Source organism: Pseudomonas mucidolens (genome assembly GCF_900106045.1).
Lineage (GTDB): Bacteria > Pseudomonadota > Gammaproteobacteria > Pseudomonadales > Pseudomonadaceae > Aquipseudomonas > Aquipseudomonas mucidolens.
In genome coordinates this window covers 113,726-169,375 of sequence record NZ_LT629802.1, presented here as the reverse complement: position 1 = coordinate 169,375, position 55,650 = coordinate 113,726, and the positions used below count along the sequence as shown (strand labels likewise).

The window sequence follows — 55,650 nt, the reverse complement described above, 5'->3', positions numbered from 1 at the left end:
GCTGTTAGGCAGGGTCATGCCGTAGTTGGCCACGGTATCGGCCAGCGCCAGACTGTCCTGGCCCAAGCCGAACAGCGCACCGGCACCTTGCTTGGCCATCTCGATGCCATAGGCTTTGGACATGGCTTCACGGCCGTGCTCGCGCAACGCATGGGCAATTTCATGGCCCATGACCGCTGCCAGCTCGTCGTCGGTCAACTTGAGATTGGTGATCAAACCGCTGTAGACAAAAATTTTGCCGCCGGGCCCACAGTTGGCATTCATCTCGTCGCTTTTGATCAGGTTCACTTCCCACTTCCATTGCGCGGCATCCGGCCGGAAGGTGGGCGCCTGGGCGATCAGGCGCTTGGCGATAGCCTGGACGCGTTTGGCATTGGCGCTGCTCTTGTCCACCAGGCCTTTGCCGCTGGCCTCACCCAGGGTCTGCTGGTAGGACTGCGCATACATCTGGTCGACTTCCTGACTCGACAACATGCTGAACATGTACTGCTTACGCTCCACCCCGACAGCGCCACCGCTGGTGGTGTTGACCGATTGACAACCGGCGAGCAGCAACGCTGCGCTCAATGTACTTACCGCCAAACACTTCTTCATGAACGCTCTCCCTGAAAACATGGTGCGTATCGTAGGCGCTCCGTTGTATCGGCGCCAGATACACGGGCGTTTAACCGCTGAATTTCGGATAACCCTGCGCCGCGAGCCTGCCTGTTTGCGACACCGCCCGGCATTTGCAGACCCCAAGCCTCATGTCCTCCCAGCCAGCGGCCGATACGATGTCCTCTGTGCCCGGAGCCACCATGAAATTCAAGTCGATTCAGTTCTCTGTCGCGGCATTGGCCGGGGCCATTGCCTTAAGCGTAGTCGGCGCCTTGGTGCTGTACGCATTGTTCACCGATGCCCGGACCCAAGAGATGGTGCAAGAGCGCACCCAAGGGCAATTCGAACACCTCATCGAACAACGCCTCACGGCCTTGGCCCAAACCCAGGCTTCGCTGATCCAGCGCGAACTGGAAGCCCCGCTGCTAACCGCCAAGGGGCTGTATCGGACAAGTGGCCAACGAAATGGCCAGCGGCGCGGATGAGTCGAGCACCGCCAGCGCGGATTTGACCAAGCTGGCGGAACAGCAGCGTCGCTTGATCAATCAGTTCAAGGTCTGAAATCGCCTATCAGCCCGGCGTCAGGCACTCCGGCCCATTGAGTTTTGGATCATTCACCAGGTTGGCCAGCACCCGCTCACGCAACACTGCGGGTTCACTGGCCAACAGCGCCTGCAACGTCTGCAGCGGCGTCTCGGGGTCCAGCCAGGCTTGCTGCCCCGCCGCGTCCAGAATCAGCGGTCGACGTTGGTTCTGCGCGGCCTGGGTCACCACCGCCGTGCTTAACCACACCTGTTCCTGTACCGGATAAGCCTCCCAGATCGCCGCGAAGAACAGCGTCGAACCTTCCCCCGGCGTCAGCCAGTAAGGCCGTTTGCGCTGGGTGCCGCGCCACTCATAAAACCCGTTGGCCGGCAGCAGGCAGCGGCGCAGGCGAAAGGCCTCGCGAAACATCGGTTGCTCGGCCAGGGTTTCGGCGCGAGCATGGGCTGGCGTGCGGGACAAGTCGGTGAGCCACGGCGGCGTCAGCCCCCAGCGCGCCCGCGCCAAGGTGCGCTGGCCGTCGCCCTGACGCTGGATCAACACCGAATCATTCGGAGAAATGTTCCACTGGGCCTGTTGATCCGTCGGAAAGCCCGGCAGGGCGGCAAAGGCAGGATTCCAGCGAAACAGGGCATAACGTCCACACATGGGGCAACATAACTCTTGGATAAACCGGCCAACAGCCTAACAGACCAATACGTCGGGAACGTTGTCAGGGTCGTCGCTGGGCATGGGTTGTGCGCCGATGTAGGCGGTAATCAGCTCACGTGCACAGCTGGCCTGGTGGTTTTCCACCTCTAATCCCAACAGGCCGAAGATGGGCAGCTCGCCGGTGCCGCCGAGCAAATGGCGCCCGACCAAATGCGCCTCGATGCCCTCACTGGCGAGCATCTGTTGCAGCAATTCGCCTTCCATCAGGTTTTCCGGTTCGTAGATTCGCTGCATGGACGCACCCTATTCGTTCTCACTGCGCACGTTAAGCATCCATTCGTCACCGTGCACCTGCAGCTCGAAATTAATCGGCCGGCAACACACTGGACAGTCTTCTATATAGTCCTGATCGCCAGCGGACAGGTCCAATACAGCCTCCGCCAGCTCACCGCAATAAGGACATGTGTACGGCTCGGTTTCCAGCATCGCGGTCTCCTAAGTGACTTGTGCGTATAATCGCCGGTCTATTTGCAGGGCTATTTTCGTTTGATGCCATTTGTTCAGACCGCGCCCTGTCACTTATCGCTCCAAACCTTTACTTACCTTAGCCGTTTCTAACAAGAGAGCATGATGGGTGAATTCGATACCATCCGACCTTACAACGACAGCGAAGTCCCGGCAGTGCTGGCCCGTCTGTTCAGTGACAAGGCCTTTCTAGACATTCTGACCCACTTTCGCTTCCCGCGTTTTGCCGGCACCTTCGGCTGGCTGCTCAAGCCGCTGATCGCGCAGAAGCTGCGCCGAGAGTTCGCCGGCGTGACCACCGTCGCCACCTTGCAAGACAAAGTCGAGTTCTACGTCGACCACACGATTGACCGCGCGACCGACGGCGTCACCTACACCGGTGTCGAACAACTCAAATCGGGCATGGCCTACCTGTTCTTGGCCAACCATCGCGACATCGTAATGGACCCGGCCTTCGTCAACTACGCGGTGTACCACGCGGGCTTGCCGACGCCACGCATTGCCATCGGCGACAACCTGCTGCAAAAACCGTTTGTCAGCGACCTGATGCGCCTCAACAAGAGTTTTATCGTACACCGCTCCATTACCGGTCGGCGCGAGAAGATGGCGGCGTATCAACTGTTGTCGGCCTACATCAACCATTCGATTCGCAACGACGGCCAGTCGATCTGGATCGCCCAGGCCGAAGGTCGCGCCAAGGACGGGGATGATCGCACCGAGTCGGCGATCCTCAAGATGTTCCACATGAGTCGCAAGGATGAGCCGTTCGCCGAGGTTATCCAGTCATTGAACCTGACCCCGGTATCCATCAGCTACGAGTACGACCCATGCGATTCGGCCAAGGCACGTGAGCTGTATATCCGCGCCACCACCGGCACCTACAGCAAGGCACCCGGTGAAGATGACGTGAGCATCGCGCTCGGGATTACCGGCTACAAAGGCCGGGTCCACGTCAACTTTGCCCCACCGATTACCGAGCGTTTCGACGATACCAAGCAGCTCGCGCTCGAGATGGATCGGCAGATCCTCGGCGGTTACCGGCTGTTTCCCGTGCATTACCTGGCGTATGCCCAGTGGAACGACGCCGACCCGCAATTACAGGTGCCAACGGCCGCCGAGGTGTTCCCGGCGGATGAGTTGGTCAAGGCGAAAGCGGAATGGGAGCGGCGCTTGAATGCATGCCCGGCCGAGCATCGACCGTATCTGGTGCTGCAATATGCGACGCCGGTGAGGAATCAGTATCGGGTCAAGGCTGGAATCCCCCTGTAATCCAGGGGCTGAACCAGCAAGTCAGCAATGCCTGGTCGATCGACCGCTCTGCGCTCAATGCTGTGAGGTGGGCCGACGCTCGTCGCGCCCTGCCCCATTGACCGCAAATGCAGCGAGTAATTTACGTCGTCACCTGAACGTCACCTTAACAAGCCACTCTGTTGCCCTTCGAACGCCCAGGAGCTTGTCATGCTGCATGCGCAAAACCAGGATCGGCTGTACCTGATCACCCCAAGCGATGAACAAGAAGCGCTGATCGGCAGCCTCGCCTTTAATGTTCAGGATCGCCACTGGTTGGTGTATTGCGCCCTCGGCGGACATCAACATGCTGACCTGCCGGAGCTGGACCTGCTAACCGGGGTGAGCATGCTGGATTTCTATATCGAAGCGGCTTGAAATGCGGCGGGGAAACGCAAGTTGTGTATGGCGTAGCAGCTGGCGGCGTGGTTCGTCCTTTGAACCTCCCACGCCCCCGTAAGCCAGATTATTGCGAACTGAGCAAGCGGCCGATGCTTGGATCCTTGAACAGGCGAGTCAGCGCATCACTCAGCACATCACTGACCAGCTTGGTGTTGGTTTCCTGGTTCGGCGACATGCCGAAACGCTGATTGAGGGATGCCGCATAGCGGCCATTGTAGCGACGGGTACCGGCATTCACGTCGGAACGGAATGTCGCGCCAATCGAGGCTTCAGTCACATACAGCCCATCCTTGGGCGACTGGTATTTCAACTCGGCCAGCGTGATCGTCAGTTGCGGAGCGCCCGGTGAGTTACCTGGGGTAAAGCCCAGCAGACGCACGGCGGCTTCAGCCTGGGCCTGCAGCTTCGGCAGCAGATCCTCGCCGGTCACCGAAATCAGAGCGGTCTCGGGGTACAGGCCACCGCGCGAACCCAAGGTCGGCGACGGACGACCATCGACCACCCGCACCGACACCGCTTGACCTTGTCCCACCGGGGCCAACTGCGCGGTGACCTTCGGTTGCGGGCTGAGCTGTTGCGGGCTGTTGGCACAGCCAACCAGGGTCAAACAGGACACAGTGATCAAACCGAACAACAGGCGTTGCAACATGCGCTTATCTCCAGAATTCAGGTACCGACAGCCCGGCAGTATAGCGGTGCGCCAGGGCCGGGAACTAGCGACAGTTACAACCTCGGACCCCGGCACGCCTGCAGCGGTTCAGTGTCACCGATATGTCACAGCTATTACACCGTGGTGTCATCCTTGGAAGGCAACCTTGCCTCAATTATCAGGAGGCCAACCATCATGAATTTTCTCTGGAACCTGTTCGCCGCAAAACCTGCCCTTCGGCACTTTGCTTTGCTCGACCCACAAGGCTGCTGCCAGGCATTCAAGCAATGCGACCTGCCTCCGGTGGGTGAAGGTTGGGTCGAAGTCGAAGAGATCCGCCTGAGCTGGATGCACCATCCGTTGCCTGCCCGGGCTCGCGTAAGCCCCCGCGCTCCACGGTCAATCAAGCACCAGGCGTTGGCCGCCTGACCGAAAGGCTAATAAAAGTCATAAAACCCGACCATTTACCCAGCGTTCTTCGCTACAATCTCCCCCCGATTATAAGGACGTCTCCTGATCGGGCCTCGCAGCATCGCTAATGCCCCGGTATTAGCTCCCCCGCACCGCCCACAGAGAGCCGCCCACACAGATCGAGTGAAGCTGGCGCGCTTGCTGTTTTTCTGCAAAACCGCCGCCTTTACCGAATCTGCCAGAGCTGCCATTCGCTCGGCCACTTGAGTTTTTGCCCGTCAAACCGTCTATCGGTTGTGATGTCGGGCCAGGTGCCAGGCCGGGGCAGCCCTTTTTTGAGGTTCACGTCTTCAAAAGAGCGTGAAAAAACGGGTTTTCACAACTTCACAAGAGTGTGGCGAGCAAATGAATAGTTTTGCGTTTGTACAAGCACCATCAGCGTCTGGCACTGCACCACCACACAGGACCGAGTACTCCCCAGATACCTGGGTTTGAAACCTGTCCGCTACGGATTTGGTTGCACAATCGGACGCACTTGACCATAAGTCGAATTGCCACAGGCGCCCTTAAATGCGTTCATAAGCAGATCAGGCTCGGTCGGCAGCGTCCGCTGAAGTTGCAAAAAATTGCGAAGAATCGGACATGGCGATCCTGGCCATGGGTAACCTGGGGCATTACGTGAACCGCCCCGTCACTCCTGGCAGCCATGCCGTCAATTGGTGCTGCAGATTTTGGAGACGCGTTAAATGGCGCATAACGAAGCAGTCGACGTAGTACTGGTAGGTGCGGGCATCATGAGTGCCACCTTGGCCGTACTGCTCAAAGAGCTCGACCCTGGCCTCAAGCTGGAAGTCGTTGAGCTGATGGATTCGGGTGCCGCGGAGAGTTCCAACCCGTGGAACAATGCTGGTACCGGCCACGCCGGGTTGTGTGAGTTGAATTACACGCCGCAGGCTGATGATGGCTCCATCGACATCAAGAAAGCCGTGCACATCAACACCCAGTTCGAGGTGTCGAAACAGTTTTGGGCCTACCTGACCAAGAAAGGCACCTTTGGCTCGTCCAAATCCTTTATCAGCGCGGTGCCGCACCTGAGTTTCGTACAGGGCGAAAAAGGTGTTTCGTTCCTCAAGAAGCGCTTTGAAACCCTCAGCCAGCACCATGCGTTCTCGGATATGCACTACACCGAAGACCGTGCGCAAATGGCCGAGTGGATGCCACTGATGATGCCGGGGCGTCCCGCCGACGAAAAAGTCGCCGCCACGCGCGTGATGAACGGCACCGACGTCAACTTTGGCGCCCTGACCAATCAGTTGCTCAGTCACCTGACCAGTTCGGCGGATGCCCAGGTCAAGTACTGCAAGCGTGTCACCGGCCTCAAGCGCAATGGCGCAGGCTGGACCGTCAGCATCAAGGACGTCAACAGCGGCAACAGCCGTGATGTGGACGCCAAATTCGTCTTCCTCGGTGCCGGCGGCGCGGCCCTACCGCTGCTCCAGGCCTCAGGCATCGAAGAAAGCAAAGGTTTTGGCGGCTTCCCGGTCAGCGGCCAATGGCTGCGCTGCGACAACCCAGAAGTGGTCAAGCAGCACCAGGCCAAGGTCTACAGCCAGGCTGCAGTGGGCTCGCCACCGATGTCGGTGCCGCACCTGGATACCCGCGTGGTCGAAGGCAAGAAGTCTCTGCTGTTCGGGCCTTACGCCGGTTTCACCACCAAATTCCTCAAGCACGGCTCGTTCCTCGACCTGCCGTTGTCGATCCGTGCCGGCAACATCGGCCCGATGCTGGCGGTGGCGCGGGACAACATGGACCTGACCAAATACCTGGTCAGCGAAGTGCGGCAGTCCATGGAACAGCGTCTGGAAGCCCTGCGCCGTTTCTACCCTGAGGCGAAAGCCGAGGACTGGCGCCTGGAAGTGGCCGGCCAACGGGTGCAGATCATCAAGAAAGACCCGAAAAAAGGCGGCGTGCTGCAATTCGGCACCGAACTGGTGGCGGCGCAGGATGGTTCGCTGGCTGCGTTGCTGGGCGCCTCTCCTGGCGCGTCGGTCACCGTGTCGATCATGCTCGACCTGATCGAGCGCTGCTTCCCGGCCAAAACCAACGGCGAATGGGCGGCCAAGCTGCACGAGATCTTCCCGGCCCGGGAAAAAGTCCTGGAAACGGATGCCGAGCTGTACCGCAAGATCAACACGCAGAACAACATCAGCCTGGAACTGGTTGATGTAGGAGCGAGCTTGCTCGCGAAAAACGTCAACGATGACGCAGCGCACCTGATTTAACGGGTTGCTCTCAGGTTCTTCGCGAGCAAGCTCGCTCCTGCAGTAAAAAGCGAAACGCCCCGGTCTCTTACGAGCACGGGGCGTTTTTTTGGGCTCGGGAAATCAGCCGCGGGCGTTGTCGATCAGTTCGATGTACTCGGCGGCGTTGCGCTGGTCCTTGATCACCTCGACGAAGGTCTGGCCGTGCTCATCCTTGCCATCCAGGTCCAGGCCGGCTTCCTTGAAAAAACCCAGGAACCGCTCGAAATCGTCGATACGCAATCCGCGATAGGCCTTGATCAGTTTGTGCAGGGACGGCGAAGTGGCGTCGACAGGCTCGAAATTCAGGAACAGCTTGATCTGCTCGTCACCGATGTCATCACCAATCACCTGTTTCTTATCTTTGCGCATTTCCGACTCCAGCCTGCAGACATTTACACGGGAGAGGAAGTTTACCTGTGAGCCGAAGGCGAGGAAACAAGTGGTTCAAACGAACTGGGCAAGCATCCAGCGTTGATACTCGGCCACTGCGGCATCGCCTTCGCGCGGCGCCCAACTGGCCAGTTCGCCCTCACCCACCGGACGATACGGCCCAGCCTTGCATTCAAACATCACGGTATCGGGTTCCAGCACCACCAGGCCATGAAATACACCGGGCGGCAGATCGACACCCTGGCACTCTCCGCCCGCCTGCATCACGCGCTTGGCGAGCACCTCGCCGGTCTCGCTGAAGATCAGCAAACCCAGGCGCCCCTTGAGCACCAACAAGGTTTCTGCCTTGTCTGCGTTCAGGTGTCGATGGGGCGGCACATAGGTCGCGGGTTGCAGCCCCACGGCCATCCGGTGGCACGGCTCGTCCATTTGATGGAAGTTGTGATGATGCCGGCCACGGGGGCTGGTTGCGGCTTTCTCGGCCAACTCGGTAAACAGCGATTGATCAAGAAAGCTGGCCATTCGTTACATTCCTTTAACCGCAAAAATTCCGTTGGCGTTGCGCCAGTAGCCTTTGTAGTCCATGCCATAACCGAAGATATAACGGTCAATGCACTGCAGGCCGACGAAATCGGCTTTCAACTCCGGGCGGGCCTTGCGGTCGTGGTCTTTGTCGATCAGCACCGCAGTGTGGACCTTGCGCGCTCCAGCGTGTTTGCAGAAGTCGATGATCGCGCCCAGTGTGTGTCCTTCATCAAGGATGTCGTCGATGATCAACACATCGCGGTCGATGAACGAAACTTCCGGCTTGGCCTTCCAGAACAGATCGCCGCCACTGGTCTCATTGCGATAGCGGGTGGCGTGCAAATAGGACGCTTCCAGTGGGAACTGCAGATATGTCAGCAATTTGCCGGCAAAAATCAGACCGCCGTTCATCACACAAAACACCACCGGATTGGTGTCGGCCATTTCGCGGGTGATGTGCGCACCTACCTTGGCGATCGCCTCTTCGACTTGCGCTTCGGTGTACAGGCAGTCAGCCTCGCGCATGATTTGACGGATATGCTCGAGATCAGCGGACATGGCGCTCTCCAGGGGTACTGTGGCAAGAAAAGCGGGCGAAGGTACGCTTCTGGGACGCAACGTTCAAGCCTTTATGGACTAACGTACTTGATGTCTATAGGACAACACCCCGAGATAGATTAATCTAGGCCGGTTTTTTTGCCCGCCGCCGGAGCCTTTCCCATGCCCACTCGCGAGATCCGCCACCCGCTGATCCGACACAAGCTCGGCCTTATGCGCCGCGCCGACATTAGCACGAAGAACTTCCGTGAGCTTGCTCAGGAAGTCGGAGCGTTGCTGACTTACGAAGCCACCAAGGATCTACCCTTGGAAACCTACGAGATCCCCGGTTGGGCCGGTCCCGTACAAGTGGAGAAAATCGCCGGTAAGAAAATTACCGTGGTGCCGATCCTGCGCGCCGGTATCGGCATGCTCGAAGGCGTGCTGAGCCTGATCCCGGGCGCCAAGGTCAGCGCCGTGGGCGTGGCCCGTAATGAAGAAACATTGCAGGCCCACACCTACCTGGAAAAACTCGTCCCGGAAATCAATGAACGCCTGGCGATGATTATCGACCCGATGCTCGCCACCGGCAGTTCCATGGTTGCGACCATCGACCTGCTGAAAAAGGCCGGCTGCAAGGACATCCGCGCCATGGTGCTGGTCGCCGCCCCCGAAGGCATCGCCGCCGTCGAGCAGGCGCATCCGGACGTGCAGATCTACACCGCATCCATCGATGAGCGCCTCAACGAACATGGCTACATCATCCCGGGCCTGGGCGATGCCGGTGACAAGATCTTCGGCACCAAGCAGAAGGACGCGTAAGCATGCAGGATGAATTCAACGACCCGCTTTGGCGCCAGATTCTGTCTGGCGCACAAATGCTCTTCGTGGCATTTGGCGCGCTGGTGTTGATGCCGCTGATCACCGGTCTTGATCCAAACGTCGCACTGTTTACCGCGGGCCTGGGCACGTTGTTGTTCCAAGTCGTGACCGGCCGGCAAGTGCCGGTGTTCCTGGCGTCGAGTTTTGCCTTTATCACACCGATCATTCTTGCCAAGGGCCAGTTCGGCCTCGCGGCAACCATGGGCGGTGTGATGGCGGCAGGTTTCGTCTACACCTTCCTCGGCCTGGCGGTGAAGATCAAAGGCACCGGATTCATCGACCGTCTGCTGCCGCCTGTGGTGATCGGGCCAGTGATTATCTCCATTGGCCTGGCCATGGCGCCGATCGCCGCGAATATGGCGATGGGCAAGTCCGGAGACGGTGCGGAGCTGATTCATTACCAGACGGCGATGATGATCTCGATGCCGGCGCTGTTGACCACGCTGATCGTTGCCGTGTTCGGCAAAGGCATCTTCCGCCTCGTGCCGATCATTGCCGGGGTGCTGGTGGGATTTGCCATGGCGTTCTACTTCGGCGTGGTGGACACCGCGAAAATCGCGGCTGCGCCGTGGTTGGCCCTGCCCCACTTCACCGCACCGGAATTCAACTGGCAAGCGATTCTGTTTATCGTCCCGGTAGCCCTGGCGCCAGCCATCGAGCATATCGGCGGAGTGATTGCCGTCGGTAGCGTGACCGGTCGCGACTACCTGAAAAAGCCCGGCCTGCATCGCACGCTGCTGGGTGACGGGATCGCCACGACCGCCGCAGGCATGTTCGGTGGTCCGCCCAACACCACCTACGCCGAAGTCACTGGCGCAGTGATGCTGACCAAGAGCTACAACCCGAAGATCATGACCTGGGCCGCTGTGTTTGCGATCGGCCTGGCGTTTATCGGCAAATTCGGCGCACTGCTGCAAAGCATCCCGGTGCCGGTGATGGGAGGGATCCTGTGCCTGCTGTTCGGCTCGATTGCCGCGGTGGGGATGAACACGCTGATTCGCCACAAGATCGATCTGGGAGAAGCGCGCAATCTGGTGATTGTCTCGGTGACCCTGGTGTTCGGGATTGGCGGTGTGCTGATCGGCACCGGGACCGGCCCGGACGACTTCGGCCTCAAAGGCATCGCGCTGTGCGCGGTGGTGGCGATTGGCTTGAATCTGCTGCTGCCGGGCAATGATGGCTGGAAGCACAAGAAGCCGGATGAGCCCTTGCTCTGACGAGCAACATCCCTTGTAGGAGCGAGCTTGCTCGCGAAGAACTTGAGGGCGCCGCGTTTATCCAGACTAAACGCGTCATCGTTAACGTTCTTCGCGAGCAAGCTCGCTCCTACAGTAGTTCTGTTATAGCTGACCTAAGCCATCGATCAGCGCCTGGTTCTGCTCCGGCGTACCAATGCTGATCCGCAGGAACTGGGCAATCCGCTCCTGCTTGAAGTGCCGCACAATCACCCCTTGCTCACGCAACTTCGCCGCCAGCCCGGCCGCATCGTGCCGTGGGTGACGAACGAAGATGAAATTGGCGGCTGACGGCAAGACCTCAAAACCTTTGTCTTGCAGCTGTGCGGTGACGTTCTCACGACTCTCGATGACCCGCTTGCAGGTCTGCTCGAAGTACGCACGGTCGTCGAACGCCGCCGCCGCGCCAGCAATCGCCAGGCGGTCCAGCGGATAGGAATTGAAGCTGTTCTTGACCCGCTCCAGCGCCTCGATCAAGTCTGGATGGCCCACCGCCAGCCCCACGCGCAAACCGGCCAGGGAACGCGACTTGGAGAGCGTCTGAGTCACCAGCAGATTCGGGTAGCGATCCACCAGGCTGATCGCGCTTTCGCCACCGAAGTCGATGTAGGCTTCATCGACCACCAGCACCGAATCCGGGCTGGCCTTGAGCATCTGTTCGACCGCCTCCAGCGCCAGCACGCAGCCGGTGGGTGCGTTGGGGTTGGGGAAGATGATCCCACCGTTGGGCTTGGCGTAGTCCGCCACCCGGATCTGGAACTGTGGGTCCAGCGGCACCGCATCGAACTGGATGCCGTAGAGGCCGCAGTACACCGGATAGAAGCTGTAGCTGATGTCCGGGAAGAGCAGCGGCAGATCGTGCTGGAACAAACCGTGAAAAATGTGCGCCAGGACTTCGTCGGAACCGTTGCCAAGGAACACCTTGGCCGCGTCGATCGAATAAAACCTGGCCACGGCCTGCTTGAGCAAGTCGCTGTTGGGATCCGGATACAGGCGCAAGTTGTCGTTCAACTCGGCCTGCATCGCCGCCAGCGCCTTGGGTGAAGGGCCGTAGGGGTTTTCATTGGTGTTGAGCTTGACCAGCTTGGTCAGCTTTGGCTGTTCGCCGGGCACGTAAGGCACCAGGTCCTTGACGAAGGGGCTCCAGAATCTGCTCATCTCAATTACCTTTCTTGTCGTCAAGGATGCGGTATTCGGCACTGCGAGCGTGTGCACTCAGGGACTCGCCACGGGCCAGCACCGAAGCGGTCTTGCCCAATTCCGAAGCGCCCTGTGGCGAGCAGAAGATGATCGACGAACGCTTCTGGAAGTCATACACCCCCAGCGGCGACGAGAAACGCGCTGTACCGGAAGTCGGTAGCACGTGGTTGGGACCGGCACAGTAGTCGCCCAAGGCTTCGCTGGTGTGGCGGCCCATGAAGATCGCGCCGGCATGGCGAATCAACGGGAGCCAGGCCTGCGGATCAGCCACCGACAGCTCAAGGTGTTCCGGGGCGATCCGGTTGGCCACCTCAATCGCCTGCTCCATGTCACGCACCAGGATCAGCGCACCGCGAGCATTGATCGATTTCTCGATGATCTCGGCACGCTCCATGGTCGGCAGCAGCTTGACGATGCTCGCGGCCACCTTGTCGAGGAACCCGGCATCGGGGCTGACCAGGATTGCCTGGGCGTCTTCATCGTGTTCGGCCTGGGAGAACAGGTCCATGGCGATCCAGTCCGGATCGGTCTGGCCGTCGCACACCACGAGGATCTCCGACGGACCGGCAATCATGTCGATGCCGACCTGGCCAAACACATGACGCTTGGCGGTGGCCACATAGATGTTGCCGGGGCCGACGACCTTGTCGACCTTCGGCACGCTTTCGGTGCCATAGGCCAGCGCAGCCACCGCCTGCGCCCCGCCGATGGTGAAAACCCGATCAACCCCGGCAATGCAGGCCGCGGCCAGCACCAGTTCATTGATTTCACCACGCGGGGTCGGCACCACCATGACCACCTCGGTCACACCCGCGACCTTGGCCGGGATCGCGTTCATCAGCACCGAAGACGGATAAGAGGCTTTGCCACCCGGCACGTACAAGCCAGCGCGGTCCAGCGGCGTGACCTTCTGGCCCAGCAGCGTGCCGTCGGCCTCGGTGTAGTTCCAGGAGTCCTGTTTCTGTTTTTCGTGGTAACTGCGCACCCGCGCCGCCGCCACTTCAAGGGCTTCACGCTGGGGCACGGTAATGCGCGTCAACGCCAACTCCAGGCGCTCGCGCGGCAGAATCAAGTCAGCCATGGAGGCGACATCTAGGCCATCGAACTGGCGGGTGAAATCCACCAGCGCCGCGTCGCCGCGCTCGCGCACGGCCTTGATGATATCGAGTACCCGCTGGTTGACCGAGTCGTCGGACACGCTTTCCCAGCTCAGCAGATGATCCAGATGATGGGCGAAATCCGGGTCGGCAGCGTTGAGTCGGGTAATTGCAGTGGACGTGGTCATAGCGAGGGCCTCATAGGATTGGCAAAAAACTCAGGCACCCTAAACTACCGTTCGCTCCGCTTGGGCACCTGAGAATTCTGGCTATGAGGCGGATAGACGGGCGCGACCAAGGTCGCGCGGATGAGTCAACCGCGGTGTCGAGACTCCACTGCCTTGCGCAGGGTGTCGATCAACGCCTGGATTCGGGCGTGTTGCATCTTCATCGAAGCTTTGTTGACGATCAGCCGCGAGCTGATGTCGGCGATGAACTCCTGGGGTTCCAGACCGTTGGCACGCAGGGTATTACCGGTGTCTACCACGTCGATGATCTTGTCGGCCAGACCGATCAGCGGCGCCAGCTCCATCGAACCGTAGAGCTTGATGATGTCGACCTGACGACCCTGCTCGGCGTAGTAGCGCTTGGCTACATTGACGAACTTGGTGGCCACCCGCAGGCGGCCCTTGGGCTCGACATCACCGACGCGCCCGGCCGTCATCAACTTGCACAGTGCAATGCGCAGATCCAGCGGTTCATACAAACCCTGGCCACCGTACTCCATCAATACGTCTTTACCGGCAACGCCCAGGTCGGCGGCACCATGCTCAACGTAGGTCGGTACATCGGTGGCACGCACGATCAGCAGACGCACATCGTCCTGGGTCGTGGGGATGATCAGTTTACGGCTCTTGTCCGGATTCTCGGTCGGCACGATGCCTGCTTCAGCCAGAAGCGGCAACGTGTCGTCAAGGATGCGGCCCTTGGACAGTGCGATGGTCAACATGAGCGTTGTCAGTCCTTCATCAGGCTATTGCTGTCGGGTCGCAATCGGCGCCAGACACAGATCGAGGCCATTCCAGCCTCGATTTGAAACAAACCAGTGTTTGTAGGAGCGAGCTTGCTCGCGAAGAACTCATGGGCACCGCGTTGATTCTGGATAAACGCGTTATCGTTGACGTTTTTCGCGAGCAAGCTCGCTCCTACAAGTGCAGCGGGGGTCAGCCCGGTACGCGGCGGATTTTCGCGCCGAGCATCTGCAGCTTCTCTTCGATGCATTCGTAGCCACGGTCGATGTGGTAGATGCGATCGATCAGGGTATCGCCTTCGGCCACCAGCGCCGAAATCACCAGACTGGCCGAAGCACGCAAGTCGGTTGCCATCACAGGCGCGCCCTTGAGTTTCTCGGTACCGGTGACAATCGCGGTGTTGCCTTCGACCTGGATCTTGGCGCCCATGCGGTGCAGCTCGTACACGTGCATGAAACGGTTTTCGAAGATGGTCTCGATGACCGCGCCGGTGCCTTCGGCAATCGCGTTCAGGGAGATGAACTGCGCTTGCATGTCGGTCGGGAACGCCGGATACGGAGCGGTACGCAGGTTCACAGCCTTTGGCCGCTTGCCGTGCATGTTCAACTCGATCCAGTCTTCACCGGTGGTGATTTCTGCACCGGCTTCCTTGAGTTTTTCCAGGACCGCTTCAAGGATCGTCGGATCAGTGTCCTTGACCTTGACGCGACCACCGGTCACGGCAGCGGCGACCAGGTAGGTACCGGTCTCGATACGGTCCGGCATCACCTTGTAGACAGCAGAGTGCAGGCGCTTGACACCGTCGATGGTGATGGTGTCGGTGCCGGCGCCAGTGATATTGGCGCCCATGGCGATCAGGAAGTTGGCCAGGTCGACCACCTCCGGCTCGCGTGCGGCGTTTTGCAGAACGCTGCGGCCATTGGCCAGGGCGGCCGCCATCATGATGTTCTCGGTACCGGTCACACTGACGGTATCAAAGAAGAAGTTGGCGCCACGCAGCCCGCCTTCCGGCGCCTTGGCCTTGATGTAGCCGCCTTCGACGTCGATGGTTGCGCCCATGGCCTCCAGGCCACGGATGTGCAGGTCCACCGGACGCGAACCGATCGCGCAACCGCCTGGCAATGCCACTTCAGCTTCGCCGAAACGGGCAACCATCGGGCCCAGCACCAGGATCGAAGCACGCATGGTTTTCACCAATTCGTACGGTGCGACCAGGGTCTTGATGGTGCGCGGGTCAATTTCGACCGCCAGTTTCTCGTCGATCACCGGCTCAATGCTCATGCGCCCGAACAGCTCGATCATGGTGGTGATGTCGTGCAGGTGCGGCAGGTTGGCCACGGTCACCGGGCCATCGCACAGCAGGGTCGCCGCCAGAATCGGCAGGGCAGAGTTCTTCGCCCCGGAAATGCGGATCTCGCCATCAAGGCGGGCACCGCCGGTAATAATCAATTTATCCATAAGAATCTCGACGCCTTGGGGGCTCAGGTGCGCTCGGCCCAGGCCGCGCGGCTGAAAAATTTCATAGTGACCGCATGGATGCTGCCATCGGTGATCCATGGGTTCAAATGGGCATAGATCTGCTGTTGACGCTTGACCGGGCTCAATGCCGCCAGTTCATCGCTAATCACGTTCAGCTGGAAGTTGCAGCCTTCGCCCTCAACTTCTACCTGCACTTTTTCCGCCAGCTTTTCTTCGAGGAAACGCTTAACTTCGTTGGCCTGCATGCTCAACCTCTATCGGCGCCCAGTGCGCACGGGTCGCACATCATACAAAAAAGCCCCGCGCCTGCGAACCCCGCATAGCAGGACTCTGACGGGGGGCTTCTTCAATAATGTGTATTAAGGATGTGCCAGCAACTCGATCAAACCGCTCACCTGGGCGATTTCACGCATGTCATCGGGCAATGCACGAATACTGACAGGTTTGTTGACGGCCGCGGCATCTCGCATGAAACACAGCAGCAACGACAAGCCAACGCTGCTGGATTTCGCCACCGCCGAACAATCCAGCACCAGCGCCGACGCGGTACTGGCGTTGATCAGCGCCTGGCCCTGCTTGCGCAAGGCGGGTCCGCTGCGGTAATCCAGCACGCCGCTCAAGAGCAACTCGCCAGCCTCGCCTTGACGAACGACCGACTCGGTCATTGCGCCGGCTTCTCTGCGGCGCCTTCGGTCACTTCCTTGGCCTTGGCTACTTCACCAGCCCAACCATCGATGGTTTTGTCCAGGTCGTTGCCATTACGCTGCATTGCGTCAGAAAACTGGTCACGGAACAGCTTGCCGATGTTGATGCCGTTGATGATCACGTTGCGCACTTTCCACTCACCGTTGATTTTCTCAAGGGTGTAGGAAACCGGATAAACAGAACCGTTATTGCCCTTGACCTGCATATCGACGCTGGTGCGGTTGCCGGACTCGTCCTTGGCCGGGGAAACCGTGATGCCCTGATTGTTATATTCCAGCAAGGCATTGCCGTAGAACTGCATCAAGCTGCGCTTGAAGTTCTCCTGGAAACGCTGCATTTGCTCAGGCGTGGCCTTTCGCGAGTACTTGACGGTCATGATGCTGCGGGAAATGCCGTCGGCGTCGACCACCGGGCCCACGATACCGTTGAGGGCATCGTAGAACTCGCCAGGGCTCTGCTTGTATTTTTCCTTGTTGGCGGCAAGGTCTGCCAACAACTCTTTGGTGGTTCTATCAATAATGTCATGCGCCGAAGGTGCCGCCACGGCGCTAGCCATCAAGGGCAAGGCTGCCAGCAGCACCAACAGGCCACGTCGCAAGGTTGAGATCATGAACAAACTCCTCATTTGGCGTCTTTGCTAACCGTATTAAGCAGGAATTTACCGATCAGGTCTTCCAGTACCAACGACGACTGTGTGTCATGGATGGTCGAACCTTCCTTGAGCAAATCCTCTTCGCCACCCACGCTGATACCAATGTACTTTTCGCCCAGCAGACCCGCCGTGAGAATGGATGCAGTGGAGTCAGTCGGCAAATTGTTCACCTTTTTGTCCAGTTGCAGCGTCACTCGGCCGGTAAAGCTGTCGCGGTCCAGATCGATTGCCGTGACCTTGCCGATGGTCACACCGGCCATGGTCACTTTAGCTCTGACCGTCAAACCGGCGATATTGTCAAAGTAGGCGTAAAGTTTATAAGTATCGGTAGTCGGGCTGGCCGAAAGGCCGCTAACGCGCAGGGCGAGCAACAGTAAAGCCAGGATGCCAGCCAGCAAGAAAAGGCCGACACCGATTTCCACAGTGCGGTTTTGCATCAGAAATCTCCAAACATCAAGGCGGTCAAAATGAAGTCAAGGCCCAGTACCGCCAGCGAGGCGTACACAACGGTCTTGGTGGTGGCGCGACTGATCCCTTCTGAAGTGGGCTCACAGTCGTAGCCTTGGAATACTGCAATCCAGGTCACTACAAAAGCGAAGACAATGCTCTTGATGATGCCGTTGAGCACGTCACCGCTGAAGGTCACGCTGTTCTGCATGTTGGCCCAGTAGGAACCCTCGTAGACCCCAAGCCAGTCCACCGCCACCCAGGAACCACCCCAGATCCCGACCACGCTGAAAATCATCGCCAGCAGTGGCAGGGAAATGAAACCGGCCCACAGGCGCGGGGCAACAATGTACTTGAGCGGGTCCACTCCGATCATTTCCAGGCTGGACAACTGCTCAGTGGCTTTCATGTTGCCAATCTCGGCGGTCAGCGCAGAACCGGCCCGACCGGCAAACAACAAGGCCGTCACGACCGGCCCGAGCTCACGCAGCAATGTCAGGGCAACCATCTGCCCGACGGCCTGCTCGGAACCGTAGCTGGAAAGGATATTGAACCCCTGCAAGGCCAGCACCATGCCGATGAACACCCCGGAGACCACAATGATCACCAGGGACATCACGCCCACCGAATGCAGCTGCTTGATCAACAAGCCAAAGCCACCGCCGATACCGCCGCGGCCCAGCAAGGCGTGGAACAGGAAAATCGTCGAACGTCCGAGTACTTCGACAACGTCGATACCGGACCGACCGAAAAGGCGAACCTTCTCGATTAAAGATGTCTTGCGCATCAGCGCTTCCCCAGAAGATCTGAGCGGTAGTCCGCTGCCGGAAAATGAAAAGGCACCGGGCCGTCGGGATCGCCGGTCATGAATTGGCGAATGCGCGGGTTATCCGCGCTCATCAGTTCTTCAGGCGTACCCTGCCCCAGCACCTGGCCATCGCCGACAACATACAGGTAGTCGGCAATGCTCGCGGTTTCCGCCAGATCGTGGGAAACCACGATACTGGTGATGCCCAGCGCATCGTTGAGCAAGCGGATCAGACGTACCAGCACCCCCATGGCGATAGGGTCCTGGCCGACGAACGGCTCGTCATACATCAGGATCTGCGGATCGAGGGCAATCGCGCGCGCCAATGCGACACGACGCTTCATGCCACCGGAAAGCTCGTCCGGCATCAGGTCGATGGCACCACGCAGCCCGACGGCTTGCAGTTTCAGCAATACGATATCGCGGATCATTTCATCAGGCAGCTGGGTATGCACCCGCAGCGGAAACGCCACGTTTTCAAAGACGTCGAGGTCGGTGAACAGGGCGCCGCTCTGGAACAGCACGCCCATCTGCTTGCGCGCATCGAACAGATCACTGCGCGATAGTTGCGGCAGATTCTGGCCATTGACCCACACTTCACCGGCGCTTGGACGCAATTGCATCCCCATCAGGCGCAGCAGCGTCGTCTTGCCGCTGCCGGAAGGCCCCATGATGCCGGTTACCTTGCCGCGGGGAATGCGAATATCGACATTATTGAAGATGCTGCGCGTACCGCGCTTGAAGGACAGGCCCTTCAGCTCGACCGCGTAGGCGTTATCGGCACTCATCTAAACTCCTTGGAATGCAGCCTCTCACTCAGACACCATGCTTGAGACAATTGCTTGCGACAGTTAAACACATGGGCTTCGCGAACCGAACTGGCGGCGAACTATATCACTGCTGACATCAAGCGCCCAAGGCCGGAGCAGAGCTTGTTCAGAAACAGGACAGGTGAAAAAGCGTATTTGCGACGCATCCCGCAGCCTGTATGAACGAAGCCTGACGAACTTGCGTGAGGGTTTTGATCATTACCGCTATAATCGCCGACTTTTCGTCAGGCTATCCGATTTCACACATGAGCCAATCCAGCGATCTTATCCAATCCGCACAGCGCACCATCCGCCTCGAGCTTGAAGCGGTAGACGGCTTGCTGGCCCGCATCGACGCAGATTTCGTACGCGCCTGCGAGATGATTCTGGCCAGCAAGGGCCGAGTTGTCGTGGTCGGCATGGGCAAATCCGGCCATATTGGCAACAAGATTGCCGCAACGTTGGCGAGCACCGGAACCACTGCGTTTTTCGTGCACCCGGCCGAGGCCAGCCATGGCGACATGGGCATGATCACCCGCGACGACATCATTCTGGCCCTGTCGAACTCCGGCACCACCAATGAAATCGTCACCCTGCTGCCGCTGATCAAGCGCCTGGGCATCAAGCTGATCAGCCTTACCGGCAATCCGGACTCGACGCTGGCCAAGGCCGCCGAGGTCAACCTGAATGTCAACGTGGCCCATGAAGCCTGCCCGTTGAACCTGGCGCCGACCTCCTCGACCACCGCCGCCCTGGTCATGGGCGACGCCCTGGCCGTGGCGCTGCTGGATGCACGCGGCTTCACCGCCGAAGATTTCGCCTTTTCCCATCCCGGCGGCGCCCTGGGCCGTCGCCTGCTGCTGAAAGTGGAAAACGTCATGCACTCCGGCGCCGAACTGCCCAGCGTGCCGCGCGGCACTCTGCTCAAGAATGCGCTGATGGAAATGACCCGCAAGGGCCTGGGTATGACGGCGATCCTGGAAGCCGATGGACGCCTGGCCGGGATTTTCACCGACGGCGATCTGCGGCGTACCCTTGACCGCCCTATTGATATCCACACCGCGACCATCGACGATGTGATGACCCCTCACGGCAAGACCGCCCGCGCCGAAATGCTCGCGGCCGAAGCCTTGAAAATCATGGAAGACCATCGGATCGGCGCGCTGGTGGTGGTCGACGCCGATGATCGACCGATCGGCGCCCTTAACCTTGGCGATCTGCTGCGCGCAGGAGTGATGTAAATGAGCACCGACCTGTTGCAACGGGGCAAGGCCATCAAACTGGCGATTTTCGATGTCGACGGCGTACTGACCGATGGTCGCCTGTACTTTCTCGAAGACGGCAGCGAATTCAAGACCTTCAATACGCTCGACGGCCAGGGCATCAAGATGCTGATGGCTTCGGGAGTGCAGACAGCCATCATCAGCGGCAGAAAGACGCCGGTTGTGGAACGTCGCGCACAAAACCTGGGGATTCCTCACCTCTATCAAGGCCGCGAGGATAAACTGGTGGTTCTGGACGAGCTTCTTGGCCAACTCAACCTAAGCTATGAACAGGTCGCTTATCTGGGCGATGACTTGCCTGACCTGCCAGTGATCCGCCGTGTTGGTTTGGGCATGGCGGTGGCCAATGCCGCGGCATTCGTGCGCGAACATGCCCACGGCATTACCCAGGCCCGCGGCGGCGAAGGCGCAGCGCGTGAGTTCTGCGAGTTGATCCTGCGCGCGCAGGGCAGCCTTGAAGCGGCCCACGCCGCCTACTTATAGAGCTATCTATGCTGAGTAAAAAGATCCGTAATTTCCTGATATTCGGGACTATCGCCGCACTGTTCCTGGCGGTGGGCTACTGGAATATCAGCCCGGAGCGCTTCCTCGACCAGCCTGTGGCGCAAGTCGACGGCGGCGCCATCGACTATTACGCCACCAACGCCTACAGCGTGCAGTTCCTGCCCGATGGCAAGGTGCAATACGAGATGACTTCGGACAAGGTCGAACACTTGAAGGCCACGCAGATCACACTGTTGACCAACCCGGACCTGAATCTTTATCGCGGTACCGAGTACCCTTGGCACGTCACCAGCAAGCGTGGCGAAGTCAATCCAGACGGTACCGAAGTGGAGTTGATCGACTCCGTGCGGATCGCGCGCACCGATGCCGAGAATCGCCAGACGGTGATCACCAGCAGTCGCATGACCGTATTCCCTCAGAAGCAATATGCGCAGACCGAGCAAGACGTTAGAATCGACGGCGCTGGCGGTGTATCGACTGGCAAGGGAATGAAAGCGTATTTGAAAGAAAGCAGGATACACCTGCTATCGAACGTAAGAGGACAGTATGAGGCTCGTTAAAACCCTCCCTATTTTGCTCGGTCTGGGCGCAGCACTGGGAAGCGTGAGCGCCTGGGCTCTGCCGGACGATAGCCAGCAGCCGATCCACATCTCGGCTGACGATGCGCAACTGGATGACAAGCGAGGCATCGCGACCTACACCGGTGGCGTTATCATCACCCAGGGCTCGATGAAGATCACCGGCAGCAAGGTGACATTGACCCGCACCGCGGCGGGCGATATCGACGTCGTAACCTCGGTGGGCAACCTGGCTTATTTCGAGCAGCAGCAAGCCGCCTCCGATCCAGGCCCGATGAAAGGCTATGGCCGGACCATTCAGTATCATGCGCAGCAAAACCGCATCGTCCTGATTGACCAGGCCAAGGTCATCAGCACCGATGGCAACTCCACGGAAGGTGAAAAGATCACCTATGACACCGTGAAGCAGATCGCCAACGCCGGTCGCGCCAACGGCAGCAACGTCACCACGCCACGTCCACGCATCGACATGGTTATCCAGCCGAAGAAGAAGGCCGAGTAATGGCAACCCTGAAAGCCCAGCATCTGGCCAAGGCCTATAAAAGCCGTCAGGTCGTGCGCGACGTCAGCCTGTCGATCGACAGTGGCCAGATCGTCGGCCTGCTTGGCCCCAACGGTGCCGGCAAGACCACCTGTTTCTACATGATTGTCGGCCTGGTCCAGGCGGATCAGGGCCGCGTACTGATCGACGACCTGGATGTCAGCCACCAGCCCATGCACGGCCGTGCCCGGGCCGGTATCGGCTATCTTCCGCAGGAAGCGTCGATCTTCCGCAAACTGTCGGTGTCCGACAACATCATGGCGATCCTCGAGACCCGCAAGGAACTGGATCGTGACGGCCGTCGCCAGGAACTGGAAAGCCTGCTGCAGGAATTCCACATCAACCACATTCGCGACAACCTCGGCATGAGCCTTTCCGGTGGCGAGCGGCGCCGCGTGGAAATTGCCCGCGCATTGGCCACTGCACCAAAGTTCATCCTACTGGATGAACCCTTCGCCGGTGTCGACCCGATCTCGGTGGGCGATATCAAGCAGATCATCCATCACCTCAAGGCCAAGGGAATCGGTGTTTTGATCACCGACCACAACGTACGTGAGACGCTCGATATCTGCGAAACCGCTTATATCGTGAATGATGGCCAACTGATCGCCGAAGGTGACGCCGCGACTATTCTGGCCAACGACTTGGTCAAGGAAGTCTACCTGGGTCACGAGTTCCGCCTGTAAACACCTTGGTGTCATGGCGCAGCGCCGCGGAGCGCGCGAGTCAATAAAAACCTTATTATTTTTATTGTTACCGCGCTCTAGGCAAAGCAACCGACATCAGGCATATAATTTGCTTATGTTTGGCGCTCACGCGCCCTGTCGTGGATGGCGCACTGCGCCGGCGAATAAGGTGTTAAGCCCCTGCCATGAAACCATCGCTAGTCCTGAGAATGGGCCAGCAGCTGACGATGACACCGCAGCTGCAACAGGCCATCCGCCTGCTCCAATTGTCGACCCTGGACCTGCAACAGGAAATCCAGGAGGCCCTGGAGTCCAATCCGATGCTCGAACGCCAGGAAGAAGGCGACGACTTCGATAACGCAGACCCGCTGGCCGATAACGTCGAGCAAAAACCCAACGCTGACGTGCAGGAACCGTCCTATCAGGAAACCGCCCCGACGGTGGATAACCTTGAGGAGGGCGAATGGAACGAGCGCATTCCCAATGATCTGCCCGTGGACACTGCCTGGGAAGACGTCTACCAGACCAGCGCCAGCAGCCTGCCCAGCAACGACGATGACGAGTGGGACTTCACCACCCGCACCTCCGTCGGCGAGAGCCTGCAGAGCCACTTGCTGTGGCAACTGAACCTGGCACCGATGTCCGACACCGATCGCCTGATCGCCGTGACCCTGATCGATTGCATCAATAACCAGGGCTACCTTGACGAGACCCTCGAGGAGATTCTCGAAGCTTTCGACCCGGAACTGGACATCGAGCTGGACGAAATCGAAGCCGTCCTGCACCGCATCCAGCAATTTGAACCGGCCGGCATCGGCGCCCGCGACCTCAGCGAATGCCTGTTGCTGCAACTGCGCCAACTGCCCGCCAAGACGCCGTGGCTCACCGAGGCACAGCGCCTGGTCACTGATTACATCGACTTGCTGGGCGGCCGCGACTACAGCCAACTGATGCGCCGCATGAAGCTCAAGGAAGATGACCTGCGCCAGATCATCGAGCTGGTGCAAAGCCTCAACCCGCGCCCTGGTTCGCAGATCGAGTCCAGCGAGGCGGAATATGTGGTGCCCGACGTGATCGTGCGCAAGGACAACGAACGCTGGCTGGTGGAGCTTAACCAGGAGTCAGTGCCGCGCCTGCGGGTGAATCCGCAATACGCCGGTTTCGTTCGCCGGGCGGACACCAGCGCCGACAACACCTTCATGCGCAATCAATTGCAAGAAGCCCGCTGGTTCATCAAGAGCCTGCAAAGCCGCAACGAGACGCTGATGAAAGTCGCCACACAGATCGTCGAGCACCAGCGCGGCTTCCTGGAGTACGGCGACGAAGCGATGAAACCGCTGGTGCTGCATGACATTGCCGAAGCGGTAGGCATGCACGAATCGACCATTTCCCGCGTGACCACCCAAAAATTCATGCATACCCCACGGGGTATTTATGAGTTGAAATACTTTTTTTCCAGCCACGTCAGCACCTCCGAAGGCGGCGAATGCTCGTCCACGGCGATCCGCGCAATCATCAAAAAACTGGTTGCCGCGGAAAATCAGAAAAAGCCGTTGAGTGACAGCAAGATCGCTGGTTTACTGGAGGCACAAGGCATTCAGGTCGCCCGCCGAACCGTCGCCAAATACCGCGAATCCCTTGGGATTGCGCCTTCCAGCGAGCGTAAGCGGTTGATGTGACGGGCGGGGCACAGCGTTCCAGTGGCAGGCATTTGCCTGCCGCTTTATGCACTGGCAACGAAGGAGAAGCTGTATGCAAGTCAACATCAGTGGACACCATGTAGAAGTCACCCCTCCATTGCGCGATTACGTCGAGCAGAAGCTGAAGCGGCTTGAGGGTCATTTCGACAAGATTACCAATGTGCAAGTCATCATGAAGGTCGATAAACTCCAACAGAAAATCGAGGCGACCCTCCAGATTCCCGGTGGCGAAGTAGTCGCCAATGCCGAGCATGAAGACATGTATGCATCAATCGATGCCTTGACTGACAAGCTTGACCGCCAACTTAAAAAGCATAAGGAAAAGCAGCAGAGCCTCCTTCAAGGTTCTGGCCGCTAACACTCCCCCCTAATGATCCGACTTGAAACCATCCTGACCCCCGGCCGTTCCCTCGTGAACGTGTCGGGTGGCAGTAAAAAGAAAGCCCTCGAACAAATTGCCAACCTGATCAGCCGCGAAGTGCCTGAACTGGAGATGCAAGATGTTTTCGAGGCCCTGATCGCCCGTGAAAAACTTGGTTCCACCGGTTTTGGCAACGGCATCGCCATCCCTCACTGCCGACTGAAAAGCTGCGAGCTGCCAGTCAGCGCCCTGCTGCACCTGGACGCTCCAATCGACTTCGACGCCATTGATGGCGCCCCGGTAGACCTGCTGTTCGTGTTGCTGGTCCCGGAAGCGGCCACCGATGCGCACCTGGAACTGCTCCGGCAGATCGCCAGCATGCTCGACCGCAAGGATGTACGCGACAAATTGCGCAGTGCCAAGACCAATGAGGCGCTGTATCAGGTTGTCCTGGATGAACAAAACGGGCAGTAATCATGCGTTTGATCATCGTCAGCGGGCGTTCCGGCTCGGGTAAAAGCACTGCTCTCAACGTCCTTGAGGACAACGGTTTTTACTGCATTGACAACCTGCCCGCCGGCTTGCTGCCTGAGCTCGCCGAGCGGGCGCTGATCCACACCGAACTGGCGCAACCGCTGGTCGCCGTATCGATCGACGCCCGCAACCTGCCGAGTCACTTGTCACGCTTCCCGGAACTGCTTGAAGAGGTACGCGGCAAGCACATTCATTGCGATGTGCTGTACCTGGACGCGGACGAAGAAACCCTGCTCAAGCGTTTCTCGGAAACCCGTCGTCGTCACCCCTTGAGCAGTGCAAATCGCTCGCTGGCCGAAGCCATCGAAGACGAAACCAACCTGCTGGGGCCAATCATTGACTTGGCCGACCTCAAGATCAATACCACCAGCCTGAACCTTTATCAGCTGCGTGATGCCATCAAACTGCGCCTGCTGAACCAGCCGGAACCGGGCACCGCCTTTCTGGTTGAGTCGTTTGGCTTCAAGCGAGGCATGCCCGTCGATGCCGACCTGGTATTCGACGTGCGCTGCTTGCCCAACCCCTACTGGAAACCGGAACTGCGCGAGCAGTCCGGCCTTGACCAGCCGGTGGCCGAGTACCTGGCCGCACAACCGGATGTCGAAGAGATGTTCCAGGACATTTCCAGTTACCTGCTTAAATGGTTGCCACGCTTTGCCGCCAGCAATCGGGCCTATGTCACTATCGCCATTGGCTGCACCGGTGGGCACCACCGCTCCGTCTACCTGACCGAACGCCTGGGTCAAGTCCTGCAAAAAAACCTCAAGAATGTCCAGGTCCGCCACCGCGACCTCAGCTGAAAGGAACACACCCGCGATGCCCGCTCTGGAAATTGAAATCATCAACAAACTGGGCTTGCATGCTCGTGCGTCGGCCAAGTTTGTCGGGGTAGCGGGTCAGTTTCCTTGCCAGATTCGTGCGGGAAGAACCCAGGAAAGCATGGTCGACGGCAAGAGCATCATGGCGATGATGATGCTCGCCGCGGGCAAGGGCACCAAAATTCACCTGAAGACCGAAGGCGAACGGGAAGAAGAAGCCATGACGGCCCTGGTGGATTTGATCAACGGCTACTTCGGCGAGGGTGAGTAAACCCACCCCAATGCAGCGGTTTCACCCCAACGCGGTATCCATTGTCATCATCAGACAGAACCCGATACACAACCCCAGGCTCGCAAGCTTGTCATGGCCATTGCGCCGTGATTCGGGGATGACTTCATGCGTGACCACCAAGAGCATCGCCCCGGCCGCCAGCGCGAGGCCCAGCGGCAATAACATTTGCGCAAGGCTCACCAGCCAGGCACAGAGGATGGCAAAGACCGGCTCCACCAACCCGGATGCCGCACCGATCAGAAACGCCTTGAACCGCGACATCCCCGCCCCTGCCAGCACCAGTGCGATCACCAAGCCTTCCGGCACGTCCTGCAACGCAATCCCCATGGCCAGACTGTCCGCATCGGGCATACCGCCGCCTGCCGACACGCCCACAGCCATGCCTTCAGGAATGTTATGCGCGATGATCGCAAACACAAACAACCAAATGCGCGGTGGAACCACCGGGTTTTCGGGGGTGCCCACCAGCGTATCCGGACTGGCACCAGACACCTTGCGATCCACCAAAAACAACCCGAACGCTCCCAGCATGATGCCGAAGCTGATCAGACCACTGGAGGCCCAGGGCGTCAGCCCCAGTTTTTCGGCGGCGGCAATCCCTGGCACGATCAGTGAAAACGCGGTTGCCGCCAGCATCACGCCAGCACCGAAGCCAAGCAACGTATCACTCACCGCCAACGGCATTCGGCGGATCACCAATACGGGCACCGCGCCGAGCGCGGTGCCCAAGGCACACAGGGCGCCGCCCTGCAGGGCACGCAGCATGCGCGGCTCCAGATCCAACCAGGCCAGCCCTTGAGCCACCAGCAATGCGGTGCCTGCCAATAGCAGCAGCGTGCCAAGCGTATTCCGAAACATTCGCACGCGGCCGTCGGCCAGTATTTCAGTGCCCATAGTCGACCTTAGGTCTGGTTCCAAGAGAGCTTTAAGCGAGGGCCGCCTGATAGCGTTCGGCGACTTCCGGCCAGTTGATGACGCTATAGAACGCGTTGATGTACTCGGGGCGACGGTTTTGATAACGCAGGTAGTAAGCATGCTCCCAGACGTCCAGACCGAGGATCGGTGTATTCCCGTTCATCAATGGGCTGTCCTGGTTGCCGCTGCTTTCAACGACCAAGGTCTTTTGCGGGGTGACGCTCAACCAGGCCCAGCCACTGCCGAAACGGGTCAGCGCGGCCTTGGTGAAGGCCTCCTTGAACGCCTCATAGCCCGCCAACTGTTCATCGATGGCCTTACCCAGCGCGCCGTCTGGCTTGCCGCCGCCGGTGGGCGACATCACTGACCAGAACAGCGAGTGATTGGCATGGCCACCACCTTGATTGATCACCGCCGCCCGCAATCGTTCCGGCAAATGCTGAACGCTGGAGACCAGTTTTTCCACCGGCCAGCTGGCAAACTCGGTGCCTTCGACGGCGGCGTTGAGGTTATTGATATAGGTCTGGTGGTGTTTAGTGTAGTGAATCTCCATGGTTTGCGCGTCGATATGCGGTTCCAGCGCATCGTAGGCATAGGGCAAGGCGGGCAAGGTGTAAGTCATCTCAATGTGCTCCATAGGTAGGGCTGCTGCGGGTCGGCGCATTCCTCTGCGCCGCGTGATTGCCCAGCAAGCGATAGGTGCGCGGGTATTCGCCGTGATCACTGATGAAGTTCAACAGTTCGACGTAGGTCTTGCTGCTCTGACGCAGCGCCGCCTCGCGCAATGCCGGCTTCAATCGGGCGTCCTGCATGGTCTGCAGCAAATGCTGATGAATGGCACAGAGGTATTCCGCACTTTCTTCCGGCTGATTCAGCCGCAGGTGCAGATCCGCCAGGTTATGGTGGGAAATGACGCAAGCCGCGACTGCTTCGTCGGCATCACCCCAACGCTCGAATAACACTTGGGCCAAGGCCAACGCTTGCAAGTAATGCTCGCGGGCATCCACCAGTTCGCCTCGTATAAAGCAGTGATTGGCCCTTTCGATCGTGCGTTTCCAGTGCTCCATGGTGAGCCTCCAAAGCAGGGTCGGTGATTACACGCCGCCGGCCGTCAGTTTTTCCGGATCCAGGAGTACTTCCAGTTGGCTGCGCGGGAGATCGGTGTGTTCAAGCGCGACATCAATTACCGGGCGCCCTTGCTGGTAGGCTTTCTTGGCAATTTCGGCGGCTTTTTGGTAACCGATGATCGGGTTGAGTGCGGTAACCAGGATCGGGTTACGCGACAGCGCTTCCTTGAGCTTGGGTTCGTTGACCTTGAAGCTCGCGATCGCCTTGTCGGCCAGCAGACGGCTGACGTTGGCCAGCAACTCCAGACTGCCCAGCAGATTCTGAGCAATGATCGGCAGCATCACATTCAATTCAAAATTACCCGACTGGCCGGCAACAGTGATCACCGTGTCATTGCCGATCACCTGCGCCGCGACCATGGCGGTAGCTTCGGGAATCACCGGATTGACCTTGCCCGGCATGATCGAGGAGCCGGGTTGCAGGCCTTCCAGCTCAATTTCACCAAGCCCGGCAAGCGGGCCCGAGTTCATCCAGCGCAGATCGTTGGCAATCTTCATCAACGATACGGCGGTGGCCTTGAGCTGGCCGGAGACGGCAACGGCAGTGTCCTGCGAACCAATCAAGGCAAACAGGTTCTTGCCCGGCGTGAATTGCACATGGGTCAAGTTGCTCAGTTGCTGGCTGAACCGCGCGGCGAACTCAGGGTGCGCGTTGATCCCGGTGCCCACCGCCGTACCGCCCTGTGCCAGGGCCTGCAAGCTCGGCAGCAAGTCCTGCAAATGACCGATATTGGCCTTGAGCTGCTGCGCCCAGCCGTTGAGCACCTGACTCATGCGTACGGGCATGGCATCCATCAGGTGGGTACGGCCAGTCTTGATGAACGGATGCACCTCCTGCGCCTTGCGCTCGATGACCTGCACCAGGTGCAACAATGCCGGCAGGGTTTGCTCGTGCAGCACCAGTGCCGCACTGACATGGATGGTCGTAGGAATGATGTCGTTGCTGCTCTGCCCACAGTTGACATGATCGTTGGGATTGATCGGTTCGCCCAGCAGGCGGCTGGCCAGCGTCGCAATCACTTCATTGGCGTTCATGTTGGAACTGGTACCGGAGCCAGTCTGGAAGATATCCACCGGGAAGTGCTGCATGAAATTACCTTCCAGCAGCCCCTGGGCGGCATCGACAATGGCTTTGCCCTGCGCTTCGCCAATCTGCTTGAGGTCGACGTTGGCCTTGGCTGCCGCGGTTTTTGCGAGGATCAGGGCACGGATGAATTGCGCCGGCATACGTTGATGACTGATGGGAAAGTTGTTCACCGCGCGTTGCGTTTGAGCGCCATACAGCGCGTCAGCGGGTACTTGCAGTTCGCCCATGCTGTCGCGTTCGATACGGTTAATCATCAGAAGATCCTTGCACCAGGTCAGAGTGGGAAATCGTGGGCAGCAACTCACACCTCGCAAGCTGCCAGGCAAAGGTCTGCCAGCGCTTGAGGCGGCAGGCACAGCGAGAGAGCGCTTCCAGGTCGCGCAGCGGGCGCCAGGCCTGATCCAGGCACAGGGAGCGCCAGTGCCAGGGCAACGCCACATCCGTCGCGGTGTCGAGCAGCAAACGAAACGAAGTCTCGGCGATGGTCCAGGGATGGGTCGCCGTGCAGCAGGCCAAATAACGACCTTCGCTCAAATAGTGTTCGATCAGGCGCGGTTCGTCAGGATCGAGTCCACAGCGAATCTGGCGACTCATCCAGCGCCAGCTTTCCAGGTAGGGATCCTCGTGCAGGACAGAACTCATGATCCGCGCTCATTCAATAATGATATTCATTATTAAATGATATTGAGAATCAAAACAAGCTTAGCGTCTGCGCGCTTGTCTGTCCTACGGAATTTCCAGCAAAAAAAAGCGCGCCACCCAACTGGGTGGCGCGCTTGTATCTATCGCATCGAGGTTCAGCTGCCGGCGACGGTCATTCGCTCGATCAATACTGAGCCGGTGCGGATATTGCTGCGCAGCTCGAGGTCGTTGCCGACCGCAATGATCTGCTTGAACATGTCGCGCATATTCCCGGCGATGGTCACTTCCTGGACAGCGAACTGGATTTCGCCATTTTCAACCCAGAAACCGGCCGCGCCACGGGAATAATCGCCCGTCACCATATTCAGGCCGTGTCCCATCAATTCGGTCACCAACAAGCCGCGCCCCATGCGTCGCAGCAGCGCTGCCTGATCTTCCTCACCATGGGTCACGAACAGGTTGTGCACGCCACCCGCGTTGGCGGTGCTCGGTAAACCAAGCTTGCGTCCGGCGTAGGTGCCCAGCACGTAGGACACCAACTCACCGTTCTCGACGAACGGCTTGGCGTAGGTCGCCAGGCCATCACCGTCAAATGCCGAGCTGCCCATGGCACGCATCAAGTGCGGACGCTCATCAATGGTCAGCCACTCGGGAAACAGCCTTTCACCCAGCGCGCCTTCAAGGAAAGACGACTTGCGATAAAGATTGCCCCCGGAGATCGCTCCCAGAAAACTGCCGAACAAGCCGCCGGCCAATTCAGCCGAAAATAGCACCGGTACCTCACACGTCGGCACCGGACGCGCGCCCAGGCGACTGGCTGTACGTTGTGCCGCACGCTGGCCAATGCTCACAGGATCAGCCAGCAATTCACCCTGGCGGCTGACGTCATACCAGTAATCACGCTGCATCTGGCCATCGGCTTCGGCAATCATTACGCAGCTCAAGCTATGGCGCGTCGACGCGTAGCCGCCGATAAACCCATGACTGTTGCCATACACCCGGCAGCCTTGATGGGTGCTCAGTGTCGTGCCGTCGGCATTCTTGATCCGGCTATCGGTATCGAACGCAGCCGCTTCACAGGTCAGCGCCTGCTCAATCGCCTGCTCCGGAGTGATGTCCCAAGCGTGAAACAGATCGAAGTCTTTCAAATCGCGCGCCATCAAGGCAGCGTCCGCCAAGCCTGATGCAGCGTCTTCAGAGGTGTGCTTGGCAATCGCCAAGGCCGCCGCGACGGTTTCGCGAATCGCTTCCGGACCGCTGGCCGACGTGCTGGCAGAACCCTTGCGCTGCCCCGCATACAGGGTGATACCGAACCCCTGGTCACGATTGAACTCAACGGTTTCCACTTCCCGCTGGCGGACCGACGTCGACAACCCTTGCTCAAGGGACACCGCCACTTCACAGGCACTGGCGCCCTGGCGCTTGGCCTCGGCCAGGATCTGCTCGACTTGTTCCTGCAGTGCCGGTAATGCTTGCGGACCGACGCTTTGGGTTGCACTCATGGTTTTCTCCACTCAAATTCTGCTTTCGGTTAAGGCCTTCGAGCGACCGGGCCGGACAAGCGGCCCCCGACTGGTTATCATGGCGGCGTTTCTTTGCGGACTGCCACCATGGTTGATTCTTACGACGACTCCCTCGATGGGGAGAAAAGCAAATCCCAGGTCAAACGAGAGCTGCATGCTCTGGCTGACCTCGGCGAGCGCCTTACAACACTCAAGCCTGACTTGTGTGCAAAACTGCCATTGACCGACGCCTTGCGCCGGGCTCTGGACGATGCCCCCCAAGCACACCGCGAATATCGCGCGTAAACGGCACCTGCAATTTATCGGCAAGCTGATGCGCGACCAGGACACTGACGCCATTTTGACCTTGCTCGACCAACTGGATGCCTCCACTCGCCAGTACAACGAACGCTTCCACAACCTGGAGCGTTGGCGTGACCGCCTGATCTCGGGTGATGACGCGGTACTGGAGAAATTCGTCGTGGACTACCCGGATACCGATCGCCAGCAACTGCGCTCGATGATCCGTCAGGCCCAGCACGAACTGGCGCAAAACAAGGCGCCGGCCTCCAGCCGTAAAATATTCAAGTACATCCGTGAGCTGGACGAGACTCAACGCGGCCTGCGCTGATGCTCTTCCCCGGGTGGCGATCTTCGCCACCCGAAGCTCCCTGCCCTACGACCCCGTGCCACCCACGGTGATCGCATCAATCTTCAGCGTTGGCTGGCCGACACCCACCGGCACCGACTGTCCATCTTTGCCGCACGTGCCCACGCCACTGTCCAACGACAGGTCGTTACCGACCATCGACACCTTGCTCATGGCTTCCGGACCATTGCCAATCAGCGTTGCCCCCTTGACCGGCGCCGTGATCTTGCCGTCCTCGATCAAATACGCCTCGCTGGTGGAGAACACGAACTTGCCGCTGGTGATGTCCACCTGGCCGCCGCCGAGGTTGGCGCAGTAGATGCCACGCTTCACCGAGGCGATGATTTCCGCCGGATCGCTTTCACCACCGAGCATGTAGGTGTTGGTCATGCGCGGCATCGGCAGATGCGCGTAGGACTCACGACGGCCATTGCCGGTGCGCGCCACGCCCATCAGGCGGGCGTTGAGTTTGTCTTGCATGTAACCCTTGAGTACACCGTTTTCAATCAAGGTGGTGCATTCGGTCGGCGTGCCTTCATCGTCCACACTCAAGGAGCCTCGACGACCGGCCAGGGTGCCGTCATCGACGATGGTGCAGAGCTTGGACGCAACGCTTTCACCCATGCGACCGCTGTAGGCCGAACTGCCTTTGCGGTTGAAGTCACCTTCCAGGCCATGACCCACCGCTTCGTGGAGCAGGACGCCGGACCAGCCGGACCCCAACACCACCGGCAACGTCCCCGCCGGCGCGGGAATCGCTTCCAAGTTGACCAACGCCTGACGCAGCGCTTCACGGGCATAACCCATGGCGCGGTCGTCGGTGAGGAAATAACGATAATCCGTGCGCCCGCCGCCGCCATGCCCGCCACGCTCGCGTCGTCCGTTCTGCTCGACGATCACGCTGACGTTGAAGCGCACCAGCGGCCGCACATCCGCCGCCAGGCCACCATCGGTCGACGCCACCAGGATGCGCTCCCAGACGCCAGCCATGCTCACGCTCACTTGCTGAATACGCGGGTCCAGGGCGCGGGTCGCGGCATCCACACGTTTGAGCAACTCGACCTTTTCCGCACGGCTGATCACCTCCAGCGGGTTGTCGGCGCCGTACAACTGCGTCACATCCTGGGTACTGAATGCCTGCACGGTACCGTTCTGCCCGGCGCGGGAGATCGACCGCGCAGCGCGAGCAGCCAGCCCCAGGGCTTCAAGGGTAATAGCGTTGCTGTAGGCAAATCCGGTCTTCTCGCCCGATTGCGCACGCACGCCCACCCCTTGGTCGAGGTTGAAGCTGCCTTCCTTGACGATCCCGTCTTCCAGGGACCAGGACTCGGAAATCTGCCCCTGGAAATACAGGTCTGCCGCATCGATACCGGGGCCAGCCAGGTCACCCAGCACGGTTTGCAGGTTTTCGATGGTCACGCCACCGGGCGCCAGGAGGTGTTCACTGACTGAGGACAACAACTCGCTCATAGGTTTGGCCTTAAATTCATCGTTCTGAAGCAGGCCGCTGTGCGCCCTGCGAGAAAAAGCGCCGGTGGTCTGCCACCGGCATGCGCGCCCGTATCGACGCCTGTTCATTGCTATCGCGTTCGGCCAACAACACCGCTTCGCCCTGATCCTGTTGCGACAGCACGCGTCCCCAAGGGTCGATGATCGCGCCATGTCCGTAGGTTTCCCGTGGCCCTGGGTGGACACCACCTTGAGCGGCCGCCAGCACGTAACACTGAGTCTCGATGGCGCGGGCCCGAATCAGCACATCCCAATGCGCCGCTCCCGTTACCGCGGTAAACGCCGACGGCGCGCTAATCAATTCAGCACCCGCGGCACGCAATTCGCCGTACAGCTCCGGGAAGCGCAGGTCGTAGCAGACCGTCAGGCCCAGCCGCCCTACCGGCGTGTCCGCCACCACCACGCGAGCGCCGTAAGCATAGTCGTCGGATTCACGGTAACGACCTCGCGCATCCGCCACGTCGACATCGAACAAGTGCAGTTTGTCATAACGGGCGACCGTCTGGCCTTGCGCGTCGATCAACAACGAGCAGGCGTTGGGCTTGGCGTGCGGCTGATCCAATGGTGGCAGCGGCAACGTGCCGGCCACTATCCATAAGTTGAGGTCGCGAGCGGTCTGTTTCAACCACGGCAGGACAGGGCCTTCGCCCAAGGCTTCGGCACGCCCGATATCGGCCACATCGCGACGGCCCATCGCGGCAAAGTTCTCCGGCAACACCGCCAGTCGCGCCCCACCCGCTGCCGCGTGTTCCAGCAGCCGCCGGGCCTGAGCCAGGTTGGCCGGCACATCGCTCTGGCTGACCATCTGAATAACTGCAAAGGTCATGGATCAGCACTCCATAGAAGGCATGAGGCCATGCTACTCCACAGGCGCTCAGCGTGGTTTTTCAAATGGCTTGTCGAACGTGATTTTCGGGTCTTTCCATGGACCTTCCACCTTGTACTGGACGCTGGCGAAACGCGAAACCCGATCACCGATCAGCTTATCGATCAGGAACAACGCACCACCAATGGCGGGCGCGCCGACGATCAGCGCGGCAATCGGCAAGTTATTCGTGACTGGCAACGTCACCAGCAATTTGGCATCGACGCGATCAGCCACCATATCCAGGGTGCCGTTAAGCTCCAGATTGCTCGAGGGTCCAGTCAGCGTGATGGGTTCACGGGTCACAAACACACCGTCACTCGCGGCCAGTAGTCCTTTGACCCGGTCGTAACTCAAGCCTTTACCCAACAGGTCGGAGAAGTCCAGGCGCAAGCGCCGGCCGATCGAATTGAAGTTCAGCAAGCCAAACACTCGCAACGCCTGGGCACCGCCCTCCACTTCGACGAACTGACCTTTGTGGAAACTCGCATCCAGACTCCCGGAGAAACGCTTTGGCCCCACCCAGGCAGGCGATCCCGGCCAACGCCCGTCGACGTCCAGATGGAAACTCTCACTGGTCACGGTAGGCGCAAAGCCCCAGCCCTTGAGCACATCGGCGATGTTCTTGCCGTTCAGGCGTCCCTTGTACCAACTGCTGCTGGCGCCCGGCGCACCTTCCCAGCCTCCGGCGCCTTTAAGCTGCATGCCCTTGAGACCCAGGTCGAGATTATTGAACGCCAGTCCTTTAGCGGTGGGTCGAACCTTGAGTGACCAGGCCCCGATCAAGTCAGGTCCCTGGAACAACTGATCAACCGCGATATCCAGTGCCGGAATGCCCTTGGGATCAATGTCCGCCAACGGATCTGGCGCATTTTCATCGGTCTGTACGGTGGGATCGACCGCCGGCAGCTTCACGTACTGCAAATCGACCGCAATCGGCGCGCCCTTGGCATCCGGCAGCCCGACGGTGCCCTTGGCTTGCTGACTGTCGACTCGCAGGCCCCAGGCGGCGGGTTTACGCGCAAGATGCAGACTGACCTGGTCTAGCTCGGTGCCAAATCCTGTCAACTTGCCGACCTTGAAATCAGCGCCGCTGAGCAGTTGCTTGGCGTCACCGCCCGGGTCGTTGCCGGCATAGCGATCCACCAACTTCTTCCACGGATCGATGTCCAGCTCGGACAAAACACCCCGGATGCGCAGTCCCTTGCCGCCAGGCAGCAAGGCATCGCCATCACCGAGGAACAACTCACCACGCCCCTGGGTAAAATTATCCGCAGGCGCCGCGAAGGTAAAGTTCGCCAGTTCGCCATAATCGAACCAGTAACGCCGTTCTGCGCCTTGCAGGGTCATGCGAAATACGCTGTCGCGACCTTGATTGGCGGCCATGCCGAAAGGCGCCGGCAAGTCCACCGCCACCCCCTTGAGACTGGAACTGACCATCAATTGACTGTCGGCGCCGTCCAGGTTGAGTTGCAGTTGATACGGAATATCGCCGGAGACCGGCAGCGGCTGGCTGACCTTCAGCCAATCGGTGAGGCGCTTGACCGTCACCTGGCCCTTGGCGGCGACCCGGGTGCTGATATTGCCGGGTTTGCCATCGGCGAAAATCTGCGCCGTAATCGGACGATCAAACGCTTGGGCGCTGATGTTCTTGCCGCTCAAGCCCTTGGCACTGTCGAAGCGGAACTCACCCTTGAGCTGACTCAGGTCCAGCGTCGGCTCGGCCAGTTGCAGTCGCGCCTTGTCGGTCTTGAAGTCGACCACGATCTTTGGGTCGGCGCCCTTTTCCAATGGCACATCCAGATTGAGGGAGCCTTGCAGCTTGCCCTCGCCTTTCCAACCGGCAAAGGTCGAAGCCGTGCCTATCGGGGCCTCCTGAAGGATTTTCAGGCCATCCCCCAGCCCACCGGAAAATCCACCGGTAAGCAATAAATGGCTGTCTTGGCCGGCGGGCGCGTGAGGAATATTGACGTAGATATCCTTGACCCGAGTGTCGAGCAATTGGCCTTTACTGGCCAGGATGCGCACGCCGGTCTCTTCGACGAACACTTCGCCGTCGACCTTGCTGACATGCGGCCAGCCTGGCTGGAACGCCAGTTCGGCATCATGCACCTTGAAGAACAGACTGATATTGCGCGCGGCCGTCACCGCGTCATGGTTCAGCGAACCCTGATACTGGAAGAAACCTTCGTCGACCGCACCTTTCAGAATCGCAGTGCGCAGCCACTCATCCAGCGCCGGGCTCAACACCGCCGGCAGGTATTTGGAGGTGAAACGTCCGTCGCCATCGACCATGCCGACCCGCAGGTCCATATAGTCTTCCTGGCGATGATCGAAATGCAGGCGAATCAGGAAGTCAGCGGCAATCTTGCCCTCCTCTCCCAGCACCTTGATGTACGGCGCAATCAGTGTGAAACCTTGCTTGTCGAGCTTCCAGGTCAAGCGGGCGTTGGCCTGGATGTATTGCCACGGTTTGGCGAATATCGGAAACAGATGCAAGGAAAAATCCTTGCTGTCCATGCGCAACTCGCCCTGGCCCAGATCGCCACTGATGCTGCCGCTGACGTTGCGGGCGGCGGGCGCGCCGAAATAAGCATCAAACCCCACTCGCTCGAGGTTGGCGGCAAAGCTGACCCGCTGGTCGCCGGTGTCCTGAGGACGGTAATCGACCACCACGTTGCGCAGCATGCCGCTGGCCTTGAGGTGTTCGACCGCCGTCGCCGCAGCGTCCGGCAAGGGCGCCAGAGCGTTGAGCAACGGGGTAATCGGGGTCAGATCCAGACGATCAGCCTGCAAGCGCCAGGTTTCCTGCGCCGTATCCGTGGCCAGGGTTTGCTGCAACTGCAGGCGCGTCTCCCAACGAGTTTCGCCCAGGTTCATCGCCAGCGAATTGAACAGCACCTTGAGCCCACCTTCGCTGCGCTGCAGGTAAGCGGTCAGGGCCAGGTTCTCGATATGCGCGGGTTTACGCTGAGCATAACGGCCCTTCAGTTGCGCCGCGTTGAGGCGCACAGCGGCGCTTTGTACGGTGCCTTGCCCCCAGGTCAGCCAGAACTCGCCGCCGGCTTGCAGTTCCGTTAACTTCCACTGCCGGGTCAGTTTCGCCGGAATCCATTTCGCCCAGTTACTCTGGGGCATACTCAGGTAAGCCTGGATTTCAGCGTCCTTCCATTGGCTGGCGCGAATCCGGCTGCGTACATTGAGGGCCAAAGGCTGACCGTCGGGTAAGGTCATGCGCGCATCGAGGCGCTGTCGCGCAGCACCGGTTTTCAGGCTCAGACCCACATAAGTCAGGGTCAATGAAGGCTGTTCGAACGCCAGCAAGGTCACTTGGCTGTCGAGCACCGAAACCTGCGCAACCTGCTGCATCCGCTGGAGCAATTGCTCGGGGTCCAGAGGCTGCTCGTCCTGGATTGGCAAACCTTGCAAGGCCCAATGGCCGTCCTGGTCTTCCTTGACGCTGACCTGCAGGCCGCTGACCTGCAGATGCGCGATACGCACATCCCACGCCAGCAGGCTGGCCCACAGATCCGGCACCACTTGCACCTGGTCCAGCCGCAGCGCGCTGCTGCCCTCGCCGACCATCACGTCATGGGCCAGCAACAGCGGGGTAAAACCGCTCCAGCGCCCTTCCAGGCTGCCGATGTTCACCGGCATACCGACCGCGGCCTGCGCCTTGCTCTCGATGTCCGCGCGGTATTCAGCCACCAGTGGTGTCAGCTCACGGCCCAGGCTGACATAGACCGCCGCCAATACCAGCAGCAGCGCACAGAGGCCAAGGCCCCAACGGGTCAGTGCGGCAAAAAAGCGTAGCAGACGCTCCATGTCAGGCGACCCTCAAAGTAATAGGCGGACGGCAGATCAAGGTCTGCCGGTCTCGTTGAAAAGGACGGATGCGGATCAGAGCAGCACCACGTCGTATTGTTCCTGGGAATACATGGTTTCGACCTGAAAGCGAATGGTTCGGCCAATAAAAACTTCCAGCTCCGCGACGTTGCCCGACTCCTCATCGAGCAATCGATCAACCACCTTCTGGTTAGCCAGAACTCTATAGCCCTCGGCCTGATAGGCGCGCGCCTCGCGCAAGATTTCCCGGAAAATCTCGTAGCAAACCGTTTCCGGGGTTTTCAACTTGCCGCGCCCCTGGCAACTGCTGCAGGGTTCACACAGCACTTGCTCCAGGCTTTCGCGCGTGCGCTTGCGGGTCATCTGCACCAGGCCCAACTCGGTGATGCCAATGATGTTGGTCTTGGCGTGATCACGCTCCAGTTGTTTCTCGAGCGTGCGCAGTACCTGCCGCTGGTGATCTTCATCTTCCATGTCGATGAAGTCGATGATGATGATTCCACCCAGATTGCGCAGGCGCAGTTGGCGGGCGATGGCCGTGGCGGCCTCGAGGTTGGTCTTGAAGATGGTTTCTTCAAGGTTGCGATGACCGACGAAAGCGCCGGTATTCACATCGATAGTGCTCATGGCTTCGGCCGGGTCCACCACCAGGTAACCACCGGACTTGAGCGGCACCTTGCGTTCCAGGGCTTTCTGGATCTCATCCTCGACACCATACAGATCAAAGATGGGTCGCTCGCCTGGATAGTGCTCGAGGCGGTCAGCAATTTCCGGCATCAGCTCAGCAACAAATTGCGTCGTGCGCTGGAAGGTTTCCCGCGAGTCGATGCGAATTTTCTCGATCTTGGGGCTGACCAGGTCCCGCAGGGTACGCAGGGCCAGCCCCAGGTCTTCATAAATGACACTCGGCGCGCCGACGGTCTTGATCTGGGCGCCGATCTGGTCCCAAAGGCGACGCAGGTAGCGAATGTCCATCAGGATTTCATCGGCGCCGGCGCCCTCCGCGGCCGTGCGCAGGATAAAGCCACCGGCCTCTTTGATGCCTTCTGCCGCCACGCAGTCGCTGACCACCTTTTTCAGGCGCTCACGCTCGGCTTCATCTTCGATTTTCAATGAAATGCCGACATGGGCGGTGCGCGGCATGTACACCAGGTAGCGCGAGGGAATCGAGAGTTGCGTGGTCAACCGCGCGCCTTTGGAACCGATCGGGTCCTTGGTGACTTGCACCACCAGGCTCTGCCCTTCGTGGACCAGGGCGCTGATGCTCTCGACCGCCGAGCCTTCACGCAGGGATATTTCTGAAGCATGGATAAACGCCGCGCGGTCCAGGCCGATATCGACAAAGGCCGCCTGCATCCCCGGCAGCACCCGTACGACCTTGCCTTTGTAAATATTGCCGACGATCCCACGCTTCTGGGTGCGCTCGACATGCACTTCCTGCAAAACACCGTTTTCTACCACCGCCACGCGCGATTCCATCGGCGTGATATTGATCAGAATCTCTTCACTCATGGCTGGGTCTCGTTCAGGCGTTTTCACAATAGTGGCCGATCGCTTGGGTGTAGCGCTGAAATACGGCGTTTAGCGCATGGAAAGGTGTTGCCAACAGGGTATGCCGAAATCGGCCAGCAGTTCTGCTGTTTCGCAAATCGGCAGACCGACCACGGCAGAGTAACTACCGTTGAGCCCAGTGACGAACACCGCCGCCAAGCCCTGGATAGCATAGCTTCCGGCCTTGTCCTGAGGCTCCCCACTGTGCCAATACGTGGTGGCTTCCTGCGCCGAAATCGAGCGAAAGCGCACGCGACTGCTGACCAGGCGCGTCACGCATCGCTGGTCATTCAGCACGGCAATCGCCGTCAGGACTTCATGTTCACGATCAGAAAGAGCCAGCAACATGGCGTGGGCGTCGGCTTGATCCAGAGGTTTGCCGAGGATCTGCCCGTCGAGGATGACCGCGGTATCAGCGCCCAGCACACAAACACCGGAAATCTCGGCAAGCGCTGCCAGGCCCGCCTTCGCCTTGCCGCAAGCGAGGCGTTCGACGTAGCAAGCAGGCGATTCGCCTATCAGCGGTGTCTCATCGATCGAGGCGCTGACCACGCTGAAAGGGACACCGATCTGTGTCAGCAGCTCCCGCCGTCGAGGTGAGCCAGAAGCCAAATAAAGCGAACTCATTGCAGACTCTCCCTGTGGGGTTCGATAACCAGGCAGAGCCTCGCAATCCACTCAGTTTATTTTATAGCGACGGCACAGACCACGCAGACCAAAGCTGATCCAGGGCCACAGCAGCGCACTGACCAAGGCGGGCAAGACCAGCGCCAGCGTCGGTTGACGGTTGCCGGTCAACGCGCTTAGCCACAGTTGCACCAGTTGGGCCAGACCGAAGATGACCAGGATCACCAGCGACTGTTGCCACATCGGGAACATGCGCAAACGTTGCTGCAACGACAGCACCAGAAAAGTAATCAGGGTCAGGATCAACGCATTCTGCCCCAGCAGCGTGCCATACAGCACGTCCTCCGCCAGCCCGAGGCACATGGCGGTAACCATGCCGACCTTGTGAGGCAACGCCAGGGACCAGAACGCCAACAGCAAGGCGAGCCACAGCGGACGCAGGATTTCCATGAATTGCGGCAGCGGCGAGACGCTGAGCAGCAGGCCGATGACGAAGGTCAGCCAGACAATCCAGCCATTGCGCGAATGAGTACCGGCCATTATTCCTCCCTCTGCCGAGTGGTTGCCGGTGCGGGCGCGGCAGGTCGAGTGGCGGCGGGCGCGGCGGCGGGCGTAGCCGTTGCGGGGCTGGCCGGGGGCGCGTTGCGGACTGCAGGTCCGGCCGGCGCGGTGCCCGGGGCCGCGGGCGTGGCGGGTGTCACAGGAGTCGCCGCAGGCGCCGTCGGTGCAACCGAGTCAGAGCCAGTGGTCGGGACAGCGGGCGCAATGCCGTTCTGTCGGTCTTCCGCTTCCTGGGCTACGGCCGCTTCATTGGCGCGCTCTTCGGGGGTGCGGCTGTCGCTGAACACCAGCAGCAGATAACGGCTGCGATTCAACGCGGCGGTGGGTACGGCGCGCACAATCGCAAACGGCTGGCCGGAATCGTGGATCACTTCCCTGACCGTCGCCACCGGGTAGCCCGCCGGAAAGCGTTGGCCGAGGCCGGAGCTGACCAGCAGGTCGCCTTCCTTGATGTCGGCAGTATCCGCCACGTGACGCAACTCCAGGCGCTCAGGATTACCGGTGCCGCTGGCAATCGCGCGCAGGCCGTTGCGATTGACCTGTACCGGAATGCTGTGGGTGGTATCGGTGAGTAACAGGACGCGGGAGGTGTAAGGCATCAGCTCCACCACCTGGCCCATCAGGCCGCGGGCATCGAGCACCGGCTGGCCGAGGACCACACCGTCGCGCTCACCCTTGTTGATGATGATGCGATGGGTAAAGGGGTTGGGGTCCATGCCGATCAACTCGGCCACTTCGACCTTCTCGTTGACCAGTGCCGACGAGTTGAGCAGCTCGCGCAGGCGTACGTTCTGCTCGGTCAGGGCCGCCAGCTTTTGCATGCGTCCCTGCAACAGCAGGTTTTCAGTCTTGAGTTTTTCGTTCTCGGCAACCAATTCGGTACGGCTGCCAAACTGGCTGGCCACGCCTTGCCATAGCCGCTGCGGCAGATCGGTGATCCAGTAGGACTCCATCAGCACCAGCGACATCTGACTACGCACTGGCTTGAGCAGCGTGAAGCGGGCATCGACCACCATCAGCGCGACCGATAGCACGACCAGCACCAACAGGCGCACGCCCAGCGAAGGACCCTTGGTGAAAAGCGGTTTAATAGGCCGCTCCTCCCAGGCAATTGTTCATGTTATTCATACGGCATCAAATCGGCCTGGATGCAGATTGAAGAAGATAAACGCCAACAGGCAGCACTGCAAAGTGCTGCCTGCGAGCGAAGCATGGGCCAAACCAGGGAATCTTATTCGCTGGAGAGCAGATCCATGGTGTGTTTATCCATCATTTCCAGTGCACGACCACCGCCACGGGCCACACAGGTCAGCGGGTCTTCGGCGACGATCACCGGCAGACCGGTTTCCTGGGCCAGCAACTTGTCCAGGTCACGCAGCAAGGCGCCACCACCGGTCAGTACCAGGCCACGCTCGGCGATATCGGAAGCCAGTTCCGGCGGCGATTGCTCAAGGGCGCTTTTCACTGCCTGAACGATGGTGGCCAGAGACTCTTGCAGAGCTTCCAGCACTTCATTGGAGTTCAGGGTGAAGGCACGTGGCACGCCTTCGGCCAGGTTACGACCGCGAACATCGACTTCGCGAACTTCGCCACCCGGGTAGGCGGTGCCGATTTCCTGCTTGATGCGCTCGGCGGTGGATTCGCCGATCAGGCTGCCGTAGTTACGACGCACGTAGGTGATGATCGCTTCGTCGAAACGGTCGCCGCCCACACGCACGGACTCGGCGTACACCACACCATTGAGGGAAATCAGCGCGATCTCGGTAGTACCGCCACCGATATCCACGACCATCGAGCCGCGTGCCTCTTCAACCGGCAGGCCGGCACCAATAGCGGCGGCCATTGGCTCTTCGATCAGGAACACTTCACGAGCACCGGCACCCAGCGCCGATTCACGGATGGCACGCCGCTCCACCTGGGTGGACTTGCACGGAACGCAGATCAGCACCCGAGGGCTAGGCTGCAGAAAACTGTTTTCGTGAACTTTGTTGATGAAGTACTGCAGCATCTTTTCGCAGACGCTGAAGTCGGCAATCACGCCGTCTTTCATCGGACGAATGGCAGCAATGTTGCCAGGTGTACGGCCGAGCATTCGCTTGGCCTCGGTGCCCACGGCAACGACACTTTTCTGATTACCATGGGTCCGAATAGCCACAACCGATGGCTCATTCAGGACGATACCGCGCTCGCGCACGTAAATAAGGGTGTTGGCAGTGCCCAGGTCAATGGAAAGATCGCTGGAAAACATGCCACGCAGTTTCTTGAACATGGGGAAAGGACCCTAGGCAACGCGTGGGTAAAAAAGTGCGGCAAACTCTAACAACGACAGGGATTTTGGGCAAGGCGCCAATATGTTAAATTGGCCGACTTTCTGTGCACCTAACCCCACAATCGCGGCCATATGACCGTAGAAATGCGGTAGTGTTCCGACAATCTAACACACGGACAGCCTCCGTTCTGTTTTCCACTGGAGAATCCCATGGCGCTTGAACGCTCCGACGTGGAAAAAATCGCTCATCTGGCCTCGCTTGGCCTCAATGATGCCGATCTTCCACAGACCACCGCAGCCCTGAACAGCATTCTCGGGCTGGTCGACCAAATGCAGGCCGTGAATACCGACGGCATCGAGCCCCTGGCTCACCCACTGGAAGCCAGCCAGCGCCTGCGCGCAGACGTCGTGACCGAACGCAATAATCGCGAGGCCTACCAGTCCATCGCGCCAGCGGTCGAAAACGGCCTGTACCTGGTTCCGAAAGTCATCGACTAAAGGGAAAGAGCCTGCAATGCATCAATTGACTCTGGCCGAGATCGCCCGCGGTCTCGCCGACAAAAAGTTTTCTTGCGAAGAACTGACCAAGACCCTGCTGGCGCGTATCGCCGAGCTGGACCCCAAGGTCAACAGCTTCATCAGCCTCACCGAAGAGCTGGCCCTGAGCCAGGCCAAGGCCGCCGACACCCGCCGCGCCAACGGTGAGAACGGCACGTTGCTGGGTGCGCCGATTGCCCACAAGGACCTGTTCTGCACCCAGGGCATTCGCACCAGCTGCGGCTCGAAGATGCTCGACAACTTCAAGGCGCCCTATGACGCCACGGTGGTCGCCAAGCTGGCTGCTGCTGGCGCGGTGACCCTGGGCAAGACCAACATGGACGAGTTCGCCATGGGGTCGGCCAACGAATCGAGCTACTACGGCGCGGTGAAAAACCCGTGGAACCTGGAGCACGTGCCGGGTGGTTCGTCCGGTGGTTCGGCGGCAGCCGTTGCTGCGCGCCTGCTGCCCGCTGCCACCGCCACCGATACTGGCGGCTCGATCCGCCAGCCCGCCGCGTTCACCAACCTCACCGGTTTGAAACCGACCTACGGTCGCGTCTCCCGCTGGGGCATGATTGCCTACGCATCCAGCCTCGACCAGGGCGGGCCGTTGGCACGCACAGCCGAAGACTGCGCAATATTGTTACAAGGCATGGCAGGCTTCGACGCGAAGGACTCCACCAGCATCGATGAGCCGGTGCCGGACTACAGCGCCAGCCTCAATACGTCGATCAAAGGCCTACGCATTGGCGTGCCAAAAGAGTATTTCAGCGCCGGCCTCGACCCGCGTATCGCCGAGCTGGTCCACAACAGTGTCAAGGAACTGGAAAAGCTCGGTGCGGTGATCAAGGAAATCAGTCTGCCGAACAATCAGCACGCGATTCCGGCCTATTACGTGATCGCCCCGGCGGAAGCCTCGTCCAACCTGTCACGGTTCGACGGCGTGCGCTTCGGCTATCGCTGCGAAGACCCGAAGGACCTTACCGACCTGTACAAGCGTTCCCGTGGCGAAGGTTTCGGCCCCGAAGTACAGCGCCGGATCATGGTCGGCGCCTACGCGCTATCGGCCGGTTATTACGACGCGTACTACCTCAAGGCGCAAAAAATCCGTCGCCTGGTGAAGAACGACTTCATGGCCGCGTTCAACGAAGTCGACGTCATAATCGGCCCGACCACGCCGAATCCGGCCTGGAAACTCGGGGCCAAGAATGGCGACCCGGTGGCTGCGTATCTGGAAGACCTCTACACCATCACCGCCAACCTCGCGGGCCTGCCGGGCTTGTCGATGCCGGCAGGCTTCGTCGATGGCATGCCGGTGGGCGTGCAATTGCTCGCCCCGTATTTCCAGGAAGGCCGCCTGCTCAATGTGGCGCACCAGTACCAGTTGAACACTGACTGGCACACTCGCACCCCTACCGGCTTCTGAGGAGAACACTATGCAATGGGAAGTTGTGATCGGGCTGGAGATTCATACCCAGCTCGCCACCCAATCGAAGATTTTCTCCGGTAGCGCCACCACCTTCGGCTCTGAACCGAACACCCAGGCCAGCCTGGTCGACCTGGGCATGCCCGGCGTACTGCCGGTGCTGAACGAGGAAGCGGTGCGTATGGCGGTGATGTTCGGCCTGGCGATTGACGCCGAGATCGGCCAGCACAACGTGTTCGCGCGCAAGAACTACTTCTACCCGGACCTGCCCAAGGGCTACCAGATCAGCCAGATGGAATTGCCGATTGTCGGCAAGGGCTACCTGGATATCCCGCTGGAAGACGGCACGATCAAACGTGTGGGCGTGACCCGTGCGCACCTGGAAGAAGATGCCGGCAAGAGCCTGCATGAAGAATTCAACGGTTCCACCGGCATCGACCTGAACCGCGCCGGCACGCCGCTGCTGGAGATCGTGTCCGAGCCGGATATGCGCAGTGCCAAGGAAGCCGTGGCCTACGTCAAGACCATCCACGCCCTGGTGCGTTACCTGGGTATCTGTGACGGCAACATGGCCGAAGGCTCCCTGCGTTGCGACTGCAACGTGTCGGTGCGGCCTAAAGGCCAGGTTGAGTACGGCACCCGCTGTGAGATCAAGAACGTCAACTCGTTCCGTTTCATCGAAAAGGCGATCAACACCGAAGTGCGTCGCCAGATCGAGCTGATCGAAGACGGCGGCAAGGTGATCCAGCAGACCCGCCTGTACGACCCGAACAAAGACGAAACCCGCGCCATGCGCAGCAAGGAGGAAGCCAACGACTACCGTTACTTCCCCGATCCGGACCTGTTGCCGGTGGTCATCGAGGATTCGTTCCTCAATGACGTGCGCGCCACCCTGCCGGAATTGCCACCGCAAAAACGCGAGCGTTTCCAGGCGCAGTTCGGTCTTTCGGTGTACGACGCCAGCGTCCTGGCGTCGAGCCGCGAGCAGGCCGACTACTTCGAAAAAGTCGTGAGCATCGCCGGCGACGCCAAACTCGCGGCCAACTGGGTCATGGTCGAACTGGGCAGCCTGTTGAACAAACAGGGCCTGGAAATCGACGAAGCCCCGGTCTCGGCCGAGCAGTTGGGCGGCATGTTGCTGCGGATCAAGGACAACACCATCTCCGGCAAGATCGCCAAGACCGTGTTTGAAGCCATGGCCAGCGGTGAAGGCAATGCCGACGAGATCATCGAGAAGCGTGGTCTCAAGCAAGTCACCGACAGCGGCGCGATCTCGGCCGTGCTCGATGAGATGCTCGCGGCGAATGCCGAACAGGTCGAACAATACCGTGCGGCAGATGAGGCCAAGCGCGGCAAGATGTTCGGTTTCTTCGTCGGCCAGGCGATGAAAGCCTCCAAAGGCAAGGCCAACCCGCAACAGGTCAACGAACTGCTGAAAAGCAAGCTCGAGGGCTGATAACAATGAATGGTCCGGGCGGAATCTCACTTCCGATCCAGACCCCATGTGGAAGCAGGCTTGTGTGGGAGCGGGCTTGCTTGCTCCCACACAAGCCTGCTCCCACATTTGTAATGGGGATACCTTGATAATGAAGCGTCTGCTCGGCCTCTGTGCTCTGTTTTCTCTATTGACTGGCTGCGCCAGCGGGGTGATCGACCCCGACGGTTACGACCAGACCGGCACCGCGTCCTACTACGGTGCCAAACACCACGGCAAAAAAACCGCCAGCGGTGAACGCTTCAACCAGCATGCCCTGACCGCCGCCCACCGCCGCCTGCCCTTCGGTACGCGCGTGCGGGTCACCAACCTGACCAACGACAGAACCGTCGTGGTCCGAATCAATGATCGCGGCCCGTACACCCGTGGCCGCCTGATCGATGTTTCCCGCAAAGCCGCTGAACAGCTGGGTATGCTGCGCAGCGGTACTGCGCGTGTACGTGTGCAAGCCCTGAGCAACTGACTGACGGAGCCCTGACCATTTTCGGATTAAACGCCCTCTCGCCGTGGAGCCTGATCGAACTGGCCGGTGGCCTGCTCATGCTGATTGTCGGCGCCGAGGTATTGGTACGCGCCGCCGTGCGCCTGGCCGCCAGCCTTAAGGTCAGGCCACTGATCATTGGCTTGAGCATCGTTGCGTTCGGCAGCAGCGCCCCGCAAATTGTGGTCAGCCTGCAAGCGACCCTGGCCGGCAGCACCGACATTGCGGTCGGCAGCGTGATCGGCAGCAGCATCTTCAACATTCTCGTGATCCTTGGCCTGTCCGCGCTGATCATTCCACTGCGGGTGTCCCGGCAACTGGTGCGCCTGGACATTCCGGTGATGATCTTCGCCGGCCTGCTGGTCTTCACCCTCGCCAGCAATAAAGAACTGACGCCGGTGGACGGCCTGATCCTGTTGCTCGCCCTGATCGCCTACCTCGGCCTGTTGCTGTACCAGACCCGCCACTCTCGCCGCCCGCGTACGCGCGACACGCTGGTCCAGGCACCGTGGCTGAGCAGTTTGCTGTGGATGATCGGCGGACTGGGGCTGCTGATGCTCGCCGGCCACCTGGTGCTCGGCGCCGCGGTGGAAGTGGCCAGCGACCTGGGCCTGTCCGAACGGGTCATCGGCCTGACCGTGGTTGCCGTCAGCACCTCCCTGCCCTGTCTGGCGACGTCGTTGATCGCCGCCCTGCGCGGCGAGCGGGAGATTGCGGTGGGCAACGTGATCGGCAGCAATTTGTTCAATCTGCTGGGCGTACTGGGTTTCACCGCCCTGGTCGCGCCGTCGGCGCTATCGGTTTCCCCGAATGCCCTGGCCTTCGACCTGCCGGTCCTGCTCGGCGTCATCCTGCTGTGCTTGCCAGTGTTCTATACCGGCTACCGGATTACCCGGGCCGAAGGCTTGCTGCTGCTGGGCCTGTACCTGGCGTACGGGCTGCACGTGATGTCGTTCACCACCGGCATGCCGCTGGCCAACAAGCTGGAAAAGTTGATGCTGTATTACGTCCTGCCGGCGCTGGTAGCGTTCTTGCTGTGTAATTCGCTGCGAGCCTGGTATCGCCACCACAAGAGGGGTTCGCAATGACCGAGCAACGGAAATCCGGCGTTGAAATGCGTCGCCAGGTAATGGGTGACGTGTTTGTCGACCGCGCCCTGGGCAGCGCCACCGAATTCACCCAGCCGCTGCAGGACTTCGTCAACGAACACGCCTGGGGCGGCGTCTGGAATCGGGAAGGCTTGCCGCTGAAAACCCGCAGCCTGATCACGCTCGCCGCCTTGACCGCACTCAAATGCCCACAAGAGCTGAAAGGCCATGTGCGTGGCGCGCTGAACAATGGCTGCACGGTCGAGGAGATTCGCGAGGCGCTGCTGCATTGCGCGGTGTATGCCGGCGTGCCAGCGGCGATCGATGCGTTCCGCGCGGCTCAGGAAGTGATCGACAGCCACCAGCAACAAGACTAGATCCAGCCACCCGCCTGCAACACAAAGATCCCGATATTAGTGGTCACCGCCGCCATCAAGGTAGTGATCACAATAATCGCCGCCGCCAACTCGTGGTTACCCTGCGCCGCGCGGGCCATGACGAAACTGGCCGCCGCCGTCGGCGAACCGAAGTACAGAAACAGAATCCCCAACTCCGCCCCGCGAAACCCGAGCAACCAGGCGCCGAACGTCGTCAGCACCGGCAGCCAGAGCATTTTCATCAAGCTGGCGCTCAACGCCATATCGCCGCTTTTGCGCAAGGCTGCCGGGGACAAGGTTCCGCCGATGCAGATCAACGCCAAGGGCAATGTAGTGTCCGCCAGGTACTGCGCGGACTTTTCCAGCCAACCGGGCAACCCGATCTGGAAATAGGCGAAGGGCGCTGCCGCAATCACACTGATGATCAGCGGATTGGCGAATACACTTTTGCAGATGCTCCACGGATCGGACTTGATCACCGGGCTGTAGACCGCCAGTACAATGGTCGACAGGGTGTTGTAGAACAGAATCACCAGTGCCGCGAGGATCGCACCGAGGGAAATGCCGTAATCGCCGTACATGCTGGCCGCCAGCGCCAGGCCGATCACTCCGTTGTTGCCGCGGAAGGCGCCCTGGGCATAAATGCCACGATCTACACGCGGGCAACGAAAGATCGCCCAGCCCCACGCCACGGCGAAACTCAGCAGAGTGGCAAAGCAAAAGTAGATCAGCAGATCGGGCTGAAGCGCCGAGTGCAGGTCCGCATGGAGAATGCCGAGAAACAGCAGCGCCGGCATCATGACGTTGAACACCAGCGCCGAGGCGGTGTGGATAAAGTTGTCGTTGATCCAGTTGATGCGCTTGAGCAGCACACCGAGGAACAGCATGGCAAACACCGGCGCGGTGACGGTGAGGGTTTGCAGGAAGATAGCCAGCATGCCGCAGAGAACCTTGGTGAGCGTCGTCAGGTCGCTAATGATAAGCCAGTGTAGGCCGCTGCGTCTGGTCTAGCACATTCGCGAGCAAGCCCGCTCCCACATTGACCGCATTTCTACAGGATGAATACCGTCGAATGTGGGAGAGGGCTTGCTCGCGAATCCAGGCAACTCGGCCTCAGGTAATAGGCGCCGGGTTGAACAAGGTGATGTCGTTATACAGCTTGTGCTGCTCGGCCCAGGTCTGCTTCTTGCCGCTCGCGACGTCCAGGTAGTAGTGGAACAACTCCCAGCCCAGTTCCTCGATCGTCGCACGCCCGGTCGCGATCCGTCCGGCATCGATATCGATCAGGTCCGGCCAGCGTTGCGCCAGTTCCGTGCGGGTCGAAACCTTCACCACCGGAGCCATCGCCAAACCATACGGCGTACCACGACCCGTAGTAAACACATGCAGGTTCATTCCCGCCGCCAGTTGCAAGGTGCCACAGACAAAGTCGCTGGCCGGCGTTGCGCAGAAGATCAGGCCTTTGCCCTTGACGCGCTCGCCCGGCCCCAGCACGCCATTGATCGCGCTGCTGCCGGACTTGACGATGGAGCCCAGCGACTTCTCGACAATATTCGACAACCCACCCTTCTTGTTGCCTGGCGTGGTGTTGGCACTGCGGTCGGCCTCGCCCTTGGCCAGATAACGGTCGTACCAGTCCATCTCCCGCACCAGCTCGCGGGCGACGTGCTGATTCTCGGCCCGCGATGTCAGCAGGTAGATGGCATCCCGCACTTCGGTGACTTCTGAAAACATCACCGTCGCGCCTGCCCGTAGCAACAGATCCGAGGCGTAGCCCAATGCCGGGTTGGCGGTGATGCCGGAGAACGCATCACTGCCACCGCATTGCATCCCCAGGATCAACTCGGACGCCGGCACCGTCTCGCGGCGGCGCTGATCGAGCTTCTTCAGGCGGATTTCGGCCAGTTCCATGATCTGTTCGATCATCTCGGTAAAGCCGTGACTGGAATCCTGCAGCCGGTACAACCACGGCTCACTCAGGTCGACGGAGCTATCGTTGTCGTGCATGACCTGCCCGGCCTGCAATTTCTCGCACCCCAGGCTGATCACCAGGGCTTCGCCGCCCAGGTTCGGGTTGCGCGCCAGATTGCGCACGGTGCGGATCGGGATATAGGCATCCGTTGCCGTAATCGCTACGCCGCAGCCGTAGCTGTGGGTCAGCGCCACCACGTCGTCGACATGCGGATAGTTAGGCAGCAATTCATCCTTGATGCGCTTGACCGCATGATCCAGCACGCCAGTCACGCACTGCACCGTGGTGGTAATCCCCAGAATATTGCGAGTCCCGACGGTGCCATCCGTGTTGCGATAGCCCTCGAAGGTGAACCCCTGCAACGGCGCCTGGGCCTCGGGCACCGCGGTGGACAGCGGCAAGCTGTCCAGCGGCGGCGCCGTCGGCATGCGCAGTTGATCTTCCTGGACCCAACTGCCCCGGGGTATCGGCTGCAACGCGTAACCGATGGTTTGGCCGTAGCGAATAATCTCACCGCCTTCGGGGATGTCTTCCAGGGTCACTTTATGGCTCTGGGGGATGAAATCCACGGTGACCAGGCCGTCCGGGAACTGGGTTCCGGCCGGAACCCCCTGATCATTGACCACAATCACCACGTTATCGCGCTCGTGCAAACGAATGGAGCGCGGCGAATCGGCATGTTCAATCAACTGCATCACACGGCCCCCTTCAGGAATGCGCTTGGGAAAGATTCGTCACTGCGGCGCCGTTGCTCGGCGGCTCCTTGAGCACCACGCGCTTGATCGGGCCGACGATCACCAGGTAGCTGAACACCGCCACCAGCGCGTTGGCGCCGACAAATACCAACGCCCACTTGAACGAGCCGGTGGTGCTGATGATGTAGCCGATGACAATCGGCGTGGTAATCGACGCCAGGTTACCGAAGGTGTTGAACAACCCCCCGCTCAAACCGGCGATTTGTTTCGGCGAGGTGTCGGAAACCACCGCCCAACCCAGCGCGCCAACGCCCTTGCCGAAGAAGGCCAAGGCCATGAAGCCCACCACCATCCATTCAACATCGACGTAGTTGCAGGCAATGATGCTACTGGAGACCAGCAGCCCGGCAATGATCGGTGCCTTGCGCGCAAACGTCAGGGAATGACCTTTGCGCAACAGGTAATCGGAAATCACTCCGCCGAGTACGCCACCGATAAACCCGCAGATGGCCGGCAGCGAGGCGATGAAGCCGGCCTTGAGGATGGTCATGCCGCGGTCCTGCACCAGGTACACCGGGAACCAGGTCAGGAAAAAGTAAGTGATGCCGTTGATGCAGTATTGGCCCAGGTACACACCGAGCATCATGCGGTTGGTCAGCAACTGGCGGATGTAATCCCATTTCGGCCCGTCGGATTGCTTATCCTTGGCCTTGTCCTGATCCATGTCGACCATCGCGCCGTTCTCAGCGATGTGCTTGAACTCGGCTTCGTTAATCATCGGGTGTTGGCGCGGACTGTAGATGACTTTCAGCCAGATCATCGAGAACACGATGCCAATCACCCCCATCACGATAAACACGTGCTGCCAGCCATAGCTATAAACGATCCACCCCATCAGCGGCGCGAACAACACGGTAGCGAAGTACTGCGCCGAGTTGAAGATTGCCGACGCCGTACCGCGCTCGGCAGTCGGGAACCACGCAGCCACGATGCGCGCGTTGCCGGGAAAGGATGGCGCTTCTGCCAAACCCACCAAAAAGCGCAGCATGAACAGCGCCACCACGGCGGTGGAGATGCCGAACTCCCCCACATAGCCTTGCAGCACGGTAAACAGCGACCAGGTGAAGATGCTCAGGGCGTAGACTTTTTTCGAACCGAAACGATCCAGCAGCCAGCCACCGGGAATTTGCCCGGCCACGTAGGCCCATCCGAATGCAGAGAAAATGTAACCGAGGGTGACCGCGTCGATGCCGAGGTCTTTTTGCAGGCTGGAACCCGCAATCGCGATAGTCGCGCGGTCGGCATAATTGATCGTGGTCACCAAAAACAGCATGAGCAGGATCAAATAACGGACGTGCGTGGGCTTGGTCGCTTGCATGTAGAGGTACTCCCACTAATTATTTTTTTTGCGGGTAATTGTTATGTGTGGCGTGGTGCCGCCCCCGTAGGAGCGAGCTTGCTCGCGAAAAACTCAAAGGCGCCGCGGGCATCCTGAATGCCCGCGTAATCGTTGACGTTTTTCGCGAGCGAGCTCGCTCCTACAGAGAAAAAGCCCCCATAACGGGGGCAATGCGTGTTACGAACCGATGTAGCTGGTTTTCACCACGGTGTAGAACTCTTGCGCATAGCGACCTTGCTCACGCGAACCGTAGGATGAACCCTTGCGACCACCGAACGGAACGTGATAATCCACACCGGCCGTTGGCAGGTTGACCATCACCATCCCGGCCTGGGAGTGGCGCTTGAAGTGGTTGGCGTACTTCAGCGAGGTGGTGGCAATGCCTGCCGACAGACCAAACTCGGTGTCGTTGGCCATCGCCAGTGCCGCGTCGTAATCCGCCACCCGCACCACGTTGGCCACCGGGCCGAAAATCTCTTCACGGCTGATTCGCATGGCGGCTTCGCTGTCAGCAAACAGCGTCGGCGCCAGGTAGTAACCTTCGGTGTCGCACGTCACCACACCACCACCGCTCACCAACCGCGCACCTTCGCTCTGGCCGATGTCGATGTATTTCAGGTCCTGCTCCAATTGCGCCTGGGAAACGACCGGGCCGATATCGGTGCCGCTTTTCAAGGCATGACCGACCTTGATCGACTTCATCCGCTGCGCCATGGCCTCGACGAACCGGTCATGAATCCCGGCCGTCACGATAAAGCGACTGGACGCCGTGCAACGCTGGCCGGTGGAGTAGAACGCACTCTGTACCGACAGCTCGACAGCCAGTTTGAGGTCGGCATCGTCGAGGATGATCTGCGGGTTTTTGCCGCCCATTTCCAGTTGCACCTTGGCCTGACGCGACACACAGCTGACAGCAATCTGGCGGCCGACGCCGACGGAGCCGGTAAAGCTGATGCCATCGACCTTCGGGCTCTGGACCAGCGCATCGCCGACAACACGCCCGCTGCCCATCACCAGGTTGAACACACCGTCGGGGAAACCGGCGCGCGAGATGATCTCCGCCAGCGCCCAGGCACAGCCGGGCACCAGATCGGCAGGCTTGAGTACCACGCAGTTGCCGTAGGCCAGGGCGGGGGCGATTTTCCAGGCAGGAATCGCAATCGGGAAATTCCACGGGGTGATCAAGCCAACGACACCCAAGGCTTCGCGGGTGACTTCGACGTTAACGCCCGGACGTACTGACGGCAGATAATCGCCGGACAAGCGCAGGCATTCACCGGCAAAGAACTTGAAGATGTTACCGGCGCGAGTCACCTCACCGATGGCTTCGGGCAAGGTCTTGCCTTCTTCCCGGGCCAGCAGAGTACCGAGTTCTTCGCGGCGGGCGAGGATTTCGCTGCCGACTTTATCCAGCGAATCATGACGAGCCTGGATACCAGAGGTCGACCAGGCCGCAAAGGCGGCGCGGGCCGCATCGATGGCGGCGTTGACTTGAGCGACGTCGGCCTTGGCGTATTCACCAATGACATCGGACAACTCCGACGGGTTGAGGTTGACGCAATAGTCAGCGCCGGCCACCCATTGGCCGTTGATGTAGTTTTCGTAACGTTGGACGTGGGACACGAATCTTCTCCTGACGCAAAAGGCCGCTGATTTCTCAGCGGCCTTGTAGGTAAAAGTTATTGCGGGCCTTGCTTGTCGATCAGCGCGGCCAGGGCTTCGTATTCTTCCGGCAGCAGATCGGTCAGCGGCGTACGCACTGGACCGGCGTCGTAGCCGACGATTTTGGCGCCGGCCTTGACGATACTCACCGCATAACCGGCTTTGCGGTTACGAATGTCGAGGTAAGGCAGGAAGAAGTCGTCGATGATCTTGTCGACTGTGGCGTAATCTTCCCGGGCAACGGCGTGGTAAAAATCCATCGAGGTTTTTGGAATGAAGTTGAATACCGCCGAGGAGTACACCGGCACACCCAAGGCCTTGTAGGCAGCGGCGTAAACCTCTGCGGTCGGCAGCCCGCCCAGGTAGCTGAAACGATCACCGAGACGACGGCGGATCGAAACCATCAGTTCGATATCGCCCAGGCCATCTTTGTAGCCAATCAAGTTCGGGCAAGTTTCGGCCAGGCGCTCCAGCAGCGGCGCGGTCAGGCGGCAGACGTTGCGGTTGTAGACCACCACACCGATGTTTACCGATTTGCACACCGCCTCAACGTGGGCGGCGACGCCGTCCTGGCTGGCTTCAGTCAAGTAATGCGGCAGCAGTAACAGACCTTTGGCCCCCAGACGCTCGGCCTCCTGCGCATACTCGATAGCCTGGCGCGTGGAACCGCCGACACCGGCGAGGATTGGCACGCTGGTGGCACAGGTGTCGACTGCGGTCTTTACCACCTGGGAATATTCACTGGCCGCCAGCGAGAAAAACTCACCGGTGCCGCCAGCGGCGAACAAAGCCGAGGCGCCGTAAGGTGCCAGCCACTCCAGACGCTTGATATAACCCGCCTGGTGGAAATCACCTTGCGCGTTGAAATCGGTCACGGGGAAAGACAGCAGGCCGTGAGAGAGGATGGACTTCAGTTCTTGTGGATTCATTATTCGAACACCCTGGATTAAAGACAATCATTCA

Annotated in this window: 59 protein-coding genes and 2 pseudogenes (1 of these 61 running past the window's edge); 24 read left to right on the top strand and 37 right to left on the bottom strand. The window is 59.8% G+C overall.

Features of this window, described 5'->3' with window-relative positions:
- Positions 1-594, bottom strand: the 5' portion of a protein-coding gene (locus BLU75_RS00850) for a M48 family metallopeptidase (protein ID WP_084376271.1). 216 nt of this gene lie to the left of the window's left edge; the window shows 594 of its 810 coding nt (coding positions 1-594); it begins with the start codon at positions 592-594; the stop codon falls past the left edge of the window.
- 203 nt (positions 595-797) lie between these two features.
- Here BLU75_RS00850 and BLU75_RS00845 point away from each other — a divergent pair.
- A pseudogene (locus BLU75_RS00845) lies at positions 798-1,052 on the top strand (methyl-accepting chemotaxis protein); the annotation flags it as partial.
- A 115-nt stretch (positions 1,053-1,167) separates the two neighbouring features.
- Here the strand turns inward: BLU75_RS00845 and BLU75_RS00840 are convergent.
- Genes BLU75_RS00840 through BLU75_RS00830 form a run of 3 tightly spaced genes read right to left on the bottom strand, consistent with a single transcriptional unit; the run spans position 1,168 to position 2,277 of the window.
- On the bottom strand, positions 1,168-1,788 hold the full coding sequence (locus tag BLU75_RS00840; protein ID WP_084376272.1) for an SOS response-associated peptidase: 621 nt from the start codon (positions 1,786-1,788) through the stop codon (positions 1,168-1,170).
- Positions 1,789-1,824: 36 nt separating this feature from the next.
- Positions 1,825-2,085, bottom strand: a complete 261-nt coding sequence (locus tag BLU75_RS00835; protein ID WP_084376273.1) for a putative signal transducing protein — start codon at positions 2,083-2,085, stop codon at positions 1,825-1,827.
- A 9-nt stretch (positions 2,086-2,094) separates the two neighbouring features.
- Positions 2,095-2,277 (bottom strand): CPXCG motif-containing cysteine-rich protein, encoded by a 183-nt coding sequence (locus BLU75_RS00830; protein WP_084376274.1) that lies wholly within the window; start codon positions 2,275-2,277, stop codon positions 2,095-2,097.
- Between the two features lie 141 nt (positions 2,278-2,418).
- Here BLU75_RS00830 and BLU75_RS00825 point away from each other — a divergent pair, with 141 nt between their 5' ends.
- Together BLU75_RS00825 and BLU75_RS00820 are read left to right on the top strand one after the other, a co-directional pair.
- Positions 2,419-3,585, top strand: a complete 1,167-nt coding sequence (locus tag BLU75_RS00825; RefSeq protein WP_084376275.1) for a 1-acyl-sn-glycerol-3-phosphate acyltransferase — start codon at positions 2,419-2,421, stop codon at positions 3,583-3,585.
- A 189-nt stretch (positions 3,586-3,774) separates the two neighbouring features.
- A complete protein-coding gene (locus BLU75_RS00820; RefSeq protein ID WP_084376276.1) occupies positions 3,775-3,981 on the top strand; it encodes a hypothetical protein in 207 nt (68 codons plus the stop codon).
- A gap of 88 nt (positions 3,982-4,069) precedes the next feature.
- Here the strand turns inward: BLU75_RS00820 and BLU75_RS00815 are convergent, their stop codons facing one another.
- The gene (locus BLU75_RS00815; protein ID WP_084376277.1) at positions 4,070-4,654 is read right to left on the bottom strand and encodes a YajG family lipoprotein; all 585 of its coding nucleotides are present in this window, start codon (positions 4,652-4,654) and stop codon (positions 4,070-4,072) included.
- A 195-nt stretch (positions 4,655-4,849) separates the two neighbouring features.
- Between BLU75_RS00815 and BLU75_RS00810 the strand changes: the two genes are divergently transcribed.
- Both BLU75_RS00810 and mqo read left to right on the top strand, forming a co-directional pair.
- Positions 4,850-5,083, top strand: coding sequence for a hypothetical protein (locus BLU75_RS00810; RefSeq protein ID WP_084376278.1), 234 nt, complete (start codon positions 4,850-4,852; stop codon positions 5,081-5,083).
- A 728-nt stretch (positions 5,084-5,811) separates the two neighbouring features.
- Entirely contained in the window at positions 5,812-7,347 is a 1,536-nt protein-coding gene (mqo, locus tag BLU75_RS00805; protein WP_084376279.1) for a malate dehydrogenase (quinone), read from the top strand.
- A gap of 102 nt (positions 7,348-7,449) precedes the next feature.
- On the opposite strand, the gene BLU75_RS00800 is transcribed toward mqo, so the two are convergent.
- The 3 genes from BLU75_RS00800 to BLU75_RS00790 form a co-directional block, all read right to left on the bottom strand.
- Positions 7,450-7,737 carry a PA4642 family protein gene (locus BLU75_RS00800; protein ID WP_084376280.1) on the bottom strand — a complete coding sequence of 96 codons (288 nt, stop codon included), beginning with the start codon at positions 7,735-7,737 and terminating at the stop codon, positions 7,450-7,452.
- Positions 7,738-7,812: 75 nt separating this feature from the next.
- Positions 7,813-8,280, bottom strand: coding sequence for a WbuC family cupin fold metalloprotein (locus BLU75_RS00795; protein WP_084376281.1), 468 nt, complete (start codon positions 8,278-8,280; stop codon positions 7,813-7,815).
- 3 nt (positions 8,281-8,283) lie between these two features.
- Positions 8,284-8,841, bottom strand: a complete 558-nt coding sequence (locus BLU75_RS00790) for a hypoxanthine-guanine phosphoribosyltransferase (RefSeq protein ID WP_084376282.1) — start codon at positions 8,839-8,841, stop codon at positions 8,284-8,286.
- 162 nt (positions 8,842-9,003) lie between these two features.
- On the opposite strand from BLU75_RS00790, the gene upp reads away from it, so the two are divergent.
- The gene (gene upp, locus BLU75_RS00785) at positions 9,004-9,642 is read left to right on the top strand and encodes a uracil phosphoribosyltransferase (protein WP_084376283.1); all 639 of its coding nucleotides are present in this window, start codon (positions 9,004-9,006) and stop codon (positions 9,640-9,642) included.
- Positions 9,643-9,644: 2 nt separating this feature from the next.
- Positions 9,645-10,919 carry a uracil-xanthine permease family protein gene (locus tag BLU75_RS00780; RefSeq protein ID WP_084376284.1) on the top strand — a complete coding sequence of 425 codons (1,275 nt, stop codon included), beginning with the start codon at positions 9,645-9,647 and terminating at the stop codon, positions 10,917-10,919.
- A gap of 123 nt (positions 10,920-11,042) precedes the next feature.
- Here BLU75_RS00780 and hisC read toward each other — a convergent pair whose 3' ends face one another.
- The 10 genes from hisC to BLU75_RS00725 all read right to left on the bottom strand — a co-directional run bounded on the left by hisC (position 11,043) and on the right by BLU75_RS00725 (position 19,084).
- Positions 11,043-12,095 (bottom strand): histidinol-phosphate transaminase, encoded by a 1,053-nt coding sequence (gene hisC / locus BLU75_RS00775; RefSeq protein ID WP_084376285.1) that lies wholly within the window; start codon positions 12,093-12,095, stop codon positions 11,043-11,045.
- A 1-nt stretch (position 12,096) separates the two neighbouring features.
- The gene (hisD, locus tag BLU75_RS00770; RefSeq protein ID WP_084376286.1) at positions 12,097-13,422 is read right to left on the bottom strand and encodes a histidinol dehydrogenase; all 1,326 of its coding nucleotides are present in this window, start codon (positions 13,420-13,422) and stop codon (positions 12,097-12,099) included.
- A gap of 125 nt (positions 13,423-13,547) precedes the next feature.
- Positions 13,548-14,183, bottom strand: coding sequence for an ATP phosphoribosyltransferase (hisG, locus tag BLU75_RS00765; protein WP_010213102.1), 636 nt, complete (start codon positions 14,181-14,183; stop codon positions 13,548-13,550).
- Positions 14,184-14,397: 214 nt separating this feature from the next.
- Complete coding sequence (gene murA, locus BLU75_RS00755; RefSeq protein WP_084376288.1) at positions 14,398-15,663, bottom strand: UDP-N-acetylglucosamine 1-carboxyvinyltransferase; 1,266 nt, start codon at positions 15,661-15,663, stop codon at positions 14,398-14,400.
- 23 nt (positions 15,664-15,686) lie between these two features.
- Positions 15,687-15,929, bottom strand: coding sequence for a BolA family protein (locus BLU75_RS00750; protein ID WP_084376289.1), 243 nt, complete (start codon positions 15,927-15,929; stop codon positions 15,687-15,689).
- Between the two features lie 114 nt (positions 15,930-16,043).
- Positions 16,044-16,349 (bottom strand): STAS domain-containing protein, encoded by a 306-nt coding sequence (locus tag BLU75_RS00745; protein ID WP_084376290.1) that lies wholly within the window; start codon positions 16,347-16,349, stop codon positions 16,044-16,046.
- Entirely contained in the window at positions 16,346-16,999 is a 654-nt protein-coding gene (locus BLU75_RS00740) for an MlaC/ttg2D family ABC transporter substrate-binding protein (protein ID WP_084376291.1), read from the bottom strand. Before BLU75_RS00740 ends, BLU75_RS00745 begins: the two co-directional genes overlap by 4 nt.
- Before the next feature lie 11 nt (positions 17,000-17,010).
- Positions 17,011-17,478, bottom strand: coding sequence for an outer membrane lipid asymmetry maintenance protein MlaD (gene mlaD / locus BLU75_RS00735; protein ID WP_084376292.1), 468 nt, complete (start codon positions 17,476-17,478; stop codon positions 17,011-17,013).
- Complete coding sequence (gene mlaE, locus BLU75_RS00730; protein WP_084376293.1) at positions 17,478-18,275, bottom strand: lipid asymmetry maintenance ABC transporter permease subunit MlaE; 798 nt, start codon at positions 18,273-18,275, stop codon at positions 17,478-17,480. Before mlaE ends, mlaD begins: the two co-directional genes overlap by 1 nt.
- Positions 18,275-19,084 carry an ATP-binding cassette domain-containing protein gene (locus BLU75_RS00725; RefSeq protein WP_084376294.1) on the bottom strand — a complete coding sequence of 270 codons (810 nt, stop codon included), beginning with the start codon at positions 19,082-19,084 and terminating at the stop codon, positions 18,275-18,277. The genes mlaE and BLU75_RS00725 overlap by 1 nt, the downstream gene beginning before the upstream one ends.
- Positions 19,085-19,371: 287 nt before the next feature.
- Here BLU75_RS00725 and BLU75_RS00720 point away from each other — a divergent pair, with 287 nt between their 5' ends.
- From BLU75_RS00720 to BLU75_RS00675, 10 genes are all read left to right on the top strand, one after another.
- Positions 19,372-20,346: a KpsF/GutQ family sugar-phosphate isomerase gene (locus tag BLU75_RS00720; protein ID WP_084376295.1), complete on the top strand. Its 975-nt coding sequence runs from the start codon at positions 19,372-19,374 to the stop codon at positions 20,344-20,346.
- Positions 20,347-20,871, top strand: coding sequence for a KdsC family phosphatase (locus tag BLU75_RS00715; protein WP_084376296.1), 525 nt, complete (start codon positions 20,347-20,349; stop codon positions 20,869-20,871).
- A gap of 8 nt (positions 20,872-20,879) precedes the next feature.
- Positions 20,880-21,452, top strand: coding sequence for an LPS export ABC transporter periplasmic protein LptC (gene lptC, locus BLU75_RS00710; RefSeq protein ID WP_084376297.1), 573 nt, complete (start codon positions 20,880-20,882; stop codon positions 21,450-21,452).
- The gene (gene lptA, locus BLU75_RS00705) at positions 21,439-21,972 is read left to right on the top strand and encodes a lipopolysaccharide transport periplasmic protein LptA (protein WP_084376298.1); all 534 of its coding nucleotides are present in this window, start codon (positions 21,439-21,441) and stop codon (positions 21,970-21,972) included. Before lptC ends, lptA begins: the two co-directional genes overlap by 14 nt.
- Positions 21,972-22,697 carry an LPS export ABC transporter ATP-binding protein gene (gene lptB / locus BLU75_RS00700; protein ID WP_084376299.1) on the top strand — a complete coding sequence of 242 codons (726 nt, stop codon included), beginning with the start codon at positions 21,972-21,974 and terminating at the stop codon, positions 22,695-22,697. The genes lptA and lptB overlap by 1 nt, the downstream gene beginning before the upstream one ends.
- Before the next feature lie 185 nt (positions 22,698-22,882).
- Complete coding sequence (locus BLU75_RS00695; protein ID WP_084376300.1) at positions 22,883-24,376, top strand: RNA polymerase factor sigma-54; 1,494 nt, start codon at positions 22,883-22,885, stop codon at positions 24,374-24,376.
- Between the two features lie 73 nt (positions 24,377-24,449).
- The gene (hpf, locus tag BLU75_RS00690) at positions 24,450-24,755 is read left to right on the top strand and encodes a ribosome hibernation-promoting factor, HPF/YfiA family (protein WP_084376301.1); all 306 of its coding nucleotides are present in this window, start codon (positions 24,450-24,452) and stop codon (positions 24,753-24,755) included.
- Between the two features lie 12 nt (positions 24,756-24,767).
- Positions 24,768-25,232, top strand: coding sequence for a PTS IIA-like nitrogen regulatory protein PtsN (gene ptsN / locus BLU75_RS00685; protein WP_084376302.1), 465 nt, complete (start codon positions 24,768-24,770; stop codon positions 25,230-25,232).
- A gap of 2 nt (positions 25,233-25,234) precedes the next feature.
- On the top strand, positions 25,235-26,092 hold the full coding sequence (gene rapZ / locus BLU75_RS00680) for an RNase adapter RapZ (protein ID WP_084376303.1): 858 nt from the start codon (positions 25,235-25,237) through the stop codon (positions 26,090-26,092).
- Between the two features lie 16 nt (positions 26,093-26,108).
- Positions 26,109-26,381: an HPr family phosphocarrier protein gene (locus tag BLU75_RS00675; protein WP_084376304.1), complete on the top strand. Its 273-nt coding sequence runs from the start codon at positions 26,109-26,111 to the stop codon at positions 26,379-26,381.
- A 21-nt stretch (positions 26,382-26,402) separates the two neighbouring features.
- Here the strand turns inward: BLU75_RS00675 and BLU75_RS00670 are convergent, their stop codons facing one another.
- The 6 genes from BLU75_RS00670 to pmbA form a co-directional block, all read right to left on the bottom strand.
- Positions 26,403-27,296: a ZIP family metal transporter gene (locus tag BLU75_RS00670; RefSeq protein ID WP_084376305.1), complete on the bottom strand. Its 894-nt coding sequence runs from the start codon at positions 27,294-27,296 to the stop codon at positions 26,403-26,405.
- A 31-nt stretch (positions 27,297-27,327) separates the two neighbouring features.
- The gene (locus BLU75_RS00665; protein ID WP_084376306.1) at positions 27,328-27,939 is read right to left on the bottom strand and encodes a superoxide dismutase; all 612 of its coding nucleotides are present in this window, start codon (positions 27,937-27,939) and stop codon (positions 27,328-27,330) included.
- Position 27,940: 1 nt separating this feature from the next.
- Positions 27,941-28,384, bottom strand: coding sequence for a hypothetical protein (locus BLU75_RS00660; RefSeq protein WP_084376307.1), 444 nt, complete (start codon positions 28,382-28,384; stop codon positions 27,941-27,943).
- A 27-nt stretch (positions 28,385-28,411) separates the two neighbouring features.
- Positions 28,412-29,788: a class II fumarate hydratase gene (locus tag BLU75_RS00655; protein WP_090221605.1), complete on the bottom strand. Its 1,377-nt coding sequence runs from the start codon at positions 29,786-29,788 to the stop codon at positions 28,412-28,414.
- Entirely contained in the window at positions 29,778-30,173 is a 396-nt protein-coding gene (locus tag BLU75_RS00650; RefSeq protein WP_084376309.1) for a FagA protein, read from the bottom strand. Before BLU75_RS00650 ends, BLU75_RS00655 begins: the two co-directional genes overlap by 11 nt.
- 155 nt (positions 30,174-30,328) lie before the next feature.
- Complete coding sequence (gene pmbA / locus BLU75_RS00645; protein WP_084376310.1) at positions 30,329-31,675, bottom strand: metalloprotease PmbA; 1,347 nt, start codon at positions 31,673-31,675, stop codon at positions 30,329-30,331.
- A gap of 108 nt (positions 31,676-31,783) precedes the next feature.
- On the opposite strand from pmbA, the pseudogene yjgA reads away from it, so the two are divergent.
- Positions 31,784-32,306, top strand: a pseudogene (gene yjgA, locus BLU75_RS00640) (ribosome biogenesis factor YjgA).
- A 45-nt stretch (positions 32,307-32,351) separates the two neighbouring features.
- Here the strand turns inward: yjgA and tldD are convergent.
- The 8 genes from tldD to mreB all read right to left on the bottom strand — a co-directional run bounded on the left by tldD (position 32,352) and on the right by mreB (position 43,552).
- The gene (gene tldD / locus BLU75_RS00635; RefSeq protein WP_084376311.1) at positions 32,352-33,794 is read right to left on the bottom strand and encodes a metalloprotease TldD; all 1,443 of its coding nucleotides are present in this window, start codon (positions 33,792-33,794) and stop codon (positions 32,352-32,354) included.
- Between the two features lie 16 nt (positions 33,795-33,810).
- Positions 33,811-34,659, bottom strand: a complete 849-nt coding sequence (locus BLU75_RS00630; RefSeq protein ID WP_084376312.1) for a carbon-nitrogen hydrolase family protein — start codon at positions 34,657-34,659, stop codon at positions 33,811-33,813.
- 48 nt (positions 34,660-34,707) lie between these two features.
- Positions 34,708-38,523, bottom strand: a complete 3,816-nt coding sequence (locus BLU75_RS00625) for a YhdP family protein (protein ID WP_084376313.1) — start codon at positions 38,521-38,523, stop codon at positions 34,708-34,710.
- A 75-nt stretch (positions 38,524-38,598) separates the two neighbouring features.
- Positions 38,599-40,056 (bottom strand): ribonuclease G, encoded by a 1,458-nt coding sequence (gene rng, locus BLU75_RS00620; protein ID WP_084376314.1) that lies wholly within the window; start codon positions 40,054-40,056, stop codon positions 38,599-38,601.
- A gap of 69 nt (positions 40,057-40,125) precedes the next feature.
- Positions 40,126-40,722, bottom strand: a complete 597-nt coding sequence (locus tag BLU75_RS00615) for a Maf family protein (RefSeq protein WP_084376315.1) — start codon at positions 40,720-40,722, stop codon at positions 40,126-40,128.
- Positions 40,723-40,773: 51 nt separating this feature from the next.
- Positions 40,774-41,262, bottom strand: a complete 489-nt coding sequence (gene mreD, locus BLU75_RS00610) for a rod shape-determining protein MreD (protein ID WP_084376316.1) — start codon at positions 41,260-41,262, stop codon at positions 40,774-40,776.
- Positions 41,262-42,344, bottom strand: coding sequence for a rod shape-determining protein MreC (mreC, locus tag BLU75_RS00605; RefSeq protein WP_231982698.1), 1,083 nt, complete (start codon positions 42,342-42,344; stop codon positions 41,262-41,264). The genes mreD and mreC overlap by 1 nt, the downstream gene beginning before the upstream one ends.
- 170 nt (positions 42,345-42,514) lie before the next feature.
- On the bottom strand, positions 42,515-43,552 hold the full coding sequence (mreB, locus tag BLU75_RS00600) for a rod shape-determining protein MreB (protein ID WP_002555108.1): 1,038 nt from the start codon (positions 43,550-43,552) through the stop codon (positions 42,515-42,517).
- Positions 43,553-43,762: 210 nt separating this feature from the next.
- On the opposite strand from mreB, the gene gatC reads away from it, so the two are divergent.
- From gatC to BLU75_RS00570, 6 genes are all read left to right on the top strand, one after another.
- Positions 43,763-44,050, top strand: coding sequence for an Asp-tRNA(Asn)/Glu-tRNA(Gln) amidotransferase subunit GatC (gene gatC / locus BLU75_RS00595; protein WP_003188556.1), 288 nt, complete (start codon positions 43,763-43,765; stop codon positions 44,048-44,050).
- Positions 44,051-44,066: 16 nt separating this feature from the next.
- A complete protein-coding gene (gene gatA / locus BLU75_RS00590; RefSeq protein ID WP_084376318.1) occupies positions 44,067-45,518 on the top strand; it encodes an Asp-tRNA(Asn)/Glu-tRNA(Gln) amidotransferase subunit GatA in 1,452 nt (483 codons plus the stop codon).
- Positions 45,519-45,528: 10 nt separating this feature from the next.
- A complete protein-coding gene (gatB, locus tag BLU75_RS00585) occupies positions 45,529-46,974 on the top strand; it encodes an Asp-tRNA(Asn)/Glu-tRNA(Gln) amidotransferase subunit GatB (protein ID WP_084376319.1) in 1,446 nt (481 codons plus the stop codon).
- A 130-nt stretch (positions 46,975-47,104) separates the two neighbouring features.
- Positions 47,105-47,476, top strand: coding sequence for a septal ring lytic transglycosylase RlpA family protein (locus BLU75_RS00580; protein ID WP_084376320.1), 372 nt, complete (start codon positions 47,105-47,107; stop codon positions 47,474-47,476).
- Between the two features lie 77 nt (positions 47,477-47,553).
- Positions 47,554-48,582: a calcium/sodium antiporter gene (locus BLU75_RS00575; protein WP_231982600.1), complete on the top strand. Its 1,029-nt coding sequence runs from the start codon at positions 47,554-47,556 to the stop codon at positions 48,580-48,582.
- On the top strand, positions 48,579-48,959 hold the full coding sequence (locus BLU75_RS00570; protein WP_084376322.1) for a carboxymuconolactone decarboxylase family protein: 381 nt from the start codon (positions 48,579-48,581) through the stop codon (positions 48,957-48,959). The genes BLU75_RS00575 and BLU75_RS00570 overlap by 4 nt, the downstream gene beginning before the upstream one ends.
- Here the strand turns inward: BLU75_RS00570 and BLU75_RS00565 are convergent.
- The 5 genes from BLU75_RS00565 to kdgD form a co-directional block, all read right to left on the bottom strand.
- Positions 48,956-49,897 (bottom strand): AEC family transporter, encoded by a 942-nt coding sequence (locus tag BLU75_RS00565; protein ID WP_090221341.1) that lies wholly within the window; start codon positions 49,895-49,897, stop codon positions 48,956-48,958. The two genes, BLU75_RS00570 and BLU75_RS00565, sit on opposite strands and share 4 nt — an antisense overlap.
- 175 nt (positions 49,898-50,072) lie before the next feature.
- Positions 50,073-51,626, bottom strand: a complete 1,554-nt coding sequence (garD, locus tag BLU75_RS00560) for a galactarate dehydratase (protein ID WP_084376324.1) — start codon at positions 51,624-51,626, stop codon at positions 50,073-50,075.
- A gap of 13 nt (positions 51,627-51,639) precedes the next feature.
- Positions 51,640-53,004 (bottom strand): MFS transporter, encoded by a 1,365-nt coding sequence (locus BLU75_RS00555; protein WP_084376325.1) that lies wholly within the window; start codon positions 53,002-53,004, stop codon positions 51,640-51,642.
- Between the two features lie 198 nt (positions 53,005-53,202).
- Positions 53,203-54,648, bottom strand: coding sequence for an aldehyde dehydrogenase family protein (locus BLU75_RS00550; RefSeq protein WP_084376326.1), 1,446 nt, complete (start codon positions 54,646-54,648; stop codon positions 53,203-53,205).
- Positions 54,649-54,704: 56 nt separating this feature from the next.
- A complete protein-coding gene (gene kdgD, locus BLU75_RS00545) occupies positions 54,705-55,616 on the bottom strand; it encodes a 5-dehydro-4-deoxyglucarate dehydratase (protein ID WP_084376327.1) in 912 nt (303 codons plus the stop codon).
- Positions 55,617-55,650: the final 34 nt, after the last annotated feature.

Bases quoted from the DNA above. Each gene is read 5' to 3' on its own strand.
- BLU75_RS00555 (WP_084376325.1), bottom strand. From the start codon at position 53,004: ATGCAAGCGACCAAGCCCACGCACGTCCGTTATTTGATCCTGCTCATG.
- BLU75_RS00810 (WP_084376278.1), top strand. From the start codon at position 4,850: ATGAATTTTCTCTGGAACCTGTTCGCCGCAAAACCTGCCCTTCGGCAC.
- mreD (WP_084376316.1), bottom strand. From the start codon at position 41,262: ATGGCCGGTACTCATTCGCGCAATGGCTGGATTGTCTGGCTGACCTTC.
- pmbA (WP_084376310.1), bottom strand. From the start codon at position 31,675: ATGAGTGCAACCCAAAGCGTCGGTCCGCAAGCATTACCGGCACTGCAG.
- BLU75_RS00820 (WP_084376276.1), top strand. From the start codon at position 3,775: ATGCTGCATGCGCAAAACCAGGATCGGCTGTACCTGATCACCCCAAGC.
- gatC (WP_003188556.1), top strand. From the start codon at position 43,763: ATGGCGCTTGAACGCTCCGACGTGGAAAAAATCGCTCATCTGGCCTCG.
- BLU75_RS00750 (WP_084376289.1), bottom strand. From the start codon at position 15,929: ATGCAGGCCAACGAAGTTAAGCGTTTCCTCGAAGAAAAGCTGGCGGAA.
- hisD (WP_084376286.1), bottom strand. From the start codon at position 13,422: ATGACCACGTCCACTGCAATTACCCGACTCAACGCTGCCGACCCGGAT.
- mreB (WP_002555108.1), bottom strand. From the start codon at position 43,552: ATGTTCAAGAAACTGCGTGGCATGTTTTCCAGCGATCTTTCCATTGAC.
- gatB (WP_084376319.1), top strand. From the start codon at position 45,529: ATGCAATGGGAAGTTGTGATCGGGCTGGAGATTCATACCCAGCTCGCC.
- BLU75_RS00630 (WP_084376312.1), bottom strand. From the start codon at position 34,659: ATGACCTTTGCAGTTATTCAGATGGTCAGCCAGAGCGATGTGCCGGCC.
- upp (WP_084376283.1), top strand. From the start codon at position 9,004: ATGCCCACTCGCGAGATCCGCCACCCGCTGATCCGACACAAGCTCGGC.
- rapZ (WP_084376303.1), top strand. From the start codon at position 25,235: ATGCGTTTGATCATCGTCAGCGGGCGTTCCGGCTCGGGTAAAAGCACT.
- BLU75_RS00815 (WP_084376277.1), bottom strand. From the start codon at position 4,654: ATGTTGCAACGCCTGTTGTTCGGTTTGATCACTGTGTCCTGTTTGACC.
- mqo (WP_084376279.1), top strand. From the start codon at position 5,812: ATGGCGCATAACGAAGCAGTCGACGTAGTACTGGTAGGTGCGGGCATC.
- BLU75_RS00675 (WP_084376304.1), top strand. From the start codon at position 26,109: ATGCCCGCTCTGGAAATTGAAATCATCAACAAACTGGGCTTGCATGCT.
- BLU75_RS00715 (WP_084376296.1), top strand. From the start codon at position 20,347: ATGAGCACCGACCTGTTGCAACGGGGCAAGGCCATCAAACTGGCGATT.
- BLU75_RS00825 (WP_084376275.1), top strand. From the start codon at position 2,419: ATGATGGGTGAATTCGATACCATCCGACCTTACAACGACAGCGAAGTC.
- BLU75_RS00725 (WP_084376294.1), bottom strand. From the start codon at position 19,084: ATGAGTGCCGATAACGCCTACGCGGTCGAGCTGAAGGGCCTGTCCTTC.
- BLU75_RS00800 (WP_084376280.1), bottom strand. From the start codon at position 7,737: ATGCGCAAAGATAAGAAACAGGTGATTGGTGATGACATCGGTGACGAG.
- BLU75_RS00615 (WP_084376315.1), bottom strand. From the start codon at position 40,722: ATGAGTTCGCTTTATTTGGCTTCTGGCTCACCTCGACGGCGGGAGCTG.
- BLU75_RS00665 (WP_084376306.1), bottom strand. From the start codon at position 27,939: ATGACTTACACCTTGCCCGCCTTGCCCTATGCCTACGATGCGCTGGAA.
- BLU75_RS00840 (WP_084376272.1), bottom strand. From the start codon at position 1,788: ATGTGTGGACGTTATGCCCTGTTTCGCTGGAATCCTGCCTTTGCCGCC.
- BLU75_RS00745 (WP_084376290.1), bottom strand. From the start codon at position 16,349: ATGACCGAGTCGGTCGTTCGTCAAGGCGAGGCTGGCGAGTTGCTCTTG.
- mlaE (WP_084376293.1), bottom strand. From the start codon at position 18,275: ATGCGCAAGACATCTTTAATCGAGAAGGTTCGCCTTTTCGGTCGGTCC.
- tldD (WP_084376311.1), bottom strand. From the start codon at position 33,794: ATGAGCGAGTTGTTGTCCTCAGTCAGTGAACACCTCCTGGCGCCCGGT.
- BLU75_RS00670 (WP_084376305.1), bottom strand. From the start codon at position 27,296: ATGGGCACTGAAATACTGGCCGACGGCCGCGTGCGAATGTTTCGGAAT.
- lptC (WP_084376297.1), top strand. From the start codon at position 20,880: ATGCTGAGTAAAAAGATCCGTAATTTCCTGATATTCGGGACTATCGCC.
- BLU75_RS00650 (WP_084376309.1), bottom strand. From the start codon at position 30,173: ATGAGTTCTGTCCTGCACGAGGATCCCTACCTGGAAAGCTGGCGCTGG.
- rng (WP_084376314.1), bottom strand. From the start codon at position 40,056: ATGAGTGAAGAGATTCTGATCAATATCACGCCGATGGAATCGCGCGTG.
- mlaD (WP_084376292.1), bottom strand. From the start codon at position 17,478: ATGCAAAACCGCACTGTGGAAATCGGTGTCGGCCTTTTCTTGCTGGCT.
- BLU75_RS00780 (WP_084376284.1), top strand. From the start codon at position 9,645: ATGCAGGATGAATTCAACGACCCGCTTTGGCGCCAGATTCTGTCTGGC.
- murA (WP_084376288.1), bottom strand. From the start codon at position 15,663: ATGGATAAATTGATTATTACCGGCGGTGCCCGCCTTGATGGCGAGATC.
- BLU75_RS00835 (WP_084376273.1), bottom strand. From the start codon at position 2,085: ATGCAGCGAATCTACGAACCGGAAAACCTGATGGAAGGCGAATTGCTG.
- BLU75_RS00830 (WP_084376274.1), bottom strand. From the start codon at position 2,277: ATGCTGGAAACCGAGCCGTACACATGTCCTTATTGCGGTGAGCTGGCG.
- hpf (WP_084376301.1), top strand. From the start codon at position 24,450: ATGCAAGTCAACATCAGTGGACACCATGTAGAAGTCACCCCTCCATTG.
- garD (WP_084376324.1), bottom strand. From the start codon at position 51,626: ATGCAGTTGATTGAACATGCCGATTCGCCGCGCTCCATTCGTTTGCAC.
- BLU75_RS00570 (WP_084376322.1), top strand. From the start codon at position 48,579: ATGACCGAGCAACGGAAATCCGGCGTTGAAATGCGTCGCCAGGTAATG.
- BLU75_RS00580 (WP_084376320.1), top strand. From the start codon at position 47,105: ATGAAGCGTCTGCTCGGCCTCTGTGCTCTGTTTTCTCTATTGACTGGC.
- BLU75_RS00660 (WP_084376307.1), bottom strand. From the start codon at position 28,384: ATGGAGCACTGGAAACGCACGATCGAAAGGGCCAATCACTGCTTTATA.
- kdgD (WP_084376327.1), bottom strand. From the start codon at position 55,616: ATGAATCCACAAGAACTGAAGTCCATCCTCTCTCACGGCCTGCTGTCT.
- hisG (WP_010213102.1), bottom strand. From the start codon at position 14,183: ATGTTGACCATCGCACTGTCCAAGGGCCGCATCCTTGACGACACGTTG.
- BLU75_RS00565 (WP_090221341.1), bottom strand. From the start codon at position 49,897: ATGCTGGCTATCTTCCTGCAAACCCTCACCGTCACCGCGCCGGTGTTT.
- BLU75_RS00695 (WP_084376300.1), top strand. From the start codon at position 22,883: ATGAAACCATCGCTAGTCCTGAGAATGGGCCAGCAGCTGACGATGACA.
- ptsN (WP_084376302.1), top strand. From the start codon at position 24,768: ATGATCCGACTTGAAACCATCCTGACCCCCGGCCGTTCCCTCGTGAAC.
- BLU75_RS00795 (WP_084376281.1), bottom strand. From the start codon at position 8,280: ATGGCCAGCTTTCTTGATCAATCGCTGTTTACCGAGTTGGCCGAGAAA.
- BLU75_RS00720 (WP_084376295.1), top strand. From the start codon at position 19,372: ATGAGCCAATCCAGCGATCTTATCCAATCCGCACAGCGCACCATCCGC.
- BLU75_RS00740 (WP_084376291.1), bottom strand. From the start codon at position 16,999: ATGATCTCAACCTTGCGACGTGGCCTGTTGGTGCTGCTGGCAGCCTTG.
- hisC (WP_084376285.1), bottom strand. From the start codon at position 12,095: ATGAGCAGATTCTGGAGCCCCTTCGTCAAGGACCTGGTGCCTTACGTG.
- BLU75_RS00625 (WP_084376313.1), bottom strand. From the start codon at position 38,523: ATGGAGCGTCTGCTACGCTTTTTTGCCGCACTGACCCGTTGGGGCCTT.
- lptA (WP_084376298.1), top strand. From the start codon at position 21,439: ATGAGGCTCGTTAAAACCCTCCCTATTTTGCTCGGTCTGGGCGCAGCA.
- gatA (WP_084376318.1), top strand. From the start codon at position 44,067: ATGCATCAATTGACTCTGGCCGAGATCGCCCGCGGTCTCGCCGACAAA.
- BLU75_RS00575 (WP_231982600.1), top strand. From the start codon at position 47,554: ATGCTGATTGTCGGCGCCGAGGTATTGGTACGCGCCGCCGTGCGCCTG.
- BLU75_RS00790 (WP_084376282.1), bottom strand. From the start codon at position 8,841: ATGTCCGCTGATCTCGAGCATATCCGTCAAATCATGCGCGAGGCTGAC.
- lptB (WP_084376299.1), top strand. From the start codon at position 21,972: ATGGCAACCCTGAAAGCCCAGCATCTGGCCAAGGCCTATAAAAGCCGT.